Below are 55,690 nucleotides of genomic sequence, written 5' to 3' on the forward strand. Positions count from 1 at the left end.
CACGCCCCAGCCTCTTGACCGCCAGCCCTGAGCCACGACCCCTCGGAGACCGATTATGTTTCGACTCGCGCTCACCACCTTGCGCCACCGGACCGCAGCCTTCCTGGCGATCTTCGTCGCCCTCCTCCTCGGCAGCGCCCTCCTCGCCGCCGCCGGCGGTCTCCTCGAAACCGGCCTCCGACTGAATGCCCCGCCCCAACGCCTCGCGGCGGCGCCCGTGGTCATCACCGGCGACCCCGCCTACCACCCACCGAACGGCTCAGGCGCAGCCGCCTTCCCCGAACGCCACCGAGTAGACGCAGACCTGGTGAACAAGCTCGCCAGTACGCCGGGAGTCGCGAAGGTGATCGCCGACCGCTCCTTCCCCGCCGTGGTCACGCAGGCAGCAGGCGGATCCCGCGGCCCGGGCGGCTCCGGCGGATCCCGCGGCGCGAACGGCTCGGGTGGCGCAGGCGCGTCGAACGGCGCTAGTGGCTCGGATGGCGCGCGCAACTCCAGCGGCGCGGATGGATCGGGCGGCGCGGGTGCTTCACATGGCGCAGGCGGCCCGGACGCCGCCCGCGGTACCAATGGCGCGGACAGCTCGGGTGGCACGGACAGCTCGCGCCGCGGGGATGGCTCGGGCGGTGCGGCGGCGGGTGAGGTGTTGATTGGGCATGGGTGGGCGTCTGCGCAGCTCACGCCGTACAGGTTGACTGTGGGTGACGCGCCTCGGCCGGGACAGGTGGTGCTTGATGGGCGGCTGGCTGGGTCTGCCGAGCCGGGTGACCGGATCGGCGTGATTGTGCGCGGTACGCCGCGGGAGTACACGGTGGCTGGGGTTGCGGTGGCTGAGCGACAGGTCGAAGTACCGTCGGTGTTTTTTGCGGACTCGGAGGCTGAGCAACTGTCGCCCGCGCCTGATGCGGTTGGGGTGTGGCCGGCGGTGGAGGGGCTCACACTTCCTGCGGGGGTGAAGGCTTACAGCGGTGACGATCGGGGGGTGGCGGAGTATCGGGGGATTGCTACGAGTTTGCCGTTGATCATCATGTCCGGCGTTTTCGGGGGGATGGTGGCGGTGGTGATGGCGCTGGTGGTTTCGGCGACTATTGGGTTGTCGGTTCGGCAGCGGCGGCGGGAGTTGGCGTTGTTGCGGGCCAGCGGTGCGACGCCTCGGCAGGTGGGGAAGATGGTGGTCGCCGAGACGATGGTGGTTGGCGTGCTCGGGCTGGTGATTGGGTTGCTGTGCGGGCGGTTTGCCGGGCGGTGGATCTTCGGGTTGCTGGCGGATGGCGGGATCGTGCCTTCGCAACTGCGGTTCGACCAGGGGCCGCTGCCGTTCGTGGGTGCCGCGCTGCTGACCTTCGTCGTACTGCGGGTCACCGTCGGACTCGCCGCCGGCAAGGCCGCGCAGATCCGTCCGATCCAGGCGCTCGCGGAGGCCGCCGTACCGGCTGTCGCGCTCGGTCGGGTGCGGATCCTGCTCGGCCTCATCTTCGCCGGGGTGACCGTGTCGATCGCGGTGTCCACCCTCTTCATGAGCCCCACGAACGCGGCCGCGATCGGCGGGCCGGCCGGTCTGACCGGATCGATCGCGGTGGCGATCCTCGCGCCGTTGGTGATCCAGCGCTCGCTGGTACCGCGGTTAGCTACTGCACTAGAGAAGCGCGGTACCAGCGGGGTCCTCGCGGTGATCAACCTCCGGGTCCGGGCCGTGCAGTTCGCGGCGATCCTGATCCCGATCACCATCGCCACGACCATTGCCCTTGGCAACATCTATGCCCAGACCACCCAGCAGAAAGCGGCCGTCGAGGCCGCGACCGGCAACCTCACCGCGGACGTCGTCATCACCAGCTCGACCGGCGGCATCCCGGCTCCGCTGACCGAGTACGCCAAAACGTTGCCCGGCGTTACCGCGGTCTCCGAACTCGTCCGCAGCAAGGGCTGGATCGAAGCGCCGTACGACGACTCGCACACGAGCGACGCCTGGCCGCTGCTTGGGCTGAGCGGGCCTGTGTACGAGGGAAAGGTCATCAAGGGTTCGCTTGACGATCTGCGCGGTTCGACGATCGCGCTGCCACCCGGTACGGCGAAGAAGCTCAAGGTGGACGTGGGTTCGGAGCTCGGCGTGCGGCTGGGCGACAACGCACTGGTCAAGGTGAAGGTCGTCGCGCTGGCCGAGGGTCCGTCGGGCTACGAACCGCTGCTACTGCCCGCCGACCTGCTGGCCGCGCACACCACGACCGGGCTGCCGAGCATGCTGCTGATCAAGACCTCGGACAAGAAGGCCGTCGACGTGGCGAAGAAGTGGCCGGGGGCAACGGTCGGCGGCCGGGAGCTACTAGGTGACGGGTACGACGCCGGTCTCGGAGTCGACGCGTATATCGCCTACCTGCTGGCCGGGATCGCGGTCGCGTACACGGCGATCGCCTCGGTCAACACGATCGCCGTCGCCGTACTGGATCGACGCCGGGAGTTCGGCCTCCAGCGCCTGACCGGATCAACTCGCCGACAGGTATCGCGAATGCTCATGCTGGAAGGCCTCGTGATCGCCGGCCTCGGGCTGGTGATCGGGCTGATCGCGGCCGCCTTCACCGTGCTCCCGATCGCGGTCGCGAGCCGCGGCTGGCCGATCCCCGCCGGTCCGCCCTGGATCCTGCTCGCCTGGGTGGCCGTCGTACTGCTCCTGGTCCTCCCGACCACCGCCATCACCGGCCGCATCGCCATGCGCCCCAAGCCCATGGACGCCCTCGCCTCCCCCGTCGGCTGAACGCGATTTGACTGGCTGGCCACTCAAATCGGGGGTTCTGTACCCATAACCACGGTGCAGAACCCCCAATCCGGGTGGCTAGCCAGCGAAATGGGATCAGGGGGTGGCGGGTTCGATCCAGCCGTGGGTGCCGTCTTCGAGGCGGATTACCTGGAGGCCGGCGGCTAGGCGGCGTACGTCGTCCTCTTCGATCACGCCGGGGGCCGGGCCGGCGATGTCGAGGACTATCGCGGCGGCGCCTTCCTGGATGGCGGCGGTGGCTACCAACTGGGTTTGGGCGGGCATCGGGCGTGCCTCGGGGCTCCAGCGGGCGAGGCTCTCGGTGCCGGTGAACGCCAGCAGGGCGTTTCGGCCGTCCTGGCCCTGCAGCAGGGCGACCGCCATGTCCGAGGTCTTGTCGTGCGCCAGGCCCTTCTCGTCGTACTCGACCTCGCCGAGCATCGCCACCACGGGCACCAGCAGGCGCGCGCGGGTCAGCGCCGCCAGCATCGCCCCGTGGTCCCCGGCCGCGAGAGCCGCCGCCAGCCCGGCGTCCGCCGTACCGTCGTCGTTGTCGAAGCCTGTGAATGCCAAACGCCGTTCTGCTGGTTGCACGCGCCTATTGTCCCCGGAGCGCGGTTTCAGGGTGGCGTCAGGGCTCTTCCCCCCTTGGATCGCGGGCTGACTGTGCGAGCCTGGGTATGTGCCTGACTTCAACGATTTGACGCTGCTGCCGTTCTGCGTGGGCCTCACGTTGCTCGGCCTGATCGGCTCGTGGGTCGCCTGGCGGCGGCGCGGGCTCGCGGCCGGGACGCGCGGAGTGGCCTGGTCATTGCTGCCGATTGCGCTCTATCTGACCAAGCTGCTCGAGCTGGTCTGGGACGTGGTTCGGTCGGCGGTCACCTGGGTCACCCACCTGATCTTCTCGCCGCCGGTCTGGGCCGGTTTCGCGCTGTTCGGCGTCTCGGTGGTGCTGTACGTCGTCTCCGGCGTCGCCCGCGGCCGCAGCCCGAAGGAGCCCAAGCAGCCCAAACCCAAGGCGAAGCCCGCCGGTGAGCTGACCACCACCGGACCGGCCCCCGCGTCGGCTGCCCCTGCCAAAGCTGCTCCTCCCAAGACCAAGGGTGGGCAGCAGGATTCGTCGGACTTCGACGAGATCGAGGACATCCTGAAGCGCCATGGAATCAACTGAGACCCCCCTGACCCTGGACTCCCTGCTCGACCACGTCCAGGCCGCGCCCCCGCGGCTGGGCCGGACCCGGCTGATCTCCATCGACGGCCCGGCCGGCTCCGGCAAGTCCACCCTCGCCGCCCGCTTCGAGGCCCGCGCCAACGCCCGCGGCCTGAACACGTTCGTCATCCACATGGACGACCTGTACGACGGCTGGGCCGGCGCCGAACGCGGATTCGCCCTCCTCCGCGACCACGTCCTGCAGCGACTGTCCGACGGCCGCGAAGGCCGCTACCGCCGCTACGACTGGAACACCGGCGCGTACGCCGAACTCCACGTCGTACCGGTCACCGTCGACCTCCTCATCGTCGAAGGCGTCACCTCCTGCGACCGCGACGCCGACGGCTGGCAGTCCCTCCGCCTCTGGATCGAAACCACCAACGAGGTCCGCCTCGACCGCGGCATCGAACGCGACGGCGAAGCCCTCCGCGACCACTGGCTCGAATGGATGCGCTGGGAACGCGACCACTTCGCCACCCAGTCCACCCGAGACCGCGCCCACGTAGTCGTCGACGGCAACCCGGACGTTCCGCACGACCCGACCGTCGAACTCGTCGCCAAGTCGGTAGCCCTACCTCACGACTCAGCCGCCTCCTGAAGCCCGTCCCACGACCATCGCGGGATGCTCATTCCCTCCGGCACTTGATCTTTCGAGCCGTGGTACCGAGCCATCGACACCGACGTCGCCCAGGCGAAGTAGTCGTGCAGGACCGATTTCAACGGGTCGGCTAGTCCAACGTCGTTCAGAGCCTCGTCGAAGCATGCGATCGCACGTCGATCCATCTCCAGGTGCTCGCCGTTGCCGCTGTGCATGAACACCACTGTCGTCTCGTCGCTGTACACCCCCGTGTACGCCGTCGGCCCGCCCAGCGCCTCGGCCCAGTACGCCGCCAGTCGCTGAGTGTGGTCCGGGTGGAACCCGTGGCTGAAGGCGTGGCTCACCACCTCGTCGGCGAGGACTCGCTCATGCCACGCGTGTGCGAGGCGGACCATCCCGTCCATTCCACCTGCGGCGTCGTACAGGGTCTCCATGGTTGTTCAGGCTGGCACTCGGTGCACCGGCTGACAAGGTGGGCTAGTTGATGATCTGGTTGGCGCGGGCTTCGCGGCCGGTGGCTAGGAGGAGCAGGTCTCGGACGGGGGCGCGTAGTTCGGTGGGGCCTTGGCCGGCCGACCAGGTGGTGTCGGTTGCGGTCAGGCGGGTGTTGCGGAAGCGTTTGCGGGCTCCGTAGAAGGGGCTCTTCAGTACGTGGTCGAGGGCGGCTTGGGCGAGGTCGAGGGGCATTTGGCGGTCGCGGCCGAGGGGGATGGCGATGTCTTGGCCGTGGACGAGGGCGTCGGTGAGGGTGTCGAGGGGTTTGGAGCCGGGTGAGCGCTTGGTGGAGGCCGCGGTTTCGCGGAACTGGGTGATCAGCTCGGCCGGGGTGAACGCGGCCGCGCGCTCAAGAGCTGCGTCGGCTTCCATGCGCTCCCAGTTGCCGCGGGCACGGATCGCTCCGCGCAGTACGTCGGACAGCGAGGTGCGGGTGGAGAGCGTGAGGTGCGCGACGACGTCGTGGACAGTCCACGCGGGGCAGAGCGAGGTCACCGCCCAGTCCGCGTCGGTCAGGGTGTCGAGGAAGTCGGCAAGGTCGAGGCGCTCAGCCTCGATGCGGTGCTGGATGTCGTTCATGAGGTCTCCGTGAGGTCGGCCAGGCGGGCGCTGATGTGGTGGCGCTCGGGGTCGGAGCCGGCGAGTTTGAGTGCCTGTTGGTAGGCGGCGACTGCCTCGGTACGGCGGTTCAGGCGGTGGAGGAGGTCGGCTCGGGCTAGGGCGTAGGGGTGGTAGTCGCGGAGGCGGGGTTCGTTCGCGAGGGAGTCGAGGAGGGTTAGGGCGGCCTCGGGGCCGTCGCGGAAGGCGATTGCGGCGGCTCGGTTGAGGGCGATTACCGGTGATGGGTCCAGTGCGGACAGGACGTCGTACAGGGCGACGATTTGCGGCCAGTCGGTTTCATCGAAGGTCGCCGCCTCGTCGTGTACGGCGGCGATGGCGGCTTGTACGGCGTATGGTCCGGCCGGGCCGCCGGTCAGCGCGCTGACGACTAGTGCGCGACCTTCGGTGATTTGGTCGTGGTCCCAGCGGGTGCGGTCTTGGTGTTCGAGGAGGACGACCTCGCCTTCGGGGCCGGTGCGGGCGTCGCGGCGGGCGTGGACGAGGAGCATCAGCGCGAGCAGGCCGGCGACTTCGCACTCGGTCGGGAGCAGTTTGTGCAGGATGCGCGCGAGGCGAATTGCTTCCTCGGCGAGGTCGAGGCGCTGCAGGTACGGTCCCGAGCTGGCCGCGTACCCCTCGGTGAAGACGGAGTAGATCACCTGCAGTACGCCGGGCAACCGCTCCGGCAGCTCATCAGCCGACGGGACGCGGAACGGGATCCGGGCGTCGCGGATCCGCGACTTGGCTCGGACGATTCGCTTCGCCATCGTGGCTGCCGGGACGAGGAACGCTCGCGCGACTTCCGGCGTACTGAGTCCTGCCAGGCAGCGGAGGGTCAGCGCGCCGCGGTCCTCCGGGGCGAGCGCGGGGTGCGCGCAGGTGAAGAACAGTTCCAGCCGGTCGTCCGGGAACTCGCCGCCGGGTCGCGGCGGTTCGGCTCGGTCGGCATCCACCTGCAGGATCGCGAGTTTGGCGGCGTACACCTGGTCCCGGCGCAGCCGGTCGACTGCCTTGCGCCGGGCGGTCGTCATCAGCCAGCCGCCCGGGTTCGGCGGTACGCCGTCGACCGGCCAGCGGACGAGTGCCGTCTCGATCGCCTCGGCCGCGACCTCCTCGGCCAGGTCGAGGTCGCCGAACCGCCGGGCCAGCGCGGCCAGCAACCGGCCGCGCTCCTCCCGGAAGACTGCCTCGACCTGGTCCATCGTCATGCGCCCGGGAACTCCGCGACCGGCCGGACGACGACCGAACCGCCGGCGCGCGAGCCCGGGCACTTGGCGGCCCAGTCGAGCGCGACATCCAGGTCGGGTACGTCGATCACGTAGAACCCACCGAGCACCTCACGGGTCTCGGCGAACGGCCCGTCGGTCACGGTCCGCTTGCCGTCGTTGGCCACCTGCACCCGGGTCTGGGTGACCAGGTCCGCCAGCGACTCCGACGCCACGACCACCCCGGCATCGGTGATCTCCTTGTCGAACCGCATCCAGTCCTCCGGTTCGCATCCGACCGCTCCCCCGGTCAGGTCGAGTTCACCAGCGTTGATCAGCAGCAAGTACTTCACGGTCTTACCTCCTGTTGGCGTGTCTACAGCATCACCACGAACGGGTCAGGCCCAAATGGACAGGCCCTCCGAAGAACAGGACGTATAGGTATGAGATGGGCGCTCGCGCGGCGGCTCCCCGCTGGCGGCGGGGTCTACGTAGACGACTACATCCTGTCGTTGCGACGACATGAGCGAGGATGAACCCCATGAGCGTTCTGCCGAGCGGTGAGCAATGGACGATCGAGGGCGGCGGGTACGCCGGGACTGTGGTGAGTGTGGGTGGTGGGCTGCGCGGGCTCACGTTCGAGGGGCGTGAGCTGCTGCTCGGGTTCGGGGAGGACGAGGCGGCGCATGCGGGGATCGGGCAGCACCTGTTCCCGTGGCCGAACCGGGTCACCGACGGGAAGTATTCGTTCGGCGGGGTCGACCAGCAGCTGTACCTGACCGAGCCGGCCCGGCGGAACGCGATCCACGGCCTCACCCGGTGGGCCAACTGGATCCGCCTCGACGACGGCAGCGACCCGTCGTACCTGGAGACCGGTCATCGACTGCACGGCCAGCCTGGATACCCGCATCAGCTCGAACTCCGCCTGCAGTACCGCCTGGACGACGGCCTGACCGTCACCGCGACAGCCGTGAACGTCGGCACCACGGCGGCACCCTACGGGTACGGCGCGCACCCGTATCTGAGCGTGGGTCGGCCGATCGACGAGTGCGTGCTGGAGTTCACCGCCAAGCACTGGCTGAAGACCTCGCCAGAACAGCTGTCGCCGATCGGCCTGGCGCCAGTGACCGGATCGCCGTATGACTTCTCGACCGGCCGCCGGGTCCTCGGGCAACTCGACATCGACAACGCCTTCACCGGCCTGGGCAGCGCATGGTCCGTCACCCTGTCGGATCCCGACTCGACAGCCCGGGCGACCCTCAGCGCGGACACCCCATGGATGCAGCTCTACACCGGCAACGCCATCGGCCGTACGGCGCTCGCCGTGGAACCGATGACGTGTCCGCCGGACGCGTTCGTGACCGGGCAGGACCTGGTGGTCCTGGAACCCGGTCAGTCACACGAGACTAGTTTTCGGGTGTCGGCTTAGGCCCAGCGCCGTGTGCACGGGCAACGGCCGCCAACTCCTTGGCGGCCTTGCTCGCCCGACCACCTTCAGCAGCCTGAATCGCCAGCACACCAATCCGGTTGCCCTCGGCATCGAACAGCTGCAGCCAGGCGTCACCCGAACGGAACCGCAGCGCACTGACGTCCGACCAGGGCAACGTGTACGACTTGAACACGTTCCGAATCTGCAGCCGGTCCGCGTACGCCGTGACCCGAACCGTGGCCATCCGGTAGAGCAGCAACAGGATGGCGCCGAAGAACGCCAGCAGCGTCAACCGCTGGAACCAGCTGAACGTCTCCCGGGTGCCGTCGTCGAACTGGGTCCAGATCACCCCGAAGAGCGCGATCAGCGAAAACCCCATCACCGACGCCATGATCGCGATGCTCCGCGGATGGAACATGAACAAGCGGTCGGCGCTGGTCATCTCAGATGCGGCACGCGTGAATGTCTGTGGTGAGGATGGCACGGGCTCCCACCTCCCACAGTTGGTCCATGATGCGCTGCGCCTCGGCCCGCTGCACCATCACCCGTACGGCGACCCAGCCCGCCCGGTGGAGCGGTGAGACCGTCGGCGACTCCAGACCGGCCGCGACCGCGGTCGCCGCGTCGATCTGCTCGGCCGGGATGTCGTAGTCCATCATCACGTAGTTCCGCGCGATCAGGACGCCCTCGAGCCGCCGTACCAGCTGCTGCAGGCCGTTCGGTGGGTTGTCCACGCCGTGGCGCTTGATGAGGACCGCCTCGGACTGCAGGATCGGTTCGCCGAAGATCTCGAGCCCCGCCTGGCGGAGCGTCGTACCGGTCTCGACGACGTCGGCGATCACGTCTGCCACGCCGAGTGCGACGGCCGACTCGACCGCGCCGTCCAGGCGGACGACGGAGGCGTCGACCCCGTTCTCGGCCAAGTGGTCGGACAGGACTCCGGCGTACGACGTGGCGATCCGCTTGCCGGCCAGGTCCTTCACCGAGGACGCGGTCCCGGGCGGGGCGGCGAACCGGAAGGTGGAGCTGCCGAAACCGAGCCCGAGGATCACGTCGGCGTCGGCGTGCGAGTCGAGCACCAGGTCACGGCCGGAGATGCCGACGTCCAGGGTGCCTTCGCCGACGTACACGGCGATGTCGCGCGGGCGGAGGTAGTAGAACTCCACCTCGTTCGCGACGTCGGTCAGGGAGAGGTCTTTGGTGGTCCGGCGCTGTTTGTAGCCGGCCTCCGTGAGGATCTCGATCGCGGACTCGCTCAGCGAGCCCTTGTTCGGTACTGCGACGCGCAGCATGGCACTGCCCAATCTGTCGAAACTGAACCGGTGGGTCTGTGACTGCTCCTACAGATGTCGGTAAACGTCTTCGAGCTTCAGATCGAGCGCGATCATCATGACCTGCGCGTGGTACAGCAGCTGGGACAGCTCTTCGGCGGCCCGCTCCTGGCCTTCGTGCTCGGCGGCCATCCAGGATTCGGCGGCCTCCTCGACCAGCTTCTTGCCGATCGTGTGCACGCCGGCATCCAGCTCCGCCACCGTCCCGGATCCCTCCGGACGCGTGCGTGCCTTGTCGCCCAGCTCGGCAAACAGTTCCTCAAAGGTCTTCATCGCGTGCCCAGCCTAGATGCCCGGGCCAGGAACCTGCCGCTCAGGTCCGCCTGGCGGGACCCACCGCGGCTCCGGCCAGGGCCCCGAAGGCCGCCAGCGCGGCGATCGTCCGGACCAGATGGGCCGCCTGCCACCGGTCGCGGATCGCGGCCCAGTCCGCGGGCGGATTCTGCACCACCCAGTCGGCCTGGTCGGCGTTGATCGGCAGGTTGACCGCGATGGAGGTGGCGAGAACCACCACCAGCAGGGCCAGCGCGACGAGCGGGACCAGGCGTCGGCCGCGCGCTCGAATGAGCAGGATCGCGGTGGTGAGCAGCGCGGGGATCAGCGTGGCGATGGCGAGCGTGTCGAGGGCATCCAGCTCCACGTGCCGGACTTGGGTGTAGACGTCGCCGCCGTACTGGCGCAGCGAGTTCTCCAGCACCAGGACGCCGAGGAGGAAGCCGGCGAAGGCGCCGGTGAACACCAGACTGGCGGCGCGAACGAGCCTGTCCATCAGTACGCCACCCCGACAGCCTGGTCGATCATCGCCGGGTTGGCGGCGGCCGCGAGCATCAGGTGCGCGACGTCGGCCCGGCCAATCAGGTAGCCGGCCGGGACCGTGGGTCCGAGGCTTGTGCGGTAGCGGCCGGTGACAGCCTTGTTGGTCAGCTTGGGCGGCCGGACGATCGTCCAGTCGGTGTCACTGCTCGTGATGTCCGCTTCCATCACCCTCAGGTCGGCGTACACGTCGGCCGCGATCGCCCTGATCATCGGCAGCAGCAGACGGCGGTTCAGGAAACTCTCGTCTGGCGGTGGCGGTCCGATCGGCGCCGCGCTCACCGCGACGAACCGCCGTACGCCGGTCTTGGCCATCGCGGCCAGGATCGACCGCGTGCTCCCAGAGGCGACCGGCCCTGACTTGGTACCGCGGGGTCCGACCCCGGAGATGACCGCGTCCCGGCCGTCGACCGCGTCGAGCAGCGGTCCCGCCTCGGTCAGCCCCGCGACACGGACGACCTCGATCCCTTGCACGTCGTACGACGAGGAGGCCCGCACGACCGCGGTCACCTCGTGGCCTGCCGCGAGCGCCTGCTGGACGACATGACCGCCGACCCCGCCGGTCGCTCCGAACACTGTGATCCTCATCCGTACCCCTCCTGGGTTATGGTTTCCAGGTCATCTGTAACTCATATAGTACGGAACTCATAATTTATGGAACAGACATCATCAGGTGACGCGCGTCACCGGCGGCGGACCGGCAACGACATCAAGGCCGGCCTCCGCGACTTGCGGATCCAGCTCGCCCTGCTCAACCACCAGGTCGGTGGCCGGCTGGCGCTGAAGGACGTCGACCTCGACTGCCTGGACGTGCTGTCGCGCAGCGGCCCGCTCACCCCGAGCACGCTGGCCCGGCGGGCCGGTCTGCACCCGGCCACGCTGACCGGGATCCTGGACCGGCTCGAGCGGTCCGGGTGGATCGTTCGCGACCGCGCCGCGACCGACCGGCGAAGCGTGACGATCCGGCTGCTCCCCGATCGCGGGGTCGAGGTCTTCCGGCTGTACCAGCCGATGCTCGGAGCGATGGACGCCGTACTGGCCGGCTACACCGAAGACGAACTCGAGCTGATCGCCGGATTCGTCCAGCGGAGCGTCGAGGCCGGGCGAACCGCCGTCAGCTCGTTCGATCAGGACTCGTAGAGGTCCAGCAGGATCCGGGCGAGCGCAGCCAGCTCGGCGCGCAACTCCGGTGGCTCGAGCACCTCGAGCGACTGGCCGAAGCGTGCGAACGACGCGGCCGCGTTGCCGATGGACTCGATCGGGACGGTCACGACCACGCTGCCGTCCGGGTCCGGAGTCGCGGCCGCCACGGCAGCGACGAGTGGTGGGAACGACACGTCGTACATGCGGCCGGCCAGGCTGGCAGAGACCCGTACGACGGCCTCGGCGGTGAACCGTGCCTGGTCGAAGTACTGGAGGTGGTCCTGCCAGAACTGCGGCAGGTCGAAGTCGCCGGTCCGGGTGAACTGCTCGTCGGTCGGGGTGAGTTCGAGGATGTTGGAGACGCGGTACGTGCGCATCCCGGTTTCGGTGGCGGCGACGACGTACCAGCTGCCGCTTTTGAGGACGAGACCGTGCGGTTCGAGGACGCGGTCGACCTCGCGGGGCGCGGACCAGCGGCGGTAGCGGACCTTGATCCGGCGGTCATGCAGTACGGCGTCAGCCACGGCGGACAGGTGCGGTGAGGTCTCAGCGTCGGCGTACCAGGCCGGCATGTCCAGGTGGAAGCGGTTCTTGAGTCGTCCGGCCCGGTCACGCTGGTCCGGGGCCAGTGCGGCGAGCAGCTTGAGCTCGGCCGCGTTGGTCTGGGCGGTTAGCCCCAGTGCGGCGGCTGGCCCCGGCATACCGACCAGAAAGAGCGCAGCGGCCTCCTGCTCGGTCAGACCGGTCAGGCGGGTGCGGTAGCCCTCGACTAGGCGATAACCGCCGGCCCGGCCCTGGTCGGCGTACACGGGGACTCCAGCCGCGGCGAGCGCCTCCACGTCGCGGTAGATGGTTCGCAACGACACCTCGAGCTCGTCGGCCAGCTCGCGCGCGGTCAGCTGCCTGCGGGTCTGTAGCAAAAGCAGGATCGACAACAGCCGGCTCGAACGCATGTCTTCGACAGTATCTTGAAATACTGCCATGCGCTGTCAGGTTTTCGCGGCAGGCTGGTCCTTATGACGACATGGACCAAGGTGACCGGTGACTTCGACTTCCTGAACGGCGACTTCGACGTCCGGCACCGGACCCGCGACAAGGTGTTCGCGGACTGCGACGAGTGGACGACCTTCGAGGGGACGACCACCGCGAAGACGTATTTCGACGGCGCGATCTCCATCGACGAGATGCGCTTCCCGTCCAAAGGCACCTACGGGCTCTCGGTGCGGCTGTTCGATCCGGTCGCGCGTGAGTGGAACATCTGGTGGGTCAGCTCGACCACTATGAAGCTCTACCCACCCGTGACCGGCACCTGGTCGGCCGACGGCACCTCGTGCCGGTTGATCGGCGACGACGAGGTCGACGGGCAGCCGATCCTGTGCAGCTACGAGTGGTCGGACATCACCGAGACGACCGCCCACTGGGAGCAGGCGTACTCCAACGACGGCGGTACGACGTGGGAGACCAACTGGGAGATGGACTTCACCCGGCGTACGACGCCCGCCCCGGCGCTCGACGTACCGAAGCTGACCGACGACTTCGACTTCCTCGTCGGCCGTTGGCAGATGGCCAATCGCCGTCGCCGCCCTGCTCTCGGCGAGCCGCACGAGTGGTACGAAATCGAGTCCGAGATGCAGGTGACGACGTACTTCGACGGGGCGATCAGCTTCGACGAAGGGTGGTTCCCGACGGAGGGGTTCCGCGGCGCGACGCTGCGGATTTACAACCCTTTGGCGCAGACGTGGTCGATCCACTGGATCAACAGCCTCCGCGGGCAGTTGGAGACCCCGGTGATCGGCTCCTTCGGCGACGACGGCATCGGCATCTTCGAAGGGCCGGACGTCTGGGAGGGGCGCCCGATCGACGTCCGCTTCACCTGGACGCCCGGGACCGACAAGTCCGCCTGGCAACAGGACTTCTCCGAGGACGGCGGTACGACGTGGGTCACCAACTGGTTCATGGAGCACACCAGGATCAGCGAGTAATCAGCGCACCGCCGTTCACATGCAGGACCTGGCCGGTGATGTGGCGGCCGGCCGGGGACGCGAGGAAATGAATGGTGGACGCGATGTCGCCGACTTCTCCCTCGCGCTTGGTGAACGTTGCCTCTAGCAACGTTTGACGACGCTCGGCGGTCAGCCGGCCCTGGAAGAACTCGGTCTCCGCGGTGAATCCCGGCGCAACGACGTTCGAGGTGATGCCGCGGGGACCGAGCTCGGCCGCGACGTCGGCGTTCCACATCGCGAGTGCCGCCTTGGAAGCGCCGTACGATCCGGCTCCCCGGGCGCCGGCGATCGAGCCCAGGTGGACGACGGCAGTGGTGAGCCGCGGCGCGAGTGCAGCGGTCGTCAGTACGGCGCTGATCAGGTTGGCCTCGAGGTTGGCCAGCCAGTTCTCCTTCAGTTGCTGGAGATTGTCTTCCGACCGGCCGAAGTTGGTGTTGCCGCCGGCGTTATTCACCAGTACGTCGACCTCGCCGGGCAACGCGGCTAGCAGCTGCTCGACCTGCGCTGGGTCGGTCGCGTCGCACACCACCGGCCGGGCGCCGATCTCGGCGGCAGTCTTGGCCAGCGTCTCGGCCCGGCGACCGGTGATCACCACCTCGTCACCGTCCGCCCGGAACAGCTCCGCCGTCGCCCGGCCGATTCCGGTCGCTCCCCCGGTCACCACGATCGTTCGCATCGCCCTATCCTCACATTTAGACCTAAATGTTTAGCTCTAAACGTAGCATGGCCGGGTGACCGACACCTACCCGCTCGACGGCCCCAGCCCCTACCCCGCCGCGGAAATCGCCCGCGCCTGGGAACGCGAGCGCCCCGGCACCCCCACCGACTCCATCGAGATCGTCACGCCCCTGTGGCGCCTGGCCAAACTCTTCGCCGACGACCGCCGCCGCGTCCTCGCCGACCTCGGCATCGACCCGGCCACCCTCGACCTCCTCAGCGTCCTCCGCCGAGCAGGCGCCCCCTACGAACTCACGACCCGCGAGCTAGCCCGCCGTACCCTCGTCACCGCCGGAGCCATCTCCCAACGCGTCACCCGAGCCGAAGACACCGGCCTGGTCACCCGCCACCCCGCCCCCGACGGCACCCGAGCCGTAGTCGTCACCCTCACTCCAGCCGGCCACGCCCTCATCGAACGCAGCGTCGACCAAGTCCTAACCCGCGAATCCGAACTAGTCGCCTCCCTAACCCCCGACGCCCGAACCCACCTAGCCACCGCCCTCCAACAACTCCTGGACGACGTCACCCGCCGCACCTCGAGCACCCCTCAACCACCCTCATCCCGCGCACACGGCTGAGCCGTGCCCAAAGTCGCGCGGGCACGCCACCTTGAGCACCCGTCGACCAGGTGTTGCGGGCGGGAATGGTTGGTTCGTGCTCAAAGTGTGCGGACGGCTACCAGGGTGGAGAGGGCTGCTTGGGTGGCTTCGTAGCCTTTGTCCTCGCGGCTGTCGGGGAGGCCGGCTCGGTCCAACGCTTGGGGGTCGTTGTCGCAGGTCAGGACGCCGAAGCCGATCGGTACGCCGGTGGTGACACCGACCTGCATGAGGCCGTCGGTGGTTGCCTGGCAGACGTATTCGAAGTGCGGGGTGTCACCGCGGATGACCACGCCCAAAGCGATCACCGCGTCGTACCCCGCCTTGGCTGCGTGCAGCGATGCGACGGGGAGCTCGAAGGAGCCGGGGACGCGGATCACCTTGTGGTCGGTCACTCCTGAGTCATCCAAAGCGCGGAGTGCGCCGGCCACCAACGAGTCAGTGACCTTGGGATGCCACAAAGCGGCGACGATCGCGACGCGGGCTCCTTCGGCGCGAGGGGCTTCGATCGTTGGTGCTCCACTGCCCGACATCAGACAGCTCCTTTTTCGTCGGTGGGAAGGTGATGGCCCATGCGGTCGCGCTTGGTGCGCAAGTAGCGCAGGTTGTGTTCGGTGGGGTCGATGGAGATGCTGCGCCGCTCGACCACGTCGATCCCGTAGCCCTGGACGCCGGACACCTTGTCCGGGTTGTTCGTCAGCAGCCGCACCTCGCTCACGCCGAGGTCCGCCAGGATCTGCGCACCGGCAGCGTAATCGCGAGCGTCAGCAGGCAGTCCGAGATCCAGGTTCGCCTCGACCGTGTCCCGGCCGGCGTCCTGCAGTTCGTAGGCCTGCAGCTTGTGCAGCAGTCCGATCCCCCGACCTTCGTGACCGCGGAGGTAGACCACCACACCACCTTCGGCCGCGACCTGCCGCATAGCCTCGTCGAGCTGCGGACCGCAGTCACACCGCAACGACCCGAAGACGTCACCCGTCAAGCACTCCGAGTGCAGCCGAACCAGCACCGGCCCGTCCTTCAGATCGCCCCGAACCAGCGCCAGCTGCTCCGACCCGTCCACCGTGTTTCGGTAGCCGTGGGCAACAAAATCGCCGTACCGGCTCGGGAGGGTGGTGGTCGCGACGCGCTCGATCTGGATCTCGGTACGGCGCCGGTACCGGATCAGGTCGTCGATCGAGACCAGCACCAACCCGTGCTCGTCGGCGAACGTCCGCAGGTCCTGACCGCGCTTCATCGTGCCGTCGTCGTTCACCAGCTCGGAAATCACCGCCGCCGGAGTCAACCCGGCCATCCGGGCGAGATCGACCGAAGCTTCGGTGTGACCAGGCCGAACCAGTACGCCGCCCTCTCGCGCCCGCAGCGGGAAGACGTGGCCCGGCTGCACGACGTCGTACGACTCCGAGGCCGAATCCGCCAGCACCTTGATGGTCCGGGCCCGATCGGCCGCCGAGATCCCGGTGCTGATGCCGTCCCGCGCATCGACCGAGATCGTGTACGCCGTCCGCATCCGCTCGCGGTTGTGCGGGGTCATCAGTGGGATGCCGAGCCGGTCCAGCTCCGCACCTTCCATCGGCACGCAGACCACGCCCGAGCTGTACCGGATCAGGAACGCCAGCAACTCCGGTGTCGCCTTCGAGGCGGCGAAGATCAGGTCGCCCTCGTTCTCCCGGTCCTCGTCATCGACGACCACGACCGGCCGTCCGGCCCGGATCTCCTCGATCGCATGCTCGATCGTGTCCAGCTTCAGCACGTCACCCATTTAGCCCACCACCACTGCTTCCGGCGGGTTGACCCGCTCACGATTCTGAATCTTCCACCACGACGCGAAGCCCACGACGCAGAACAATCCGTAGATCACGTACATCCAGGCCGACGGATAGAACTCCGCCTTGATCAGCAGCGGTACGCCGACCGCGTCGACCGCGATCCAGATCAGCCAGAACTCGACGAACCCGCGAGCCATCCCGTACGTCGCCAGGATCGAGCCGGTGAGGATCCACGCGTCCCACTGCGGACCCCAGGAACCCAGTGCCCGCAGGACGAAGAAGCTGATCGCGTAGAGCGCCGCACCGATGCCGAGCAGCTCGAGCCGCTCCCGACCAGTCGCCCAGCGCGGTCGCACCGCCACCGCAGCACCGTGGTGACGGGTCTGGTACCACTGATACCACCCGTACACGCTGAGGATGAAGAAGAACACCTGCCGCCCGGCCTGACCCCAGAGGTCCTTGTCCTCGGGCGAACCGAAGATGCCGCCGACGAACACGGTGAACAGCAGCACGTTGCCGACGATGCCCACCGGCCAGGCCGCGACCAGCCGGCGCATGCCGAGCAGGGCGCTGGCCAGACCGAAGACGTTGCCGACGATCTCGCGGACCCGCAATTGCGAATCACCGATCGTCACGTGCGCGTGCAGCAACCAGTCGATCACGTTCACCGGGTACCTCCGGCGGTCAGCAGACGCTCGACGTACTTGGCGATCACATCGACCTCGAGGTTGACGGTGTCGCCGACCTTGTTGGTACCGAGGACAGTCAGCTCGAGCGTGGTCGGGATCAGGCTGATCCCGAACGTGCCGGTCGCGTCGTCGACATCGGTGACGGTCAGCGAGACCCCGTCGACCGTGATCGAGCCCTTCTCGGCGATGTACTTGAGGATCTCCGGACCGGTTGCGATCCGAACGTCCTCCCAGTGCTCGGACGGGGTCCGGCTCGCGATCGTGCCGACGCCGTCCACGTGCCCCTGCACGATGTGACCGCCGAGCCGGGCGTGGGCGGTGACCGCGCGCTCCAGGTTGACCCGCGAGCCCTTCTCGACCGCGCCCAGGCTGGTCCGCTTCAGCGTCTCGCGCATCACGTCGGCGGTGAACAACCCGTCGCCGTGCTCGACCACTGTCAGGCAGCAGCCGTTGACCGCGATCGAGTCGCCGTGCCCGGCGTCCGCGGTCACCTTCGGACCGCGGATGGTGAGCCGGGCCGCGTCGCCGTCGAGCAGATCGAGCGCCTCGACGGTGCCGAGTTCCTCGATGATTCCGGTGAACATCTAGTTCCCTCCCAGAGGTGCCAGCGTGAGCCGGACGTCGTCGCCGAGACGCGTCACGTCCGTCAGGTTGAACCGCCGCAGGTGGTCGATCGATTCCGCGCCGAGGTCGCCGATCGCGGCGAACCCGGAGCCGAGGACGGCCGGAGCGACGTACGCGACGATCTGATCGACCAGACCGGCGCGGAGGAACGCGGCGGCCAGCGTCGGGCCGCCTTCGAGCCAGAGGTGCCGGATCTGGCGGTCATCCAGCTGCCGCAGCACCTCGGCGGGGTCATGGGTGGGCAGCAGCAGCGTCTGCGCCCGGTCGTTGCGAACCTTCGCCGTGGCCGGGATCTCCCGATCGCCGACCACCACGCGCAGCGGCTGCCGCGGCGCGGGAACGTCCGCGGAGTCCCGAACCGTGAGCTCGGGATCGTCGGACAGCACGGTCTGCGTCCCGACCGCGATCGCGTCACACTCGGCACGATGACGATGTACGTCGGCCCGCGCGGCCGGCCCGGTGATCCACTTGCTGGTCCGATCCGGAGCGGCCGAACGGCCGTCCAGCGTGGTCGCGAACTTCCAGGTCACGAACGGCCGCCCGGTCCGCACACTGTGCAGCCAGATGTGGTTTCCGGCCTCGGCCTCGTCCTGCAGCAGACCCTGCTCGACCTGGATGTTCTTACTGCGCAGCTTGTCGCCGCCGCCGGACGCCTGCCGATTCGGATCCGGGACGGCGTACACCACGCGGGCGACCCCGGCCTCGATCAGCGCATCGGCACACGGCCCGGTCCGGCCAGTGTGATTACACGGTTCCAACGTCACGTACGCCGTACCGCCGCGGGCTCGCGGTCCCGCCATCCGCAGCGCCTCGACCTCGGCATGCGGGCCACCGGCAACGGCGTGGAAGCCTTCACCGGCCGGAGTGCCGTCGGCGGCCGTGATCACGCAGCCGACCACCGGGTTCGGGTGGGTGCTGCCGATACCGCGGGCGGCCAGCTCGATCGCGCGCCGCATCCAGGCGACGTCGATCGGCGATGCGTTCGACCCTGCGTTCGTCACTTACGTCCCTCGTCGTCACGGACGCACACCGGGGCCGTTGACGACCGACGTACAGCTCTCCGGGCGGCCGCTCGTCGTCACCGCAGGCCTCAGCCCAAGGGACGTCTCGCGAACGTCGGAGCTCTCCCGCCGATCGCGTGCTGCCTCCCATCCGGACTTTCACCGTCGGTCCCGGAATTCCACCAGGTCAACCGGCTGCCAACCTCAGCAGCCGGGTCGCGGACTGTCACCGCCGGCTCGGAATTTCACCGACCCCGGAGCACGCGAGTGGGTTCACTCGTGCCTCCAGTATGCCCCCGATGGCAAGCCGCGCCAGGAGCCAGGTCACATCGCAAGACGCTAATACCACGAACTTGGTGGACATTGCGGCGGCGTCTCAGTGGGTGTCGCGATGGAATGGCGGCCCGATCGGTGGTGTTGGCTTCGGTCGAGCGGGGTGGTTCGCCCTGCGGACCAGTTGACTGTTCTAAGGAGACACCCGTGCGCGCCTTCAGCGCTCCATTCCGCCGGATCGCCGCTGCCGGAGCCGTTGTCACGCTGGCCTTGTCGATGGTTGCCTGCGGCAGCGATGACGACAAGGCCGCCGGTGGACCGGATCTCGGCCTGCTCAAGGCCGGCACGCTGCGGATCGGGACGCTCACCGACGCACCGCCGAACGTGTACGTCAAGGACGGCAAGTTCACCGGGTTCGACAACGACCTGATCACCGCGGTCGCGGCCAAGCTGAACCTGAAGCCGGAGTTCGTCGGGACCGACTTCTCCGCGCTGCTCTCGCAGGTGAACGGCGGTCAGTTCGACCTCGGCAGCTCGTCGATCACGATCACCGAGGCGCGCAAGAAGACGGTTGCCTTCAGCAATGGCTACGACTTCGGCTACCTCGGTCTGAACACCACCAAGACCTCGGGGATCACGAAGTTCGATCAGCTCGCCGGGAAGCGCGTCGTCGTTGTCCAGGGCACCGTTCAGGACGACTACGCGACGTCGAAGAACCTCGACCCGGTCCGCGTGCCGAACTACAACGCCGCGGTCGGACAGCTCAAGGCCGGTACGGCGGACGCGTGGATCTCGCCGGCCGAGATCGGCGAGAAGATGGCCAAGGAGCAGGGTGGCGGCGTGGTCATCCTGGCGGCGAAGGAGCTGAGCTCCGCACCGACGGCTTACGCGGTGGCCAAGAGCAACGACAAGCTGCGTGAGGCTGTGAACAAGGCGCTCGACGAGGTCATTGCCGACGGCACCTGGACCAAGCTCGTCGAGCAGTACTACCCCGGCCGCGCCGTACCGGAGACTTTCAAGCCGGGTAGCGGCACGGTCAAGTTCACGGCTCCCAAAGCCTGATGGACATCTGGTCCACTCTGAACGAAACCTTCCTCGACTGGGAGTCGATGAAGGCAGCCCTGCCCGAGATGCTCAAGGTAGGACTGGTCAACACCCTGATTCTGGCGGCCGCCTCGGTCGTGCTGGGCACTGTGCTCGGCATGATCGTGGCGGTCTTCGCCCTGTCCAGCAAGCGCTGGCTGCGGTGGCCGGCCAAGATCTACACCGACATCTTCCGCGGCCTGCCGGCGATCCTGACCATCCTGCTGATCGGTCAGGGCCTGTCCCCGATCACCCGGCACTGGTGGGGCCCGAACCCTTATCCGCTAGGGATTCTCGCGTTGTCGCTGATCGCGTCGGCGTACATCGGGGAGATCTTCCGCTCCGGCATCCAGAGTGTCGAGAAGGGTCAGCTGGAAGCCGCGCGGGCGCTCGGCTTCAGCTACACCAACGGCATGCGGCTGGTCGTGATCCCGCAAGGTATCCGCCGGGTGCTGCCCGCGCTGGTCAACCAGTTCATCGCACTGGTCAAGGAGTCCAGCCTGGTGTACTTCCTCGGCCTGCTCGCCAGTCAGCGCGAGCTGTTCCGGATCGGGCAGGACTCTGCGGCGACCGACGGCAACCTGTCGCCGCTGTTGCTGGCCGGCATCTTCTACCTGGTGATCACGGTCCCGCTGACTCACCTGGTGAACTACATCGACAAACGGTTGCGTGAAGGCCGGCCCGCCGACACCACGACCTTGGAGGAGCCCGCCTATGCCGACCACCGTTGAGCTCGCCGCGAGCCTGCAGGTCCGCGGGGTCGAGCTCGCGTTTGGTACGAACAAGGTGCTGCGCGGCGTCGATCTCGACGTACCAGCAGGCCGTACGGCGTGTGTGATCGGGCCGTCGGGTTCCGGCAAGTCGACGCTGTTGCGGACGATCAACCGGTTGATCGAGCCGGACGCGGGTGATGTCCTGCTCGGTGGGGAGTCCGTGCTGCCCGGCAACCCGGATGTGCTGCGGCGGCGGATCGGGATGGTGTTCCAGCACTTCAACCTGTTCCCGCACAAGAGCGTGATCGACAACATCACGCTGCCGCTGCGCAAGATCAAGAAGCTGGATCTGGAGCAGGCCCGGGTTGCGGCTTCGGAGCAGCTCGAGCTCGTTGGGCTGTCGGAGAAGGCGGAGGCTCGCCCCGGCAACCTGTCCGGCGGCCAGCAGCAGCGGGTCGCGATCGCGCGCGCACTGGCGATGAAGCCCGAGGTGATGCTCTTCGACGAGGCCACCTCGGCGCTCGACCCGGAGCTCGTCAAGGGCGTGCTCGGGCTGATGGCCGATCTGGCGCAGTCCGGGATGACCATGGTCGTCGTCACGCACGAGATGGGGTTCGCCCGCTCGGTCGCCGACCAGGTCGCGTTCATGGATCGCGGAGTCGTCGTGGAGGCCGGCGTACCGGATCAGATCTTCACCGCCGCGGAGTCGCCACGCCTGCAACAGTTTCTGTCCCAGGTGTTGTGACGATGGACCACGTCCCGCCTGAGGTCGCCCGGTCTCGCGGGTGGTCGACCTCGGTGCGGGCACGGGGTTGTCCACGCGCCTGTGGTCGTCGCACGCGGACGAGGTGGTCGGAGTCGAGCCCAGCTCGGCGATGCGGGCCGAGGCCGCCCGGCGGACGACCGCTGCGAACGTCTCGTACGTCGCAGGGGCCGGTAGCTCGACCGGGTTGCCGGATGGCTGGGCTGACCTGGTGACCGCGGCTCAGGCGCTGCAGTGGATGGATCCGGACTCGACGTACGCCGAGATCGCCCGGATCCTGCGACCGGGTGGCGTGCTGGCGGCGTACCAGTACAACACCGTGGTCACGGGCAGCTGGGAGGCGGACGCCGCCTTCCGACGGGTCCGCGAGCTGGTACGACGTCGCCGTACCGAACTGATGTTGGACGCCGAGCGGCAGCTGTGGCCGGTCACTCCGGAGGCCTTTCTGGGGTACGAGCTGGTGTACGGCGTGCGCTAGCCGTCCGATATGCGGGGTAGTTGACGGGGCAGCGGCGCGTGGCGGGTGCGTTTCGGGGCTGCGCGGGTGAGGGTGGCCGGGTGGAGTGAGGCCCACCAGCCCTGGGGGACGCATGGAGACTCGACTGACGCGGACCGGTCAGCGGTTGACCGGGCTGGCGATGCTGGTCGCCGTGAGTGCGGTGATCGGGACGATCGTGGTGGTCGCGGCCCGTCCGCACACGCAGGCGGCACCGCCTCCTGCGCCCGTGGCACCGGTGAAGACGACACCGTTGCCGACCAAGTACGTCGTACTGACGTTCGATGACGGGCCTGATCCGGCGTACACGCCGCGCGTGCTGGAGGTGCTGGCGAAGTACGACGTGAAGGCGACGTTCTTCGAGGTGGGGAAGAACGTGGCGCGGCATCCGGAGCTGACGAAGCGGATCCACGCGGCCGGGCACACGATCCAGAACCACACCTGGAACCACGCTGACCTGCGGCATCAGACTGCGGCCGGGTTCCGGAAGCAGGTGGGTGACACGGACCAGGCGATCCGGTCGGCTGCCGGGATCACGCCGACGTGCCTGCGGCCGCCGTACGGCGGGGTGAGTACGACGGTGCGGCAGCGGGCTAAGGCACTTGGCAAGGAGCTGGTGCTGTGGACGATCGACTCGCGGGACTGGTCGAAGCCGGGTCCTGCGGTGATCGAGAAGCGGGTGCTGGGTGGTGTGAAGAGCGGATCGGTGATTCTGATGCACGACGGCGGCGGGAACCGTAGTCAGACGATCGCGGCGCTGCCGGGGATCCTGGAGAAGCTCAAGGCGCAGGGGTACGGGTTCCGCACGCTCTCCTGCTAGCTCAGTGCGTCGACCAATGGGACGACGTCGGCGATCGACTCGACGATCCGGGTGGGGCGGTACGGGAAGCGGTCGACCTCGTGCTCACCGGTCGATCCGGACAGCACGAGAACACTGCGCAGCCCGGCCTCGAGACCGCTGATGATGTCTGTGTCCATCCTGTCGCCGATCATGACCGCAGTCTCGGAGTGCGCCTCGATCCGGTTCAGGGCGCTGCGCATCATCAGCGGGTTCGGCTTGCCGACGAAGTACGGCGCGACGCCGGTCGCGCGGGTGATCAGCGCTGCCACCGACCCGGTCGCCGGCAGCGGACCCTCCTGGGACGGGCCAGTCGGGTCCGGGTTGGTGGCCAGGAACCGTGCACCATCCGAAATCAGTCGGATCGCCCGGGTGATCGCCTCGAACGAATACGTCCGGGTCTCCCCCAGTACGACGTAGTCCGGCGCGCGCTCGGTCAGCACGTACCCGATCTCGTGCAGGGCGGTGGTTAACCCCGCCTCCCCGATCACGTACGCCGTGCCGCCCGGGCGCTGGTCGTCGAGGAACTGCGCCGTGGCCAAGGCGCTGGTCCAGATCGCGTCCTCGGGGATGTCGATGCCCGCGGCAAGCAATCTCGCCCGCAGGTCACGCGGGGTGAAGATCGAGTTGTTCGTCAGCACCAGGAACTTCTTGCCCGAGCGCTGCAACGTCGCGATGAACTCGGCCGCGCCGGGAATCGCGCGCTCCTCGTGCACCAGAACGCCGTCCATGTCGGTGAGCCAACTCTCGACGGGCTTGTGCTCGGTCATTGGGCCATCGTAATTGTCGGTGGCGGCAGACAGAATGCGGGCATGGAGCTTTCCGGGTATCGCGAGCTGTGGCGGACGCCTGGCGTGATGGGGTTGTTGGCCTCGTCGTTGCTGGCGCGGTTGCCCGTGCTCGCGACCATGGTGCCGGTCGCATTTCTGGCCAAGGACCTGAGCGGATCGTTCCGCTGGTCCGGGGTGGTCGCGGCCGCGTACTCGATCGGGATGGCGATCGCCGGGCCTTTGTGGGCGCGTACGGCGGACCGGCGTGGCGCGCGCGGAGTGCTGCTGGTGACCGGTGCGTCGTGGAGCGTGGTGCTGTTCGTACTGGCCGCGCTTCCCGATGGGCTTTACCGCGTGATGCCTGCCTTGACGTTCCTGGCCGGCGGGCTCGTTCCGCCGGTGATGCAGACCTTGCGGGCTGCCTGGCCGCGAGTGGTTCAGGGGCCGGCGCTACGGACGGCGTACTCGATGGATGCGACGGCTCAGGAGTTGCTGTTCATCGTCGGCCCGATGCTCGGGGCAACGGCTGTGAGCGTGGCCAGCCCGCGGCTCGGCGTGCTGCTGGCCGCGTTGATGTCGGCGCTCTTCATCTGGTGGTATGCGCTCCGACAACCCAAGCCGCTCCCCCGCGACGCGGACGGTCCACCGCCACTGACGGCACGTCAGCTGATCCTGCATCGCCATCGCCTGCCATTGCTCGTGTCCTTCGGGCTCTGGATCATGGCGTTCAGCGGGATCTCGCTCGGGATCGTCGCGTTCGCGGACGAGCACGGTCAACGGCTGATCGCCGGGATCATGGAGGCCGTCTGGGCTTTCGGCAGTCTGGTCGGCGGTGCGGTGGCAGGTGCGCTGCCGGGCCGACGTACGTCGTACTTGTGGCGCAGAGCTGTCCTGGTCACGGCTGGGATGCTGCTGTGCGTGTTCGCGACCTCGTCACCGGTGGCGTTGGGCGTTGCACTGGCTGTGTCCGGCGTGACGCTGGCACCTGCGATCGGAGCGCTGTACGAGCGCCTTGGTGCACTGACACCGGACACCGTGCGGACCGAGGTGTTCGGCTGGATGGGCAGCGCAGCGATGGGCGGTGCCGCGATCGGGTCGGCCGTCGCTGGCGCGGTCGTGGAGAGCTTCGGCGTGCGCTACGTCTGGCTGGTCGCCACCGGGCTCGCCGCGCTGTCGTCGATGCTGCTGCTCAGGATCCCGCCGGAGCAGCCGGCTGCGGACGTGTCAGCCGGCGGCCTGCTCGGCGAGGGCACGTAGGTTCTCGACCATCGCGTTCGGGTCATCCGCGGCGTACACGGCCGAACCGGCCACGAACACGTCGGCACCTGCCTCCGCACACCGCTCGATCGTCTCGGCCGAAACCCCGCCGTCGATCTCGATCCACAGGTCGAGGCCGTGCTTGACCAGCAACTCTTTGGTGCGGCGGATCTTCGGTACGCACACGTCCAGGAACTTCTGCCCACCGAACCCGGGCTCCACCGTCATGATCAGGATCATGTCCAGCTCGGCGAGCAGGTCCTCGTACGGCTCGATCGGCGTGGCCGGCTTCAGCGCCATCGCCGCCCGTGCGCCCTTGGCCCGGATCTCCCGCGCCGTCCGGATCGGCGCCCGGCACGCCTCGACATGGAAGGTGACACTGGACGCGCCCGCCTCGACGTACCCCGGCGCCCATCGGTCCGGATCCTCGATCATCAGGTGCAGATCCAGCGGCGTGTCCGTCGCCTTGGCCAGCGACTCCACCACCGGCATCCCCAGGGTCAGGTTCGGCACGAAGTGGTTGTCCATCACATCGACATGCAACCAGTCCGCATTCGAGACCGCCTTGGCCTCCTCCGCAAGCCTGGAGAAGTCGGCCGCGAGGATACTCGGTGCGATCTGAATGCCCATGCGCTCAATCTATCCAGCCATCTGCTGATAGCCGAACCAGGAACGCCGTTCGCCCAGCGGCCGTTGAGCGAACATGGTCAACCTCACAAGCGCCTACGAAGAGCTCGCCGATGTCTATCACGCAGGCGTCGGCGCCGATCTGGACGATCCCACCTTCGACGCGCTGGTCGGTGATCTGCAGGGTCAGCGCGTGGCCGCGGTCGCCTGCGGCCAGGGCCGTGACGCCCGCCGGATGTCCGACCTCGGCGCTTCCGTGGTCGGCATCGATGCCTCGGTGTCACTCCTGGCGCACGCCCGCAGACTCGAGGAGGAGTCGCCCCGCGGGATCGAGTACCTCCACGACGACGCACAGGAACTCGACCGAGTCCCGGACGCCTCGTTCGACGCGGCGGTCTGCCACATGGCCCTGATGGACATCCCGGAGCTCGAGCCAACCGTGCGGTCGATCGCGCGGATTCTCAAGCCTGGCGGGTGGTTCGCCGCGTCGATCATCCATCCCTGCTACAAGACACCTGCCGACGGTGAGCTGATCGACCATGTCGACGGCTCGACGCGACGCATCGTCGGCCGCTACTTCGACGAGGGCCCCTTCAACAGCGTCACGCGGCTGGAGATCCTGCCGCGGGTTACCTACCACCGGATGCTGTCGACCTACGTCAACACGTTGACGGCCGCCGGACTACCCGTCGTCGAGATGGTGGAACCAGTCGGCGAACGCCCGGTCTGGCAGGCGGTGCCCGGTCTGCTCTACTTCCGCTGTCAGAAGGCTTGAACCCAGCTGACCGCGGCCTCCACTGTCTCGACCACAGGCACGCCGAGTGGTGCAGCGGGGCGGCGGATCAGCACCACGGGGAGCTGCAGTTCACGGGCCGCGGTGAGCTTCGCCTCGGTCTGCGGACCGCCGCTGTCCTTGGTGACCAGTACGTCGATCCGGTGCTCGCGGAGCAGGTCGAGTTCGGCGGCGACGTCGTACGGGCCGCGGTCGAGCAGGAGGGTGCACCAGGTCGGCCGCGGCTCGGGCGGGTCCACGCAGCGCGCGAGCGTCCACAGGCCGGTGTCGGCGAAGGCATCCAGCCCTTGCCGTCCGATCGTGAGAAATACTCGCTCATCCGCGCCGGATGGTTGGTGGAGCACGGAACCCGCGCGCAGCAGCGTCGCCGCGTCCGCCGCGGTGTCAGCCCAGTGCCAGTCGTCTCCCGGCCCCGCCGTCCAGCCAGGCCTCCTGAGGATCAGCAGTGGTACGCCGACCTCCCGCGTCGCCTGTAGTGCATGCTCGGTCATCGTCGCGGCGAACGGATGCGTCGCGTCGATCACCGCATCGACCCGGTTCTCCCGAAGCCAACGGGTCAGACCGTCCACCCCGCCGAAGCCGCCAACGCGGACTGCGCCGTCCGGCAACCGTAGGTCCTTAGTGCGGCCGGCGAGCGACGAGGTGACGGCGACACCTTCGGCTGTTAGCAGTGTTGCCAGCTCACGGGCTTCGCCGGTACCGCCGAGCAGCAGGACCTTCATCGCTCACGCGTCGTCGAGTACAGGTGGCTGTCCCGGAACTCCGTTGCCGCCAGCACCTTCCCCACCACGATGACCGCCGTACGGCGAATGCCCGCAGCCTGCACCTGCTGCGCAATGTCGGCCAGCGTCCCCCGCAGCACCTCTTCGTCCTCCCGCGACGCCTTGGCGACCACTGCGACCGGACAGTCCGCGCCATAGTGCGGCAGAAGCTCGTCAACCACACGATCGATCTGCTGCACGGCCAGGTGCAGCACCATGGTCGCGCCACTCGCGCCGAGCGTGGCGAGGTCCTCACCTGCCGGCATAGCCGAGGCACGACCGCCAATGCGGGTCAGGATCACTGTCTGGCCGACCTCCGGCACGGTCAGCTCCCGGTTGAGCGTCGCAGCGGCCGCGGCATACGCCGGTACGCCGGGTGTGACGTCGTACGGGATGCCAAGCGCGTCAAGCCGACGCATCTGCTCAGCCATCGCGCTGAACACCGACGGGTCCCCGGAATGCAGCCGGGCCACGTCGAGACCAGCGGTATGCGCGGCTGACAGTTCCGCGACGATCTGGTCCAGATCGAGGTTCGCAGTGTCCACCTTGCGCGCTCCGACCGGGCAGTGGTCGAGGAGCTCAACCGGTACCAGCGCGCCGGCGTACAGGCAGACCGGCGATGCAGCGATCAGGTCCCGCCCGCGAACCGTGATCAGATCCGCAGCGCCCGGCCCGGCACCGATGAAGTGCACCGTCACTTGACCACGCTCCAAATCGTCACCGGCATCGCAGGACGCCACCCGGTCATCCCACCGACCTTGGAAGCCCGCTGCACCTCGAGCCGCACCAGGTCACCGCCAAGCTCCTTGTACCACTGGGCAATCAGCACCTCGGTCTCCAGCGTCACGCCGTTCACCACCAACCGCCCACCCGGCCGCAACGCCGCCCAACAAGCCTCAATCATCCCCGGCGCGGTAGCTCCCCCACCCACAAACACCGCATCCGGCCCATCCGCCCCACCGGCCGCTCCGCCGCCCCCGAGCCCACCCGCCTCGCTCAGCATGCCGGGGGCCGCGCCGTGCACCACGGTCACGTTCGCCCCGAGCGCGGCAACGTTCCGCTCAATACGCCGTACCCGCTCCTCGTCGCGCTCGAACGCGATCGCACGGCAGGTCGGGTGATGGCGCGACCACTCGATCGCGATGCTGCCCGCTCCCCCACCCACATCCCACAGCAACTGCCCCGGCACCGGCTCGAGCCGCGACAGCGTCACCGCCCGCACCTCACGCTTCGTCAGCTGCCCATCACTCTCGTACGCCGCATCCGGCAACCCAGGAGCCGTCGACAACACCGGTCCGTCCGCACAGCGCACCGCGACCACGTTGAGCGGGTCCACCTCACCAGTCCACGCAGCAGCCGTCGTACTGGTGACCCGCTCACCCGGTCCGCCCAACTGCTCGAGCACAGTGAACTCACTCGCCCCATAGCCCCGAGCCACCAGCAGCGCAGCCACCTCACCCGGAGTCTGCGACCCCCAGCTCAGCACCACCAACCGCCGCCCCGGCTGCACCTGCGGATGCACCCGCTCGGTCGGATGGCCCACCAGGCTGACCACCTGCACCTGCTCCTGCGCCCACCCCAACCGCGCACACGCCAGCGAAACACTCGACGGATGCGGAATCACCCGCACAGCACTTGCCCCCAGCAACCGAACGAGCGTCGTACCGATCCCGTGAAACGTCGGATCCCCACTGGCCAGCACACAAACCCGCCGCCCCCGGTACTCCGCCAGCAACCCCGGCAACGCCTCCGACAACGGCGACGGCCAAGCCCGCCGCTCCGCCGTACCCTCCGGAACCAGCCCAAGCTGCCGCGGACTCCCCATCAGCACCTCGGCCTTGGTGATCACCTCCTGAGCAGCCGTCGACAACCCGTCCCACCCATCGGCCCCGACCCCGACCACCTCAACCACCATTACCAAGCACCTTCGTCACAGTGATCTCGATAACCACCCGCTGCGGATTCACCCGCGGCTCCTTGTACCGCCGCGCATACCGCCGCTCCGCATCCCGCACCCGCTCCGGCTCGTCCACCACCACAGCACGCCCCTCCAACGTGCTCCACCGCCGCCCATCCACCTGCGTCACCGCCACCGCAGCACTCCCCAACCGCCGAATCACCCGAGCCTTGTACGACGACCCGGAGCAGATCACCCGAGCCACCCCCGCCTCAGCGTCCACCGTCACCCCCACCGGCGTCGCATGCACAGACCCGTCCCCCCGCACCGTGCTCAGCACCCCCAGATGCCGCTCACTCCAAAACTCCACCAACCGCTCAGTCCACAACACCCAGCGATCGTAAACAGCCCGCCCCGCCCGGCAGATGGCCGGGCGGGGCGGGCGGGGCGCTGGACCCCTCAGCCAGCGCGGTCTGGTTAGCCGATGTCTCGGCGGCGGAAGGTGGATTGGGCGGTTAGGAGGAGGGCTGCGGCTATGGCTGTTAGGGCTAGGACGGGGGTGGTGGTGAAGGTGCCGCCGGGGAGGCGGGGGGTGTGGCCGTAGGGGCTTAGGTTGATGAGGGATTGGGGGAGGTTGAAGACGGCGCCGAACTGGCCTAGGAGGAGGAAGAGGCCGTAGAGGGCCCAGGCGGCGGTGATGAGTTTGGGGGCGATGCCGAAGAGGGCTACTACCAGGGCTGTGACCAGCCAGATGGCTGGGAGTTGGACGGCGGCTGCGGCGAGCATGCGGGGGACCTGGTGGCCTACGTTGCCTAGGGAGGCGCCGCTGGAGAGGCCGGAGCCTAGGCCGGCTATGAGGATGAGGGCTGCGGTGCCTGCTAGGGCCATCAGGACGTGGCTGGCCAGCCAGCGGGTGCGGGTTACGCCGGTGGCTAGGAGGGGTTCGGCTCTTAGGGCTGTTTCTTCGGAGCGGAGGCGGAGGGCGGCTTGGATGCCGTAGGCGGAGGCCAGGAGGCCGACCATGCCCATTTCGGTGGAGAGGAAGGCGTCGGTGATGGCTTGGACGCCGCCTAGTTTCTGGACCATTTCGCGGGCGCTGGGGCTGCTGACGAAGCCGTCGACGTTGCTGGCGATGTTGCCGACCAGGAGGCCTAGGAGGAGGAAGGCGAAACCCCAGCCGTACAAGGAGCCTCGGTGCAGTCGCCAGGCCAGTGCTAGCGGTGAGCGCAGCGATGGGGCCGCTACGGCTGGGCCTGGGCGTGGGCGGACCAGGCCGGCACCGACGTCGCGTCGGCGGATCAGGGCTAGCGCACCGGCGACCAGGAGGGCCAGGAAGACCAGTGGGAGGAGTACGACGACGTAGCGGTCCCCGGCGTACGCGCGGATCTGCTGGGACCAGCCGATCGGGGACAGCCAGGAGACCCACTCGGATTTGCCGTCGGCCGACGAGTCGCCGATTGCGCGGAGGACGTAGGAGACGCCTAGGGCGATGGCGGTGAAGCCGTTGGCGGTTCGGGCGCCTTCGCTCAGTTGGGCGACCAGGGCGCCGACACCGGCGAAGGACAAGCCTGCTGATGCCCACACGAGTCCGAAGGCGAATGAGCCGGCTGCTGGCAGGCCGACGCCGATTAGGGCCAGTGCGGTCAGGAAGCCCAGCAGCACGACGGTTCCGGCGGATACGAGCAGTGCCGCGGTCAGAGCGGCGTACCGGCCGAGGACTCCGGCGCTGAGCAGTTCCAGGCGACCGGACTCCTCTTCTGAGCGCGTGTGTCGGACTACGAGGATGGATGCGAGCAGCGCGACCAGGACGGCGCCGAATGCGGTCAGCTTGAACAGCGAGATCTCCCCGAGCGAGGTCTCGTCGAAGATGCGACCGTAGAGCGACACGAGAGCAGGGGACGCGTTCGACGTCCTGGCTGCCTCGATGCGGGACTGGGGGTCGGTGTAGAGGTCCATGGTGGCTTGGGCCGAGCCGGCGGCCATTGCGACGAACACCACGATCCAGGTTGGGATCAGGACGCGATCTCGCCGCAGGGCGAGCCGGACCAGAGTCCCTGTGCCTACGAAGTCCTTCATGAGACGGCCACCGGCTCTTCCTCGTAGTGGCGCAGGAACAGCTCTTCCAGGGTCGGCGGCTGCGCGACCAGGCTCTTGATACCGCTGGCGGCGAGTTGCCGCATCACTCCGTCGAGCAGAGCGGTGTCGACCTCGCAGTGCACTCGGTTGCCTTCGACATCAAGCGAGTGCACGCCAGGCAGCGACGCCAGGCCGTTGGGGGACGACGCCAGTTCCGCCTGGATCGACGTACGGGTCAGGTGACGCAGGTCGGCCAGGGTGCCGGTTTCGACCACCTTGCCACGGCGGATGATGCTGATCCGGTCACACAGCGCCTCGACCTCAGACAGGATGTGGCTGGACAGCAGGACGGTCCGGTCGCGCTGCCGCTCCTCCTCGATGCACTGCCGGAACACCTCCTCCATCAGCGGGTCCAGTCCGGACGTCGGCTCATCCAGGATGAGCAGTTCGACGTCGGATGCGAGTGCCGCGACCAGTGCGACCTTCTGACGGTTGCCCTTGGAGTAGGTGCGGCCCTTCTTGGTCGGGTCCAGGTCGAAGCGGCGCAGCAGGTCGTCGCGCTTCTTCGGGTCCAGTCCGCCGCGCAGCCGGCTCAGCAGGTCGATCACCTCGCCGCCGGTCAGGTTCGGCCAGAGGTTGACGTCACCAGGGACGTAGGCCAGCCGGCGGTGCAGCTGGGCCGCGTCGTGCCACGGATCACCGCCGAGCAGCGACACGTCGCCCTCGTCCCCGCGCAGCAGTCCGAGCAGGACCCGGATGGTGGTGGACTTCCCGGCGCCGTTCGGGCCCAGGAATCCGTGCACCTCGCCGGTGGCGACCTCAAGGTCGAGACCGTCGAGAGCGTGTGTCGCGCCGTACGACTTGTGTAGTCCGGAGACCACGATGGCTGATGTCATGTTTCACAAGGTACACTTCTTTCAGAAGTTTGTGAATCTTCCGAATCGGATGACGAGAAGGGATGATGGGCCGGTGAGCGCACAACGAGACGAAGAGGCCGTCCGCCGGTACGCCGAACAGTTCGGCAACCTGCTCGCCGACACCGGCTGGCCGCGGATGGCCGGCCGGGTGTTCGCCGCCATCCTGACGAGCGTGGACGGCCGCCTGACCTCGGCCGAGCTCTCCGAGCAACTGCAGGCCAGCCCGGCCGCCGTCTCCGGCGCGGTCAACTACCTGCTTCAACTGCAGCTGGCCAGCCGCGAGCGCGAGCCCGGCAGCCGCCGCGACGTGTATGTCATCCAGGGCGACTCCTGGTACCAGACGATGATGACCGAGAACCAGGCCCTCACCCGCTGGTCGACATCGCTGCGCCAAGTCCTCGACGCGTCCGGCGAGGGCACGCCAGCCCACCACCGCGTCCGCATCACCCTCGCGTTCTTCGAGTTCCTCACCGACGAGGTCAAAGGCCTCTCCGACCGCTGGGTCCTCCGCCGCGCAGAACTCGACGCGGAGCTCGCCGCCGAGCGCGATTCCTGACCCGCGCCACCACTGGTGGCGGGGGACAGGAAGTGGTGGCCGGAGACCTGTTGCAAAGGGTCTCCGGCCGTCAGCGCCTGTCTCTGGAGTTATCCACATATCGCCAGGAAGCATCAGCGGCGGGGCTGAGGACGGGCATGTTGATAAGCATGAACAAGATGCTCAGGAGGATATGTACGGCGCGGGGCGGGTGGTTCTCCCGGCAAGATGCGATGGCGGCGGGGTATAGCCCGAGTGAGCTGCAGTTGCGGGTTCGGCAAGGGCGATGGCTGCGACTGTCACGCGACGTGTACGTCGAGGCTGCGGATTGGCCGTCCGACGAGATTCCGTGGGATCGGGCCCGACGGAGGCACCTGGTGGAGATCCGCGCGGTGGTGGCGCGGTTGGGCCCGGACGTCGTCGTTAGCCACCAGTCGGCTGCGGTGCTGCACGGGTTGCCGCTGTGGGGGCTCGATCTGTCCAGGGTCCACGTCACCCGGCCCTCGCGGCGAACACGGTCCGAACGCACCGTCGTGGTTCATCGCTCGGCGCTCGACGACGGAGAGACCACGCTGACCGACGGCATCCGGGTTACGACGGTCTCCCGGTCGGTGGCCGAGACGGCGGCCGCCTCGTCGTACGAAATCGGTGTGGTCCTTGCCGATGCGGCGTTGCACCAGGGCCTGGTCTCCACCGACGAACTCGTGACGACCGCGGATCGGTTTCCGCAGTGGGCAGGTTCGCCGGCCGCCCGCGCCGCCGCCCGGTTCGCAGACGCGCTCAGCGAATCGGTCGGCGAGTCGCGGACGCGCGTGCTGATCGCGAACGCAGGGATGCCGAAGCCGAGGCTCCAGGTGGTAATCCGGGAGCGAAACGGCGTCTTCGTCGCCCGAGTGGACATCCTTGTCGGCGAGGAGTTGGTCGTCGAGTTCGACGGTGAGCACAAGTACGGCGGAAGTGCCGACGCCGTACTCGCGGAGAAGTGGCGCGAGGACCGTATTCGCGCTCGCGGCTACCGGGTCGCACGGGTCGGCTGGTCCGATCTGGATCAGCCGACCCGCACTGCGAACCGCCTCTGGTCTGCCCTCAATGACGGCCGGAGACAGGTAACGGGCGCCTGAGCCCCGTTACCACAGGTCTCAGGCCGCCAATTCTAGTCTCCGGCCACATCTTGCGGCCGGGGACAACTACCGGAGAGCGCCGGCGGCGATGGTGTCCAGGGCTTGCTGGAGGAGGGGGTTTACCTTCTGCGAGCCGGACTTGGAGCGCGGGAGGTGGATGGCGTTGCCGTTGACTGGGCCGTTGACCGGGTAGACCGACAGCTCGGCCGGGAGCGGCGTCGTACCGCAGACCTTGTCGCGGGCGGGCAGTTCGCCGGTGAAGACGAACGTGTCGCCGATGGCTTCGGCGCAGGCGGACGCGGAACCGACGTACTGGCCGTGCTGGCCCTCATCGTCGATGGCGACGAAGCGGGTGGCCTTCGACGTGTCCTGATGGGTGCGGGCGGCACCCTCGTACGACGTCGCCGGGTCGAGCTCGCCCTGGACCATCAGGAGCCGCGGTGAGCCCTTGAGGTCCAGCTTGCGGTCCTGCGGCTTGTACTTCCAGAACGCGCACATCGGTACGCCGTTCATGTAGCCGAAGAAGCTGTACTTCCGCGCCATCCGGTCGGCCTCGTTCAGATAGAACTTCGGATCGGTGTTCCAGGCAGTGTCGTTGCAGCGGACCGTCGTACCGATGGCACCGAGGTTGACCACGGCGTCACTGGACGGCGACTTCACTGCAGCCTCCCGGGCATCCGCCAGAATCGAGCGAGCCGAGTCGGCGCTGACAGCAGCGGCCGCCGCGGCCGATGCGGGCGCAGTCACGCCGTACCGGGCGCGGATGGCAGCGATGGTATCGAAGGCCTGCAGTTCGGGCGCGAGCCGGGCCCACGCCTTGTCCACGTGCCGCAGCTCGACCTTGCCGGAAGCCGACGGGTCCTTGGTGTACTCGTCGTGGACCAGGATGTCGGCAGTGCCACGGATGAAGCGGACGTTGCCGTAGATGACGCTGTAGATCTTGCCGTCCAGGTCGTCACCCCGCACCTCGGACGTCCCGGCCTTGACCAGCTTGACCAGGTCCGCGCGGATCCGGTCGTACGACGCGGTGACCTGCCGGGGCGTGGATCCGAGGCCCTGGATCTGGTCGGCGTGCCGGGCGATCCACGGGAACAGCTGGGTGTCGCGGCGGCGCTGGCCGGAGAACGGGTCGAAATTCACGTTGTCCCACTGGGTGTGGGTCCAGTCCATGTTCGAGTCGATCACGAACCGGCCGACGCGGTGCGGGTAGGTGTCGGCGTACCAGCCACCGAGCCAGGTGCCGTAGCTGTAGCCGATGAAGTTCAGCTGGCGAGCCTTGAACAGCGCGCGCAGGAAGTCCATGTCATACACGGTCTGCTGGCTGCTGACGAACTGACCGAACTCGGTTGCTGCACAGGCCTCGGCCTGCAACGCCGCCTCGGCCACCTCTACCTGGTGGGTGAGCTTGGTGCGCTCCTTGTAGTCCGGAGTCGTCGGCAACGCCGCCAGCTTCTCGGGCGTGGTCAGGCACTGCAACGGCGTACTGGCGCCGAACCCACGCGGGTCGAAGCCGAGCTGGTCGAAGTCGGTGAACAGCTGGGTCTTCTCAGCAGCCAGTGCGGCCGACAGGCTGAGGCCCGCGCCACCCGGTCCGCCGGGATTCGTGGTCATCAGACCCTTCGACGTACCAGTGGCCTTGCTGTAGGCAATGGCGACCTGTACGTCGGGATGCGCGTCCGGGTGTGCCCAGTCCATCGGCACATTCACCTTGGCGCAGTTCGTGGTCGGCGCCTGCGGGTACAAACGCTTGACGGCGGCATCGAATGAGCAGACCGACCAGGTGATCGGCTGGTCCAGGTACCGCTGCGGGATGGACGGCACCGGCGGGTCCACCGGACCCCTGGCCGGGCGTGCCGCCGTGGCCGAGCTGACGGCCAGCTGTGGCACGAAAAGCGCCACTGCCAAGGCCATTGCGATCTTGCGAGGTTTCAGCACTGCGCTACTCCTGTAGTCCGGGCGGGGGTTGCAGGAAAGCAGCAACGTATGCCGGACCCAGGTGTGATGGCCAGGTACTAAAGCCAGTACAAGGGCATTCCCTAGAGCTCGTAGACCGTGAAGATGGTGCAGTACATCGGCGGTGACTCCAGACCGGGGTAGTACAACCGCCCGGCATCGTCAGTGATTTTGAAGTACGCCGTGGACGCACCGACCTGAGACGGTGCCTGCAACTGCATCGTCACGATCACCACCTCCCCCGGCTCCGCATCCGGTACGCGCTCACGCGCCGGCGACCGCAGCCAGCCCGGTGCGCCCGGAGCGCCCTGCCGGGTCAGCCACCGGTCGCGCCATGGCCGCTCACCGCTGTTCCGGATCTGCCAGGTCTTCTCGAACGTCTCGTCCCGGAGCACCTGGGTCCCGTCCGGCACGGTCTCCCCCGCCAGCTCCGCCCGGTCCTCCGCATGGTGGTCAGCCGGCACGGACCCGCCCAGTGACACCGGCTGAATCTGCCTGCGCATGTCTCGCAGGGACATGTCCCGCCCAGCCCGTACGGCGGCGTCCAGCTCCATCAGCTGGTTGACGAGCGCCTGGCCCGCGCCGAACGAGGCGTCGTACCACTCGATCAACTCGCGACTGGGTTTGGTGTGCCCACGCTCCACCCGGGACAGGTGGCCCTTGTCCCAGCCGGACATCACCGCGGCACGCGTCAACGGCACACCGGCAGCCTCTCGGAGCTCCCGCATCCGGCAACCGATCACAAAGCGAGCCTGCGCTGGCCTCACATTGCACTCCCCAGTAGCGCCCCAGTCGGCAGACGTTGCCCACTGCGACAACACCGTAACCCTCTGATTGTCTGAAAGTCAGCGACTTCTCGCAGTACATCGAGCGAAAAGGACAAACCCATGCGTACCCGCCTCTTACGCATCACTGCCCGCTTGTCCGCCCTCAGCCTGCTCAGCGCCGGTGCGCTCCTCGGCACGGGGGTCCTGCCCGCCCACGCCGCCACCGGGACCGTCGTCACCGACAGTGGCGCCGGAGTGACGATCCGGTCCGGTAACGCCACCAGCTTCGGCTCGGTCGGCACCCAGCCGAACGGCACCGTCCAGATCGACTGCCAGCTCTACGGCGAGCCGGTGACCGGTAAGTTCGGCCGCAGCCTGATCTGGGACCACATCCCCGGCAAGGGCTTCATCTCCGACTCCTACGTGAACACCGGCAGCACCGGCCTGGTCGCACCGCTCTGCACGACCAATCCGCGCGCCGACAACGCCATCGCCTGGTACGCCGCTCGCAACGGTTCGACCGCGTTCCAGGGGTACTGCGAGATGGCGGCGGAGAACTCGTACGGGAAGACCGGCATCTGGGCCTCGGCCATGGCGGACTGGAACGACGCTGTCGCCCGTGGCGTCGCCCACCGCGGTGACCTCAACCCGCCGAAGGGTGCGTTGATCTTCTGGGACCTGGCCGCGCCGTACGGGCACGTCGGTGTCGCCCGGGGCGACGGCTACTTCTGGGCGACCAGCGTGAACGGCAAGATCGGTCTGGCGAAGCTCCCGTACTTCAACAACTACCTCGGCTGGGCCTGGCCGAACTTCTGAGCAGGCCGCCGGAGGTCCCTGGACGCGTACCGCCCCCGCGTCCAGGGACCTTCTAACGTTCGAAACTCTCCGGAATCGTGAAGTCACTCACGGATAGCGCTTACTTCGATGGCAACGTTCCCAATGCTTCGGTACGGTGCGTGCAAACGCTCTCATAAGCGCGTTCTCCCGCCCCGATCCGAAGGACTTCCTGATGAGCACACCACGCTCTCGCTTGTTCTATCGTTGTAAACCAGCCGTTCTCCTGATCGCCATCGTGACCGCGGTGGCCGTCCTGCTCTCGAGTACCGGCCTGCAGCCCGCCGTCGCGAAGCCGCTCGCCGAAGACAAGGTCGTCACCCACAACTTCGAGAACCCGGCGCTGGCCGCGGAGTACGTCCGGCAGTTCGACGAGATCAAGGCCAAGGGCCAGAAGCTCAGCCAGGCCCTCGAGGAGCGGACCAAGGGTCACCTCCAGGACGTCCTGCCGAACCTGAAGTACATCGACTTCGACGCCGAGACCAAGGTCGAGGGCACGGTCGCGACGATCGTCATCAAGGCCCCCGAGGTCGAGGTGGACGCGACCTGGTGGCAGGGCGCACTGATCGTCGCGGGCTCCATCCTGATCGGCTTCGGCGCCGGCGCGGCCTGCCTGTACGCCGGTGGTCCGGCGACCGTGTGCGCCGGCGTCGGCGGGTTCATCGGCGAGTTCGTCAACGGCGCGCTGACCCAATGGGCCGACGACAAGCTCGGTGACGCCAACGAGTGGGCGAACACGATGGCGAAGTCGATCGCGGCCGGTCTGATGACGTTCGCGATCGCCTGGGCGGGAACGCCCGAGATGCTCGCCTGGTACAAGGCGACCAGCGCCTCACTCGTGCGGTTCGTCCGGACTGTCGAAGCCTTCTTCGGCGGCACGACCGCCGGTGACACGCTGGCCGGCATGCTCGACGCGCTCGAGCGCTACCTGCCCAGCTACCTCCGGTCGGCGAGCTCCGCGAACGGCACCTGCCGCGAGACCGGCGGTGCCGCCGAGCCCGGCGGCGGCTGGTCGCCGCTCGGCCAGGTCGTGGGCAGCGCGAACGGTACGCAGACCCGGTTCATGGACCTCGACGGTGACCGCGACGTCGACCGCGTCCTGGCCGGCAACGGCAAGATGTTCACCTGGCTGAACGCCGGCTGCGGTGACGACGGCAAGCGGATCTGGCTGCCGTACGGCGACAAGTCGCCCGCGGGCGCCCGGCAGCCGGCGTTCTTCGGTGACCTCGACAAGGACGGCAAGGACGACCTGATCAACATCCTGTCGGCCGAGGACTCGGGCACCGGCGTCGCGGCCATGAAGGTGTGGCGCAACGAGACCAGCGGCAAGGACGTGCGCTGGGCCGCCCCGGTCATCGTCGCGAACAACCTCGGGTACGTCGGTATCCCGGTCTTCGCGGATCTCGACGGCGACGGTGATGACGAGATCATCATCCCGGACCGGATGAACTTCCTGACGGCCTGGGAGAACAAGGGCAACGGCGGTCTCCCGAAGCCGGGCGACTGGAGCAAGATCGAGGGGTTCACACACCCGGCCGAAGGTCCTGTCGGCTCGGTCTCGTACCCGGACATCAACGGGGACGGCAAGGCCGACGTGGTGGTCGTCAAGTACATGACCGGCGAGGTGGTCGCCTGGCAGAACCTCGGCAGCGGCTGGGGTCAGACCAAGACCAAGGCAGCTGCCGACGCCGGCTGGAAGTCGCTCGGCACGATCCGCTCCGGCGACGCGTTCGGCGGAACCCTCGGCGACTTCGGTGACCTCGACGCCGACCACGTCTCGGACTTCCTGCTCTACAACTCGACGTCGAAGGGCGTCGACGGCTGGGCCCTGCCCGGTGGCGCGACGACCGCGAACGGCGGTGTCGGCGACCCGATGGAGCAGCACCCCGGTGGTGACGACGGCGGGACACGTCCGGGCGCGTCCGGCGACTGCCGCCCCGACGGCCTGGCAACCACGCCCGGCGTGGCGACGCCGTACTGCAAGATCTATCAGAGCGACGGCCGCGAGTGGCTCGGTCAGGGCCGCGACCGCCGAGTCGTTGCCTACTTCAACGGGGGCCGGACCGGTAAGGACGGCACGCCGCACTATCTGGTGAAGAACATCCCATGGTCGAAGGTCACGCACCTCAACTATGCGTTCGCCTCCGTGCAGAACAACCACATTGCTGTTGACGACGCGGCGATCGGGATGGAGTGGCCGGGCAAGGTCGGCGCCGAGATGGACCCGTCGCTGCCATACAAGGGTCACTTCAACCTGCTCACGAAATACAAGCGCCTGCACCCGCGGGTGAAGACCCTGATCTCGGTCGGCGGCTGGGCCGGTTCGGGTGGGTTCTACGCGATGACCACGAACGCCGATGGCTCGGTCAACCAGGCCGGGATCGACACGTTCGCAGCCTCGGCCGTGGACTTCTTGCGCACTTACGGGTTCGACGGTGTCGACATCGACTTCGAATACCCGACCGTCCTCGACGACACCGGCAACCCGAACGACTGGGGTACAGCGAATCCGCGTCGCAAGGGCCTGCCCACGGCGTACACGGCGTTGATGAAGACCCTGCGCGACTCGCTCAACCGGGCATCGGTCGCGGACAACAAGTACTACCAACTCACGTCGGCATCCTCGGCCTCCGGCTACCTGGTGCGCGGTATGGCGAACCAGACCGCGCTGGACTACCAGGACTTCACGAACCTGATGTCGTACGACTACCACGGCACCTGGAACGACGTCGTCGGCCCGAACGCCGCGCTGTTCGACGACCACAAGGACCCGGAACTCGCCGAGCAGTACGCGACTCCGGAGTACGGCGGGATCGGCTACTTCAACACCGATTGGGCGATGAAGTACATGCGTGGCGCGTTGCAGGCCGGTCGCGTCAACATCGGAATCCCTTACTACACACGCGGTTGGAAGAACGTCACCGGCGGCACGAACGGTATGTGGGGTCAGTCGGCCAAGCCCGGCGGCTGCGAGCCAGGGACCGGCATCAAGCGCCCGTGTGGTGATGGCGCGGTCGGCATCGACAACATCTGGCACGACACCACCGCCAACGGGGGCGAGTTGGGTTCGGGGACGAACCCCTTGTGGCACACGAAGAACCTGGAGAAGAACATCCTCCCCAGGTACGCACCGAGCGTCGGTCTCGATCCGGCCGACCCCGCGGACAAGCTGTCGGGCACCTACACCCGGCACTGGGACAACACGACCAAGACGTCGTGGCTGTGGAACAACGACAAGAAGGTGTATTTGTCGACAGAGGACGAACAGGGCATCGACGCGGTCACCGACCTGGTGAAGTCCACCGGCGCCGGCGGCGTGATGATGTGGGAGCTCGGCGGCGACTACGCCTGCCCGGAGGTCGTCGACGCGCAACGCCCGTGCGGCATGGGCTACACCCTGACGACCCGGATCAACGAGAAGCTGGGTAATTCAGGGGCCTATGACAACAACCTGCGCAGCGGAAGCAGCGGTGCGGCACCGACCGTGACCGCGAACATCAGCGTGGACATGGTCAACTACCCGACCACGACCGCGAACCTGTGGCCGCTGCAGCCGACCGTCCGGATCACCAACAACACCGGGCGCACGCTCGGCGGCGGCAAGGACACCAAGCTGTCGTTCGACATCCCGGCCTCGACGTCCCCGCTGGTCAAGGACGTCAACTGGCAGACCGGTGACCAGGGCGGGCAGTGGAAACTCACCGCCGGGTCCACGTTCCACCGGATCAGTACGACGCTCGACTACTGCCAGATCATTCCGGCCGGGAAGAGTCTCGATCTGCCGATCATCTACTTCCTCCCGATCACCGGCCCGGTGAACACCAGCCTGTCGATCGGAGGAACGGCGTACGCGCCGGTGACCGACAACCTCAAGGGACTCGGTACGGCGACTCCTCCGGCCGGCGGCTGTAGCGCCGGGAACTGGGACTCGGCCAAGATCTACGACCCCGCCACGCAGACCGTGGAGCAGGTCACCGTGAAGTACAACGGCAAGATCTGGAAGGCCAAGTGGCAGACCCAGAACAGTGCTCCGGGGACCGGGGCCGACCCGGATCACGAGCCCTGGAAGCTGATCGGGGTCGCTAGCTAACCTCCATCCGATCCAACCAGTCGGCGACCAGCGCGTGATAGAGCGCTGGTCGCCGTACTGGTAGGTCGTGGTCTTCCTGATCCAGTACGGCGAATGTCGCGCGCGGGTAGTCGTCGAGCAGACCCCACGCGTCGGCGTACCCGGTCATCGTGTCCTGGCGCCCGGTCACGATCAACGTGGGCCGCTCGAACCGCAGGGAGGGATCGTCCCGCAGCCCGTAGGACGCCGGGTCGGCCTGGATCCGACCGAGGAACTCCAGGTCGGCCGAGAGCTCGGCCGGGTCGTAGTACTGGTCCTGCTTGACCTGCCAGTACGGCGTTTTCCGCAGATACTCGTCTGTTGGCAGGGTGCGGAGCCCGCGGTCCACGACGACTCCGGGGACCCGCAGCAGGAGCCCGAGCACCCGGGACGGGTAGCGCCGGATCAACCCGCGCGCATGCAGCCCGCCCGCCGAGGTGCCCGCAACGGCGTACGGCTCGTCACCGACAGCTTCGGCGATGGTCGCCGCGATCGCATCGAGCATTCCGTCCTGGTCGGTGATGTTCGGATCACCTGGGCGGTGGTTGGTGCCGGGAGGGTCTACGTAGATGCGCCGCCAACCCTCGCGATCGGCGAAGACCGGCTCATGGATGTCTCGGGCTTCACCGTTGTCGCCGCCCCAGCAGGGCAGGAAGATGATCGGGCGACCGCTACCGAAGGACTCGTAGTACATGCAACGACGGTAGCCGCGTCCGCTCGGCTCAGCGTGCTTTTCTCTTCGCAGCAGACGGCGGCCGCTCCCCCGAACCGCGCTGGATCAACGCGCACGGCAGGACGATGCGCTGAGGTGGCCGACGATCCGTCCCCGCGGCTCGGTCCAGCAACAGCCGCGCCGCGCTGCGGCCGAGCTCGGCGATGTCGGAGGCGACCACGGTGACCGGAGTCGGCAACATATCCGCGAGCCGGAAGTCATCGAAGCCGACCACGGCAGGCTCGCGACCGAGCTCACCAAGTGCCCGCAGGACACCTTCGGTGAGGAAGTTGGTCGATGCGAAGATCGCGGTCGGCGGATCGGGCCGCAACATCAGCTCGCGCGTCGCCTTCTCCGCGGACTCGGCGTTTCCCTCGGGCAACTGAACGACCAGCGACTCGTCGACGTCCAGCCCGGCAGTCCGGTGGGCGCGCCGGAATCCGCGCAGCCGCCGGCCGGTCGTGTAGTACGACGGCGCCAGCAGGATCGCGATCCGCTCGTGCCCCTGCGACAACAGGTGCTCGGTGGCCAACCGCCCGCCACCCTCGTTGTCGACCATCACGATGTCGGCCTCGATCCCGGTCGCCGGCCGGTCCACGAACACGACCGGGACACCAGCACCCGCCAGGAACGCGTGATCACCCTGGTCCGGCACGATCATCAGCCCGGCGACCTGGCGGCTGACCAGCTCCCGGATCGCCCGCTTCTCCCCCTCCGGATCCTCGTCGACACTACCCAGTACGACGGCGAATCCGGACTGCCCGGCCACCTCGAGCGAGGCCTTGGCGATCGTCGCGTAGAACGGGTTCGTCAGGTCACCGAGTACGAGCGCGAGACTCGACGACTTCTTCCCCGGCCGCAAAGCCCGGGCGACCTCGTTGCGCTGGAAGCCCAGCTGGTCGATCGCGGCGCGGACCCGCTGGGCGGTCTCGTCGCGGACGCCATGGCCGCCGTTCACCACCCGCGACACCGTGCCCAGCCCGACCCCCGCCCGCCGGGCCACGTCGATCATCGTCGGCCGAGCGGCCTCGGGAGTGTTTGGAAACGTTTCGGGCACGGGGTTGACTTCCTTTTGGCGGCACGGCATCGTCCACCCCACAGTAAAACTTGGAAACGTTACCGTCCAGCATGTCAGAGTGCCGTCGAGCCAGGAGATCGGATGAATCGAGACCACGGATGACGTTCCAACGTGGCAACAGCCGCGGTCGCGGCGGGCTGAGCCGAAGCGCCGGTTCCGACACAGTTGCGGCGTACCTGTTCATCGCACCGGCGATCATCGGGTTCACCGTCTTCGTCGGCTACCCGCTGATCCGCTCCTTCTATCTCGCACTGACGAAGTACAACGGCCTGACCGACCCGGTCTTCGTCGGCCTCGGCAACTTCCGCCGCCTCTTCACGACCGACCCGGCCTTCTGGCCGGCCCTGCGCGCGACCGGGTACCTGGTGGTCCTGTACGTGCCGCTCTCACTGATCCTCGGGCTCGCGCTGGCGATGTTCTGCAACCAGCGCTTCCGTGGCGTCAGCCTGCTCCGCACGCTGGCCTATCTGCCGGTCGTCCTACCCGCAGTCGCCACGATCACGCTGTGGAAGTTCATCCTGAACCCCCAGGTCGGCCTGCTGAACACGGTCCTAGACCGCCTCGGCCTGCCGACCAGCCTGTGGCTGCAGAGCCCGACGATGGCGATGCCCTCGGTAGTGCTGATGATGCTGTGGGGCGTCGGCGGCACGATGATCATCTTCCTGGCCGCTCTCCAGGCCGTCCCGACCGAGCTCTACGAAGCCGCCAAGGTCGACGGCGCCGGGCCGTGGTCGGCGTTCCTCCGGATCACCATTCCGACGATCAGCCCGATCATCCTGCTGCAGGTGATCCTGCAGACCACCGCGGCGCTGCAGACCTTCAACCAGCCCAAGATCCTGACGAACGGCGGCCCCGGCTTCAGCACCAGCGTGCTGATGCTGTCGATCTACAACAACGGCTTCCCCAACCTCGGCCGGGTCCCCCAGCTCGGCTACGCCTCGGCGCAGGTCTGGGTGCTCTTCATCATCATCATCGCCGTCATCGCCCTGGCCGCGAAGTTCACCTCCCTTTGGACCTACAGTGACAACACTCCCGACTGACCGCCGGCCGCGTCGTCTGATCGGTACGACGGCCTGGTACGTGACCGCGCTGTTCGTCGCCGCCGTGATGATCGTGCCGCTGCTCTGGATGATCACCATCGGCCTGAAGAGCGGGTCGGCGGTCTTCGAAATCCCACCTCGGTTGCTGCCGCGCGAATGGACCTGGCGGAACTTCATCGACGGCCCGCAGGCGATCCACTTCCCCCGGCTGTTGCTCAACTCAACGATCATCACCGCGCTCAGCGTGCTCGGCGGCGTGATGACCGCGATGATGGCCGGCTACGCACTGGCCCGGTTGCGCTTCCCCGGCCGCAAGGTCTGGTTCTACCTCTTCGTCGGCAGCATGCTGCTGCCCGGTGTGGTCGGACTGATCCCGCTCTTCCAGCTGTACAAGAGCATCGGCTGGTACGACACCTGGCTGCCACTGATCGTGCCGGCCTTCTTGGGCGGGAACCCGCTGTTCATCTTCCTCGCCCGCCAGTACTTCCTGGCCATCCCGTACTCGATCGACGAGGCCGCCAAGATCGACGGCGCCGGGCACCTGCGGATCTTCACCCAGGTGATGCTGCCGCTGACCCGGCCGGCCTGGATCACGATGGCGATCCTCGCCTTCCAGGCCTCCTGGAACGACTACCTGAACCCGCTGGTCTACCTCTACTCCTCCGGCAAGTGGCCACTGTCGGTCGGCATGGCCGCGTTCATCTCGCCGTTCGCCGGCAAGACGCCGGACTGGAGCTACTACATGGCCACCAACCTGCTCTACATGCTGCCGCCGCTGGTGCTCTTCTTCGTTGCGCAGCGCTACTTCATCCAGGGCCTCGGCTCGCTCGGCAGCACCACCCAGAAATGAGGGACAACCTGTGAACACCAAGCTCATCGGTGCGGCCGCACTGGCCTGCGCCGGCTTGCTGACGCTGTCGGCCTGCAGCGGTTCGGACTCCGGATCGAGCGACGGACCGGTCACCGTCACCGTGATGACGTGGGAGTCGACCCAGACCAACGCAGTCATCAAGAAGGCGCTGGCTTCCTTCGCCGACCCGAACATCAAGGTCGAACTGCTCGACACCCCAAGCGGTCAGTACGGCGACAAACTGTCGTCGCTGACCCAGGCGAAGAAACTGCCAGACCTGTTCTGGTGCGGTAACGACACCGAGCAGCAGTACACCCAGCAAGGCCTGCTGGTCGACTGGACCAGCAAACTCGGCGGCGACTTCGGGGCGGACAAGTTCGTCGGCTCCGCAATCGAGAACTGGAAAACCGCCGACGGCCAAATGGGCGGCCTGCCGTCGCTGATGAACACCTACGGCGTCTGGTACAACGCCGACGCCTTCACCGCGGCCGGCCTGACCATCCCCAAGGACGGCTGGACCTGGGACGAGATGTACACCGCCGCGACAAAGCTCACCGGCAAGAACGGAGCGAAGTACGGGCTCGTCGCCGACCAGCTCACCGGACCGGACGGTCCCTTCACGATGAGCATGTACGCCGTGTCCGCGGGTGGCGCGCCGTTCACCGACAACGTCAACCACCCGACGAAGGCCGAGGCCGACGCCAAGTACACCGAAGGCGTCCAGAAGCTGACCGACGCGGTCAAGAACGGCTCAGTCGCACCGCCCGGGTACGACGCCTCGAACGCCCAATCCCTGTTCGCCGCCGGCAAGATCCCGATGATGTTCGGCGGTCAGTGGCTGGCCGCCGGCTTCCAGGTCGACAAGCCGAAGGTGAAATACGGCTTCGCCCCATTCCCCCAGGTGACGACACCGGCCACCCTGTACGACTCGGTCGGCATCTGCACCCCGCAGTACACGAAGGACCAGGACGCAACCTTCAAGGTCCTCCAATACATCAACACCAAAGTCTGGGACGCCGTCCTCCCCGAATCCCCGGTAGCGCCCCCGGCCTACACCCCCGCCCAAGCCGGCTACTTCGACGCCCTAACCAAGGCTCAACAAACCACCGTCGTAGACACCGTCAAAGCCGACCTGGCCGCCGAGAAGACCGTGGGCGTCCGCTTCACCACCCAATGGGCCCAACAGGTAGGCGACCTCACCACCGCCGAATACCAACCCATCCTCAGCGGCAAAAAACCCATCACCAACCTCCCCACCTACATCGAAAAAATCAACACCCTCATCAAGTCCGGCGGCTAACCCATTTGCCTGCCTAGCCACTCCCGTCGGGGGTTCCGCACCCTGCTCACGAGTGCAGAACCCCCAACTAGCCTGCCCAGCCACCCAAATCCGCCCCAGCAGCCGACCCACCCGTGATGGGTGAACCAACCGCCCGCCGTCCCCCCTCCCACCACCTCGTCGATCCCACGAGCCGGTACGACGCTGTGCACGGCTCAGCCACCTGCGCGATCGCAAGGTGGTTAACGGGCGCTCAAGGTGCGGTTGTCGGGCGACCTTGAGCACGGTTCAACCGTTCCAGTGGCGGGCAAATGGTTGACGGGCGCTCAAGGTGAGCTGGTGCACCGACCTTGAGCACGATTCAACCGTTTCGACGGGTGTCAGCTGGTCGGTGGGTGCCCAAGGTGACCGCCGACCCGCGATCTCGGCCCCCTCGGGGTGTCTGGCGCGTTGGTCGGAAGAAAATCGGCGCCTGGACCCCCGAAAAATCTTCCGACCAACGCAAGACCTCGTGCATCACGCACCTCAGCCACAGCCCGCCAGCCCCCGACGACGTGGAACCGCGGTCGCCGGCCTCGCCAACCAGCCCAGCCACCCGCATGGCCCGCCCTCTGGTTTCTGTCGGCCGCCTTTGGTGGTCGAGTCGAGGTACAGGCGCGAAAGAACTCGGCCGGGGACGTCCGCTGTGGCTGATCGCCACTCCCGGCCGACCCAAAAAGACAGCGTGGCTGATCACTGCGGTGGCTGAGGTGGATGGCGATGCCCGGCGACCGCGGCTCCCCGTCGCCTGGGGCTCACGGGCTGTGGTTGCCGTGCGGGAGGAGGCCTGCTCGCAACTGGCCACCCCGCCGCACTACACCGCGCCGCATCACCCCGCCCCGCACCGCACTGCCCCCGCCTCACCGCACCACCCCTCACGCACCGCCCCGCGCCGCACACCCCGCACTGCCCCGCGCCGCACTACCCCGCCTCACCACGGCGCGCCTCACCACGCCGCCCCGCAGTGCCCGCGCCGCACTACCCCGCCCCACCGCGCCGCGCCTCACCCCGCCCCGCCCCACGCCTCACCACGCCGCGCCGCGCCGCACTGCCGCTCCTGGGTGTGCGGGGTGGTTGTGCGTTGGGCGGTACTTTTTTCGCTATGGCGCCCCAAAGTTGCCGACCGACGTAGCCTCAGCCGGCTGAGTCCGATCATGCGGAGCGCCAGCGCACCGCCCGGAGCCATTCGGGGAGGACCCACCCCCCAAATACGACCGATATCCACCCCCCACACCAGATCGACACCGGCCAACATCCTCCCCAAACCGATTCGGGGAAGACCCACCACCACCTTTCCACACGACCGGGGAGCCCCACCCGCCGATTCGGTGGGGTAGCGCTCCCCAGCCGCGCCATACAGCACCACTCTTGACACCACCCCGAACCGCTTGACTAACCGGCCTTGGAGTTCACCCACCAAATGGGGAACGGGGCAGGCGGGGTGGGGGTTAGGCGGCTTGCCAGAGGGATAGGGCGAAGCGGGCTTGGGGGTCGGTCCACCAGGCGGCGGGGGTGAAGTTGGCGGCGGTCAGTTCGGTGGTTACTCGTTCGGGGCGGAACTTGGCGGAGATCTCGGTGTGGAGTTCTTCGCCTTGGGCGAAGTCGATCTCCAGGTGGACTTCGGGGATCAGGACTCGTTGTGGACTGGTGGCGCGGAGGCGCATTTCGATCCACTCGTTGTCGGGGTCCCAGCGGGCTACGTGTTCGAAGGCGTCTACGTCGAAGTCGGCGCCTAGTTGGCGGTTGATGACGCGGAGGACGTTGCGGTTGAATTCCGCGGTCACGCCCTGGGCGTCGTCGTACGCGGCGACGAGGGTGGCTGGGTCCTTGACCAGGTCGGTGCCGAGGAGGAGCCACTCGCCTGGTTCGAGGACGTCGCGAATCGAGCGGTAGAAGGTGGCTCGCTCGGCGGGGAGCAGGTTGCCGATCGTGCCGCCGAGGAAGGCGACCAGGCGGGGCGGGTCGCCGGGGAGTTTGTCGAGGTGGGCGGTGAAGTCACCGACCACGCCGTGTACGTCGATCGTCGGGTAGTCGGCGTTGATCGCGTCCGACGCCTCGCGCAGCGCCGACTCGGAGACGTCGAGTGGGACGAAGGTGGTCAGCGTGCCGTGGTCGCGGAGACCGTCGAGCAGGAGGCGGGTCTTCTCCGAGGAGCCGGATCCGAGCTCGACGAGGGTGTGGGCCTTGGTGAGTCGCGCGATCTCGCCGCTGCGGGCGTGCAGGATCTCGCGCTCGGCGCGGGTCGGGTAGTACTCGGGGAGGCGGGTGATCTCTTCGAACAGTTCGCTGCCGCGCGCGTCGTAGAACCATTTCGGCGGCAGCCATTTCGCGTCGGCGGTCAGTCCGGCGCGGACATCCTCGCGAAGGGTACGAGCGGCATAGTCCGGCGTGAGATGGACGTCGATCTGGGTCACTGCGGTCCTTCCATCGGGGTGATGCTCAGCGTGGTAGCGGTGGCCACGAGCAAGGATCGGTCGGGGACCTCGTCCCAGTGCCCGATCCCGAACGGTTCCGAACTGACGGTGGTCGAGTCGGGAGTCCGGCGTACCCAGAGCGAATGTGTCCACGTGGTGGCGACAACCTGCGCGCCGTCGGTCAGCAATACGTTCAGCCGCGATCCCGGTGCCGCCGCCTCCACGTCCTGTACGACGGATGCCACGGCCTCGGCGGGGTCTTCCCCACTGGTGAGTCGGTGCGTGATCAGCGCGAACAGGAGCGCGGAGTCCACCGGAGCACCAAGTGTCAGCAGCTCCGCGACCGGCAACTGCTCAGCCACCTTCACCGTCGACTCGGGCCAGTCTGGGATGCGGCCGTTGTGACTGAACAACCAGTTGCCGCTTCGGAACGGCGCCACCGCCGACTCGTCGTGCGGCATCCGATCCGTCCCGTTCCGTACGGCGGCGATGACCGCGCCCGAGATGATCCCCTCAGCAAGATCGCGAAGGTTGTCATCCGTCCAGATCGGCACGTTCCTGCGATACCGGAGTGGAGAGGGGGCGGGGGACGCGGGGGCGGGGTCTGCTTGCGCTGCGTCCGCGTCCGGCTTCGGGTACCAGCCGAGGCCGAAGCCGTCGGCGTTGACGGTGCCGCCGCCGCGCATGTCGGTGGGGGCCCAGGACTGTTCGTAGAGGGAGTGGTCTGGGTCCAGGACCAGGGCGGCGAGGGGCACCGGTGGGCCTAGGTAGGCGAGGTGGCGGCACATCAGAGTTCTTCCGGGCGGGGGTCGCGGGCGCAGCGGAAGCCGGCGAAGATCTGGCGGCGGATGGGGTAGTCCCAGTTGCGGAAGGTGCTTCGGGCAACTACCTCGTCGGTGGCGAAGGAGCCGCCGCGGAGGATCTTGTAGTCGGGGCCGAAGAAGACCAGCGAGTACTCGTCGTACGGGAAGGCGCGGAAGCCCGGGTACGGCGTGAAGTCGCTCGAGGTCCACTCCCAGAGATCGCCGATGAGTTGCTCGACGCCTAGTGGTGACGCACCGGCTGGGTAGGCGCCGACTGGGGCTGGGCCGAGGTGGCGCTGGCCTAGGTTCGCGTGGTGCGGGCCTGGAGTTTCGTCACCCCAGGGGAAGCGTCGCGTGCGGCCGCTTGCCGGGTCGAAACGGGCTGCGAACTCCCACTCCTCCTCGGTTGGTAGCCGCTTGCCGGCCCACTTCGCGTAGGCCTCGGCCTCGTAGAAGCAGACGTGCATTACGGGCTCATCGAGCGGCAGCGGCGACCGCTTACCGAAGCGCAGTTGCCACCAATCGCCGTCTACGAGCTCCCAGAACCGCGGTCCGGTCAGCGAGGCCTTCTGGACGTGGGCCCAGCCGGTCTCGGACCACCACTGCGGATCCTGATACCCACCACCGGTCACGAACCGCAGGTAGTCCCCATTGCTCACCGGCACCGTGTCGATCACGTACGGCGCCACCCGGACCGCATGGGCCGGACGCTCGTTGTCCAGCGCCCACGGCTCGACGGACGTCCCCATCTCGAAGACCCCGCCGGGCACCAGCACCTCGGGAGCGGGCAAGCGGCGGCCAGCTGGCGGCGGTGGTGCATCAAGGACCGGTACGCCGCGCCGCAACTGGTGTGTCGCCAGCATCGTCTCGTCGTGCTGCTGCTCGTGCTGCACGATCATCCCGAACGCGAACCCGTTGTCGACCAGCTCACGACCGCCGTCGAACTTCACGTGGTCGAGCACATCGAGCACCTTGTCCCGCACCTCTTCGACATAGGCCCGTGTCTCCACCGGTCCCAGCAACGGCAGGGTCGGCCGATCCGCGCGCGGATGCATGAACGCGTCGTACAGCTCGTCGATGTCCTGGCGCAGCGGTTCGCGACCGCCGACATCCCGGACCAGCCAGAGCTCTTCCTGGTTGCCGATGTGTGCGTAGTCCCAGATCAGTGGCGACATCAACTTCGAATGCTGTTTGACCAGGTCCTCGACGTCGACCGCATCGGCCAGCTGAGCAGTCCGCCGCCGCGACCGCTCCAGCTGCTCCCCCACGAACGCCCGCAGGCCCTCTTCAGTCAGATCGGAGAGTTGGTGCTGGCTCATGAGGCGCGCCTTCCGTGGGTGTCGTCGACGAGGTGCTGCAGCCGGGTTGCGACCGCAGTACGAAGCTCTGGGGTGACGCCGGTGCGGTCCAGCAGACCGATGCCCAGGTCAACGACCTCGGCGGCGGCCTGCGCAACCGGCTTGTCGTTGAGGCCCTCTCGGGCTGCTGGGAACCAGCGCCCGGCACCTGGCTCGGCCGCGGCCAGCACCTGGTCGATGCGGGCCGGGTCGGACATCAGCGCGCTGATCAGCAGGGTCGGGGCGATCCACCCGTCTCCCGGCTGGGTGTCGAGGTAGCGAACCTCCAGGTAGCCACGCGGCCGCACCGGCGGGAACAGCGTGGACAGGTGGTACTCAAGGTCGTCGTACGACGGTCTGTCGCCGGCCAGCCGGCCATCGGCCCAGTCGCCGAAGGTGAGACCGTCCGGTGCATCCCAACTGTCACCACGGCGCAGGCACAACACCGGCGCCTCCATCGCGGTCCGGGCCCAGGCCGCGGCCGGATCTCCGTCCAGCGGCGGTGGCTCGGTGAACGGCGCACAAGTCCCGAATGTCGCCTCGGTGCGTGCAGAAGCCCAGCCTGTGTCGGACCCGGCCCGGTGCCGCGAGTTGGCAAAGAGCGCGACCAGGGTCGGCCCGAGATCGTGCAGCGCGCGCCAGCGCAGTGCGGTCTGGTCCGCCTCGCCAGCATCGAGGCAGACCTGCAGTCCCGCGGTACTGCACATCATCCGCGGCCCGTGTGGGCCGAGCCGCTCGAAGGCGTGCTCCATCGCCGCGTAGCGCGGGACGGTGAGAATGCGGCGCGGACTGCGGAACGCGTCCAGGCCGTGCTCGCCGAGGACCAGGCCGTCGGACTGCAACAACGCGGCCAGCTCGGCCGCGTCGGCGGCGGTGTGGTCGACCAACTGCTGGATCGACGCAGAGGCGGGACCGGAGATCTCCACCTGGCCACCCGGCTCCACAGTGACCAGAGCACCCCGGCCCAGTGGCAGCTGTGGGCTGCCGGGGACCAGGGTGGCGGGCGCATGCACGCCCAGTGCCTTGCTCAGCCGACCGGCGTCGAGCGGCCGTCGCGGGTCATCCGCGTGATGAACGGTCCACTCCAGCTCGACGCCGTGCAGCTGCGGAGGGCCGTGCTTGAAACAGACCATCGCGACGTATCCCTCCGCCTCGGCCCGGGAGCCGATCGGGGTCGTCGCCGGAGCACCACCGGACGAGGCCACGTCAGCGACCGTAGCTCTCGTGGCGGGCCCGGACAACCAAGTCCGGATTACTCGTCGATGACGCCTGCAGTCCGTAAGTCATGCCCCGCATCCTGCACGGCGCCACCGACAATTTCCCTTACAGGGCTAGAAATTCCTGGTGGAAGCGCTTCAATAGGTCGCTGTACTCCTCGATGTCACGAGCCACCGCGGGCAGTGTCAGCACCGCCTCGTCGACCCCCACCGACGCCAGCTCCGCGAGATCGCCCATGATCTGCTCAACACTGCCTTGGTACGGCGCTCGCTCCGCCGACACGACCCGGGCCAATTCCCCACCGAGCGCGACGACCGCGATCGCGCGAACCGACTCCGGATCCCGGCCGTACTCGTCGGCCTGCTTCCGCAACTCGGCCAGCGTCGTACCGATCTGAGCCGGCGGAACCATCACCGGCAACCACCCGTCAGCGCGCCGAGCCACCCGGCTGAGCGCCCGAGGCCCCCACCCGCCGAGGTAAACGGGGATCTTCGCAGCCGGCTTCGGACCGATTTCCGCAGGCCACAGCGTGTAGCGCTCGTTCTCGAACGAAACCGGGTCCGGGCCCCACACCGCGTCGGCCACATCCAGGAACTCGTCCAGCGCAGCACCGCGCTCCGCGAGAGGCCGCGGCGCCGCGACAGCGAACTCATCGACCGACCAGCCCGTCCCGAACCCCGCGACCACCCGCCCACCGCTGGCGGCGCCAATCCCGGCCAGTGAACGAGCGAGCCGGTAGGGCACGTGCAGCGGCGGCACGATGACGGCCGACCCAAGCCGGACCCGCGTGGTCACAGCGGCCGCCAGGCTCATCGCGACCAGCGGATCGAGGACCTTGCGGTACCCGTCCGGCCAGGCGCCGTACGCGCCGAACCCGTGGACACCGGTCTGGTCCTGCGGATAGAGGATCCGCTCGAACACCCAGACGCTGTCGTACCCGGTCTCCTCGGCCTCTCGGGCAGCCCGGGTCAGGGCGATCTGCGGATCGAACTTCCAGTCCTGCGGCAGCGTGACGCCAAGCTTCACAGCCATCTCCTCATTGATCACAAGTCATTGATTAACGATCAACGAAAAGCTTACGCGAGTACGCCAGTCAGCCAAGCGACCGGGATCAGAGCAGTGCGAGCGCGGGACGTACGTCGAGCGACGGGTCAAGGGCCTGGGCGCTGCGGAGAGCGCCGGCCAGGAGTGCGAGGAAGGCCTCCGTCATGGCGTCCACGGTGAACGTCCGGCCGCTCCGGAGCCACTCGGCGGCCAGCCCTTCAGCCGCGTCCGCGAAAGCGGCGAGCGCGACGGTGACAGCTGCGTTGTCGGCCGGCAGGTCCAGCCAGCCGGCCACGACGGAGATCGAGTACTCCCGGCGAGCAGCAAACGCGTCGTCGCGACCGGAGGCGAGGACCAGGTTGAGGGCAGTGTCCGGGTTCGCAGCCACGAACGTGAGGAACCGGTGGAAGCGCTGCCGGAGCCGGTCGCCGACAGCCTCCACCGCCAGGTCAGCGTCGTCGGCTGTCCGCATCTGCCCATAGACCGCGTCGACCGCGGCCACGTACGCACCCTGCTTGCCCTGGAAGTGGTGCGACACCAGTCCGTGCGCCACTCCGGCCGCGCGGGCGATGCCGCCGACCGTGACCTCGTCGTACGGCCGCTGTGAGAACTCCGCCACGGCGGCCGCGAGCAGCTTCTGTCTCGTCTGCTCGGCGGCCGCCTGGCGGGCTGTCAGCCGGTTGTCAGTGGACACGGCTCGCAGGTTACTACGGGTACTTCACACTCCCGCCCCAGTCGTTGTAGTGCCATCCGTTGTTCGGGTCACCCGGAATCCACCACCAGTGCGCCAGCGTGTTCGACTTGCTCTGCGCGAAGTACTGGTGCTGGTTGCCGTACTCGAAGGCGACCGGGTCGGAGTACACCTCGCCACCGCGGTCCTCCCACTGCACAGTGCCGAGGCCCTGGTCCCACCACCAGTGGTAGAGGGTGTTGTTCGGGCCACGCGCCACCACATGCTGCTGAGTAGCCGTCTTGAACGACGATGGCGCACCAACGAACTTGCCCGGCGCACCGCCCCACTTCACGCGGTTCAGACCGCTACCTGCGTCCCAGAACCAGTGGTAGAGCTGACCGTCGGCCGCCTGGGTGTACACGTGCTGCTGTCCGTTCCAGACGAACGTCGTCGGGTCGGAGTACGCCTCACCACCCCAGTCGTCGAAGTGCGGCTCGAACTCACCGGTCACCCACCACCAGTGGTACAGGTGGTTGTTGGCACCCCGTGCGACCACATGCAGCTGGTTACCCCACACGTACGTCGACGGTGTGCCGACGATCGGCCCTGGCGCACCGGCCCACCTGTCGAGGCGCAGCTGTCCATCGGCTGGGTCCCACCACCAGTGCTGCAGATCGGCCGACGACGATCGCGCGAAGATATGCTGCTGCCCGGACCAGACGACCGCTGTGGGGTCGCTGGCCGCATCGCCACCCCAGTCCGCGTAGTGCGGCGCCGACTCGCCGTCGATCCACCACCAGTGCTGCAGCTTCCCGTTCAGACCGCGAGCCACCGCGTGCTGCTGGTTGTTCCAGGCGTACCCACTGGTCTTCCCCGAGATCGGACCGCCGCCGAGGTCGTCGCGCTTAAGACCTGCCGTGGGACTCCAGTCGAAGCGCCCCATCGTCGCGGTGGCAGTCGGCGCGAAGATCACCTGGTGGTCGTTGTACTTGTACGCCGTCGACCCCGGAATCACGTCACCCGGCTGACCGGCGCCGTACGCCTCGATCTCGTCGACGAAAACACCGCTCTGGTACTTGTTGTTCATCTTCTTGTCCAAGGACACCCGGATGAAGCGTGCGTTCGCCGGTGCGAACCCGAGGTCGTACCAGATGCTCGAGGCCCCATTGACGAAGCTCAGCCGCCCCCGCTCGGTGTAGGTCGTTCCGTCACCACTGGTCTCGACAGTGATCATGTCCGGCCGGTAGTCCGGGTACTCCTGGTAGGCATGGAACCGCACGGTGCCGACAGCCTGCGAGTAGCCCAGGTCGATGGTGACCGTCGGCCGGATCGCACTGCCGATCGTCGACAGCTCGTAGCCGAAGCTCTTGCCGTCACCCCAGTTGTCACTCAGCACACCGTCGGTCGCCTCGTTCCCCGAGTCCGGGAACCGCCCCGAGGGCGCAGTGTGGGTCGTCGCCTTGCCAGCTGCGATGTCCTGCTGCAGCAGCAGGTTGCCGGCCACCTCAAGCGAGAGCAACTGGTACGGCGTCGCACCGCCGCTGGAGGCGGTTGCCTCGACCCGGAGGTACCGCGCCTTCGCATTGAGACCGACGAAGTCATCCCCACCGGGTTTCGCCTTGTCGTCCTTCGGGTTGTCGGCGCGCGTGCCG

57 protein-coding genes and 1 riboswitch (1 of these 58 running past the window's edge) are annotated in these 55,690 nt (G+C 67.8%); of the genes, 21 read left to right on the forward strand and 36 right to left on the reverse strand.

What is annotated here, in order from left to right; all coding sequences use genetic code 11:
* Positions 1–55 precede the first annotated feature (55 nt).
* Entirely contained in the window at positions 56–2,749 is a 2,694-nt protein-coding gene (locus tag ABD231_RS41665; protein ID WP_344165925.1) for an ABC transporter permease, read from the forward strand.
* A 96-nt stretch (positions 2,750–2,845) separates the two neighbouring features.
* Here ABD231_RS41665 and ABD231_RS41670 read toward each other — a convergent pair whose 3' ends face one another.
* Positions 2,846–3,343, reverse strand: a complete 498-nt coding sequence (locus ABD231_RS41670; protein ID WP_344165926.1) for an SseB family protein — start codon at positions 3,341–3,343, stop codon at positions 2,846–2,848.
* A gap of 88 nt (positions 3,344–3,431) precedes the next feature.
* On the opposite strand from ABD231_RS41670, the gene ABD231_RS41675 reads away from it, so the two are divergent.
* Together ABD231_RS41675 and ABD231_RS41680 are read left to right on the forward strand one after the other, a co-directional pair.
* On the forward strand, positions 3,432–3,920 hold the full coding sequence (locus ABD231_RS41675) for a hypothetical protein (RefSeq protein WP_344165927.1): 489 nt from the start codon (positions 3,432–3,434) through the stop codon (positions 3,918–3,920).
* Complete coding sequence (locus ABD231_RS41680) at positions 3,907–4,557, forward strand: uridine kinase family protein (RefSeq protein ID WP_344165928.1); 651 nt, start codon at positions 3,907–3,909, stop codon at positions 4,555–4,557. The genes ABD231_RS41675 and ABD231_RS41680 overlap by 14 nt, the downstream gene beginning before the upstream one ends.
* Here ABD231_RS41680 and ABD231_RS41685 read toward each other — a convergent pair.
* Genes ABD231_RS41685 through ABD231_RS41700 form a run of 4 tightly spaced genes read right to left on the reverse strand, consistent with a single transcriptional unit; the run spans position 4,536 to position 7,210 of the window.
* Positions 4,536–4,991 carry a group II truncated hemoglobin gene (locus ABD231_RS41685; protein WP_344165929.1) on the reverse strand — a complete coding sequence of 152 codons (456 nt, stop codon included), beginning with the start codon at positions 4,989–4,991 and terminating at the stop codon, positions 4,536–4,538. The two genes, ABD231_RS41680 and ABD231_RS41685, sit on opposite strands and share 22 nt — an antisense overlap.
* A gap of 43 nt (positions 4,992–5,034) precedes the next feature.
* A complete protein-coding gene (locus tag ABD231_RS41690) occupies positions 5,035–5,631 on the reverse strand; it encodes a maleylpyruvate isomerase family mycothiol-dependent enzyme (RefSeq protein ID WP_344165930.1) in 597 nt (198 codons plus the stop codon).
* Positions 5,628–6,860, reverse strand: coding sequence for an RNA polymerase sigma factor (locus ABD231_RS41695; protein WP_344165931.1), 1,233 nt, complete (start codon positions 6,858–6,860; stop codon positions 5,628–5,630). The genes ABD231_RS41690 and ABD231_RS41695 overlap by 4 nt, the downstream gene beginning before the upstream one ends.
* Positions 6,857–7,210: a YciI family protein gene (locus ABD231_RS41700; RefSeq protein ID WP_344165933.1), complete on the reverse strand. Its 354-nt coding sequence runs from the start codon at positions 7,208–7,210 to the stop codon at positions 6,857–6,859. The genes ABD231_RS41695 and ABD231_RS41700 overlap by 4 nt, the downstream gene beginning before the upstream one ends.
* 188 nt (positions 7,211–7,398) lie before the next feature.
* Between ABD231_RS41700 and ABD231_RS41705 the strand changes: the two genes are divergently transcribed.
* Positions 7,399–8,286 carry an aldose 1-epimerase family protein gene (locus ABD231_RS41705; protein WP_344165935.1) on the forward strand — a complete coding sequence of 296 codons (888 nt, stop codon included), beginning with the start codon at positions 7,399–7,401 and terminating at the stop codon, positions 8,284–8,286.
* On the opposite strand, the gene ABD231_RS41710 is transcribed toward ABD231_RS41705, so the two are convergent.
* Genes ABD231_RS41710 through ABD231_RS41730 form a run of 5 tightly spaced genes read right to left on the reverse strand, consistent with a single transcriptional unit; the run spans position 8,264 to position 11,018 of the window.
* Positions 8,264–8,728: a PH domain-containing protein gene (locus tag ABD231_RS41710; protein WP_344165937.1), complete on the reverse strand. Its 465-nt coding sequence runs from the start codon at positions 8,726–8,728 to the stop codon at positions 8,264–8,266. The two genes, ABD231_RS41705 and ABD231_RS41710, sit on opposite strands and share 23 nt — an antisense overlap.
* Before the next feature lies 1 nt (position 8,729).
* Positions 8,730–9,578, reverse strand: coding sequence for an ATP phosphoribosyltransferase (gene hisG / locus ABD231_RS41715; RefSeq protein WP_344165939.1), 849 nt, complete (start codon positions 9,576–9,578; stop codon positions 8,730–8,732).
* Between the two features lie 48 nt (positions 9,579–9,626).
* The gene (locus tag ABD231_RS41720; RefSeq protein WP_344165941.1) at positions 9,627–9,890 is read right to left on the reverse strand and encodes a phosphoribosyl-ATP diphosphatase; all 264 of its coding nucleotides are present in this window, start codon (positions 9,888–9,890) and stop codon (positions 9,627–9,629) included.
* 40 nt (positions 9,891–9,930) lie between these two features.
* Entirely contained in the window at positions 9,931–10,386 is a 456-nt protein-coding gene (locus ABD231_RS41725; protein ID WP_344165943.1) for an anthrone oxygenase family protein, read from the reverse strand.
* Entirely contained in the window at positions 10,386–11,018 is a 633-nt protein-coding gene (locus ABD231_RS41730) for an NAD(P)-dependent oxidoreductase (protein WP_344165945.1), read from the reverse strand. Before ABD231_RS41730 ends, ABD231_RS41725 begins: the two co-directional genes overlap by 1 nt.
* Positions 11,019–11,084: 66 nt before the next feature.
* Here ABD231_RS41730 and ABD231_RS41735 point away from each other — a divergent pair, with 66 nt between their 5' ends.
* The gene (locus tag ABD231_RS41735; protein ID WP_344165947.1) at positions 11,085–11,570 is read left to right on the forward strand and encodes a MarR family transcriptional regulator; all 486 of its coding nucleotides are present in this window, start codon (positions 11,085–11,087) and stop codon (positions 11,568–11,570) included.
* On the opposite strand, the gene ABD231_RS41740 is transcribed toward ABD231_RS41735, so the two are convergent.
* Positions 11,558–12,526 (reverse strand): helix-turn-helix transcriptional regulator, encoded by a 969-nt coding sequence (locus tag ABD231_RS41740; RefSeq protein WP_344165948.1) that lies wholly within the window; start codon positions 12,524–12,526, stop codon positions 11,558–11,560. The two genes, ABD231_RS41735 and ABD231_RS41740, sit on opposite strands and share 13 nt — an antisense overlap.
* A 63-nt stretch (positions 12,527–12,589) precedes the next feature.
* On the opposite strand from ABD231_RS41740, the gene ABD231_RS41745 reads away from it, so the two are divergent.
* The gene (locus tag ABD231_RS41745; protein WP_344165949.1) at positions 12,590–13,555 is read left to right on the forward strand and encodes a hypothetical protein; all 966 of its coding nucleotides are present in this window, start codon (positions 12,590–12,592) and stop codon (positions 13,553–13,555) included.
* On the opposite strand, the gene ABD231_RS41750 is transcribed toward ABD231_RS41745, so the two are convergent.
* Positions 13,545–14,252 carry an SDR family NAD(P)-dependent oxidoreductase gene (locus ABD231_RS41750; RefSeq protein ID WP_344165951.1) on the reverse strand — a complete coding sequence of 236 codons (708 nt, stop codon included), beginning with the start codon at positions 14,250–14,252 and terminating at the stop codon, positions 13,545–13,547. The two genes, ABD231_RS41745 and ABD231_RS41750, sit on opposite strands and share 11 nt — an antisense overlap.
* Before the next feature lie 55 nt (positions 14,253–14,307).
* Between ABD231_RS41750 and ABD231_RS41755 the strand changes: the two genes are divergently transcribed.
* The gene (locus ABD231_RS41755) at positions 14,308–14,871 is read left to right on the forward strand and encodes a MarR family winged helix-turn-helix transcriptional regulator (protein ID WP_344165953.1); all 564 of its coding nucleotides are present in this window, start codon (positions 14,308–14,310) and stop codon (positions 14,869–14,871) included.
* Between the two features lie 80 nt (positions 14,872–14,951).
* On the opposite strand, the gene ribH is transcribed toward ABD231_RS41755, so the two are convergent.
* The 5 genes from ribH to ribD are packed head-to-tail and all read right to left on the reverse strand — an operon-like array spanning position 14,952 to position 18,924.
* Positions 14,952–15,422 (reverse strand): 6,7-dimethyl-8-ribityllumazine synthase, encoded by a 471-nt coding sequence (gene ribH, locus ABD231_RS41760; protein ID WP_344165955.1) that lies wholly within the window; start codon positions 15,420–15,422, stop codon positions 14,952–14,954.
* A complete protein-coding gene (locus ABD231_RS41765; protein WP_344165957.1) occupies positions 15,422–16,648 on the reverse strand; it encodes a bifunctional 3,4-dihydroxy-2-butanone-4-phosphate synthase/GTP cyclohydrolase II in 1,227 nt (408 codons plus the stop codon). Before ABD231_RS41765 ends, ribH begins: the two co-directional genes overlap by 1 nt.
* Positions 16,649–17,323, reverse strand: a complete 675-nt coding sequence (pnuC, locus tag ABD231_RS41770) for a nicotinamide riboside transporter PnuC (protein WP_344165959.1) — start codon at positions 17,321–17,323, stop codon at positions 16,649–16,651.
* Entirely contained in the window at positions 17,320–17,928 is a 609-nt protein-coding gene (locus ABD231_RS41775) for a riboflavin synthase (protein WP_344165961.1), read from the reverse strand. Before ABD231_RS41775 ends, pnuC begins: the two co-directional genes overlap by 4 nt.
* Complete coding sequence (ribD, locus tag ABD231_RS41780) at positions 17,929–18,924, reverse strand: bifunctional diaminohydroxyphosphoribosylaminopyrimidine deaminase/5-amino-6-(5-phosphoribosylamino)uracil reductase RibD (RefSeq protein ID WP_380160286.1); 996 nt, start codon at positions 18,922–18,924, stop codon at positions 17,929–17,931. It abuts the gene before it with no gap.
* Between the two features lie 178 nt (positions 18,925–19,102).
* Positions 19,103–19,236, reverse strand: a riboswitch (FMN riboswitch).
* A 213-nt stretch (positions 19,237–19,449) separates the two neighbouring features.
* On the opposite strand from ribD, the gene ABD231_RS41785 reads away from it, so the two are divergent.
* The 5 genes from ABD231_RS41785 (at position 19,450) to ABD231_RS41805 (ending at position 23,117) form a co-directional block, all read left to right on the forward strand.
* Positions 19,450–20,304 (forward strand): ABC transporter substrate-binding protein, encoded by an 855-nt coding sequence (locus ABD231_RS41785; protein ID WP_344165965.1) that lies wholly within the window; start codon positions 19,450–19,452, stop codon positions 20,302–20,304.
* Complete coding sequence (locus tag ABD231_RS41790; RefSeq protein ID WP_344165967.1) at positions 20,304–21,056, forward strand: amino acid ABC transporter permease; 753 nt, start codon at positions 20,304–20,306, stop codon at positions 21,054–21,056. Before ABD231_RS41785 ends, ABD231_RS41790 begins: the two co-directional genes overlap by 1 nt.
* Positions 21,040–21,783, forward strand: coding sequence for an amino acid ABC transporter ATP-binding protein (locus ABD231_RS41795; protein ID WP_344165969.1), 744 nt, complete (start codon positions 21,040–21,042; stop codon positions 21,781–21,783). The genes ABD231_RS41790 and ABD231_RS41795 overlap by 17 nt, the downstream gene beginning before the upstream one ends.
* Positions 21,784–21,823: 40 nt before the next feature.
* Positions 21,824–22,279, forward strand: coding sequence for a class I SAM-dependent methyltransferase (locus ABD231_RS41800; protein ID WP_344165971.1), 456 nt, complete (start codon positions 21,824–21,826; stop codon positions 22,277–22,279).
* A gap of 112 nt (positions 22,280–22,391) precedes the next feature.
* Positions 22,392–23,117: a polysaccharide deacetylase family protein gene (locus ABD231_RS41805; protein ID WP_344165973.1), complete on the forward strand. Its 726-nt coding sequence runs from the start codon at positions 22,392–22,394 to the stop codon at positions 23,115–23,117.
* Here ABD231_RS41805 and ABD231_RS41810 read toward each other — a convergent pair.
* A complete protein-coding gene (locus ABD231_RS41810) occupies positions 23,114–23,905 on the reverse strand; it encodes an HAD-IIA family hydrolase (RefSeq protein WP_344165975.1) in 792 nt (263 codons plus the stop codon). The genes ABD231_RS41805 and ABD231_RS41810 overlap by 4 nt on opposite strands.
* A 42-nt stretch (positions 23,906–23,947) precedes the next feature.
* Here ABD231_RS41810 and ABD231_RS41815 point away from each other — a divergent pair, with 42 nt between their 5' ends.
* Positions 23,948–25,162, forward strand: a complete 1,215-nt coding sequence (locus tag ABD231_RS41815; RefSeq protein ID WP_344165977.1) for an MFS transporter — start codon at positions 23,948–23,950, stop codon at positions 25,160–25,162.
* Here ABD231_RS41815 and rpe read toward each other — a convergent pair.
* The gene (gene rpe, locus ABD231_RS41820; protein ID WP_344165979.1) at positions 25,130–25,792 is read right to left on the reverse strand and encodes a ribulose-phosphate 3-epimerase; all 663 of its coding nucleotides are present in this window, start codon (positions 25,790–25,792) and stop codon (positions 25,130–25,132) included. The genes ABD231_RS41815 and rpe overlap by 33 nt on opposite strands.
* Positions 25,793–25,865: 73 nt before the next feature.
* Here rpe and ABD231_RS41825 point away from each other — a divergent pair, with 73 nt between their 5' ends.
* Positions 25,866–26,564 (forward strand): class I SAM-dependent methyltransferase, encoded by a 699-nt coding sequence (locus ABD231_RS41825; protein ID WP_344165981.1) that lies wholly within the window; start codon positions 25,866–25,868, stop codon positions 26,562–26,564.
* Here ABD231_RS41825 and ABD231_RS41830 read toward each other — a convergent pair.
* The 6 genes from ABD231_RS41830 to ABD231_RS41855 form a co-directional block, all read right to left on the reverse strand.
* Complete coding sequence (locus tag ABD231_RS41830; protein WP_344165983.1) at positions 26,552–27,304, reverse strand: cobalt-precorrin-6A reductase; 753 nt, start codon at positions 27,302–27,304, stop codon at positions 26,552–26,554. The two genes, ABD231_RS41825 and ABD231_RS41830, sit on opposite strands and share 13 nt — an antisense overlap.
* Positions 27,301–28,041, reverse strand: coding sequence for a precorrin-4 C(11)-methyltransferase (gene cobM, locus ABD231_RS41835; protein ID WP_344165985.1), 741 nt, complete (start codon positions 28,039–28,041; stop codon positions 27,301–27,303). The genes ABD231_RS41830 and cobM overlap by 4 nt, the downstream gene beginning before the upstream one ends.
* On the reverse strand, positions 28,038–29,258 hold the full coding sequence (cbiE, locus tag ABD231_RS41840; RefSeq protein WP_344165987.1) for a precorrin-6y C5,15-methyltransferase (decarboxylating) subunit CbiE: 1,221 nt from the start codon (positions 29,256–29,258) through the stop codon (positions 28,038–28,040). The genes cobM and cbiE overlap by 4 nt, the downstream gene beginning before the upstream one ends.
* On the reverse strand, positions 29,248–29,631 hold the full coding sequence (locus ABD231_RS41845) for a TIGR03618 family F420-dependent PPOX class oxidoreductase (RefSeq protein ID WP_344165989.1): 384 nt from the start codon (positions 29,629–29,631) through the stop codon (positions 29,248–29,250). Before ABD231_RS41845 ends, cbiE begins: the two co-directional genes overlap by 11 nt.
* Before the next feature lie 86 nt (positions 29,632–29,717).
* A complete protein-coding gene (locus ABD231_RS41850; RefSeq protein WP_344165991.1) occupies positions 29,718–31,316 on the reverse strand; it encodes an ABC transporter permease in 1,599 nt (532 codons plus the stop codon).
* Positions 31,313–32,212 (reverse strand): ABC transporter ATP-binding protein, encoded by a 900-nt coding sequence (locus ABD231_RS41855; protein ID WP_344165993.1) that lies wholly within the window; start codon positions 32,210–32,212, stop codon positions 31,313–31,315. The genes ABD231_RS41850 and ABD231_RS41855 overlap by 4 nt, the downstream gene beginning before the upstream one ends.
* Positions 32,213–32,285: 73 nt before the next feature.
* On the opposite strand from ABD231_RS41855, the gene ABD231_RS41860 reads away from it, so the two are divergent.
* The gene (locus ABD231_RS41860) at positions 32,286–32,789 is read left to right on the forward strand and encodes a GbsR/MarR family transcriptional regulator (RefSeq protein ID WP_344165995.1); all 504 of its coding nucleotides are present in this window, start codon (positions 32,286–32,288) and stop codon (positions 32,787–32,789) included.
* A gap of 158 nt (positions 32,790–32,947) precedes the next feature.
* A complete protein-coding gene (locus ABD231_RS41865) occupies positions 32,948–33,889 on the forward strand; it encodes a type IV toxin-antitoxin system AbiEi family antitoxin domain-containing protein (protein WP_344165997.1) in 942 nt (313 codons plus the stop codon).
* 66 nt (positions 33,890–33,955) lie between these two features.
* On the opposite strand, the gene ABD231_RS41870 is transcribed toward ABD231_RS41865, so the two are convergent.
* Together ABD231_RS41870 and ABD231_RS41875 are read right to left on the reverse strand one after the other, a co-directional pair.
* The gene (locus tag ABD231_RS41870) at positions 33,956–35,824 is read right to left on the reverse strand and encodes an alpha/beta hydrolase (protein ID WP_344165999.1); all 1,869 of its coding nucleotides are present in this window, start codon (positions 35,822–35,824) and stop codon (positions 33,956–33,958) included.
* Between the two features lie 101 nt (positions 35,825–35,925).
* Complete coding sequence (locus ABD231_RS41875; protein WP_344166001.1) at positions 35,926–36,570, reverse strand: NBR1-Ig-like domain-containing protein; 645 nt, start codon at positions 36,568–36,570, stop codon at positions 35,926–35,928.
* Positions 36,571–36,729: 159 nt separating this feature from the next.
* On the opposite strand from ABD231_RS41875, the gene ABD231_RS41880 reads away from it, so the two are divergent.
* Together ABD231_RS41880 and ABD231_RS41885 are read left to right on the forward strand one after the other, a co-directional pair.
* Positions 36,730–37,425 carry an SH3 domain-containing protein gene (locus ABD231_RS41880; RefSeq protein ID WP_344166003.1) on the forward strand — a complete coding sequence of 232 codons (696 nt, stop codon included), beginning with the start codon at positions 36,730–36,732 and terminating at the stop codon, positions 37,423–37,425.
* A 193-nt stretch (positions 37,426–37,618) separates the two neighbouring features.
* Positions 37,619–41,533: a glycosyl hydrolase family 18 protein gene (locus ABD231_RS41885; RefSeq protein WP_344166005.1), complete on the forward strand. Its 3,915-nt coding sequence runs from the start codon at positions 37,619–37,621 to the stop codon at positions 41,531–41,533.
* Here the strand turns inward: ABD231_RS41885 and ABD231_RS41890 are convergent.
* On the reverse strand, positions 41,526–42,245 hold the full coding sequence (locus ABD231_RS41890) for an alpha/beta fold hydrolase (protein ID WP_344166007.1): 720 nt from the start codon (positions 42,243–42,245) through the stop codon (positions 41,526–41,528). The genes ABD231_RS41885 and ABD231_RS41890 overlap by 8 nt on opposite strands.
* A 28-nt stretch (positions 42,246–42,273) precedes the next feature.
* Positions 42,274–43,320 carry a LacI family DNA-binding transcriptional regulator gene (locus tag ABD231_RS41895; protein WP_344166009.1) on the reverse strand — a complete coding sequence of 349 codons (1,047 nt, stop codon included), beginning with the start codon at positions 43,318–43,320 and terminating at the stop codon, positions 42,274–42,276.
* Positions 43,321–43,439: 119 nt separating this feature from the next.
* On the opposite strand from ABD231_RS41895, the gene ABD231_RS41900 reads away from it, so the two are divergent.
* Genes ABD231_RS41900 through ABD231_RS41910 form a run of 3 tightly spaced genes read left to right on the forward strand, consistent with a single transcriptional unit; the run spans position 43,440 to position 46,531 of the window.
* Complete coding sequence (locus ABD231_RS41900; protein WP_344166011.1) at positions 43,440–44,381, forward strand: carbohydrate ABC transporter permease; 942 nt, start codon at positions 43,440–43,442, stop codon at positions 44,379–44,381.
* Positions 44,362–45,231, forward strand: coding sequence for a carbohydrate ABC transporter permease (locus ABD231_RS41905; RefSeq protein WP_344166013.1), 870 nt, complete (start codon positions 44,362–44,364; stop codon positions 45,229–45,231). Before ABD231_RS41900 ends, ABD231_RS41905 begins: the two co-directional genes overlap by 20 nt.
* Positions 45,232–45,241: 10 nt before the next feature.
* On the forward strand, positions 45,242–46,531 hold the full coding sequence (locus ABD231_RS41910) for an ABC transporter substrate-binding protein (protein ID WP_344166015.1): 1,290 nt from the start codon (positions 45,242–45,244) through the stop codon (positions 46,529–46,531).
* Positions 46,532–47,997: 1,466 nt separating this feature from the next.
* Here the strand turns inward: ABD231_RS41910 and egtD are convergent.
* From egtD to ABD231_RS41945, 7 genes are all read right to left on the reverse strand, one after another.
* Complete coding sequence (gene egtD, locus ABD231_RS41915) at positions 47,998–48,963, reverse strand: L-histidine N(alpha)-methyltransferase (protein WP_344166017.1); 966 nt, start codon at positions 48,961–48,963, stop codon at positions 47,998–48,000.
* The gene (gene egtC / locus ABD231_RS41920; protein WP_344166019.1) at positions 48,960–49,751 is read right to left on the reverse strand and encodes an ergothioneine biosynthesis protein EgtC; all 792 of its coding nucleotides are present in this window, start codon (positions 49,749–49,751) and stop codon (positions 48,960–48,962) included. The genes egtD and egtC overlap by 4 nt, the downstream gene beginning before the upstream one ends.
* Positions 49,751–51,085: an ergothioneine biosynthesis protein EgtB gene (gene egtB, locus ABD231_RS41925; RefSeq protein ID WP_344166021.1), complete on the reverse strand. Its 1,335-nt coding sequence runs from the start codon at positions 51,083–51,085 to the stop codon at positions 49,751–49,753. The genes egtC and egtB overlap by 1 nt, the downstream gene beginning before the upstream one ends.
* Positions 51,082–52,308, reverse strand: a complete 1,227-nt coding sequence (locus tag ABD231_RS41930; protein WP_344166023.1) for a glutamate-cysteine ligase family protein — start codon at positions 52,306–52,308, stop codon at positions 51,082–51,084. Before ABD231_RS41930 ends, egtB begins: the two co-directional genes overlap by 4 nt.
* 118 nt (positions 52,309–52,426) lie before the next feature.
* Positions 52,427–53,353, reverse strand: coding sequence for a TIGR03619 family F420-dependent LLM class oxidoreductase (locus tag ABD231_RS41935; protein ID WP_344166025.1), 927 nt, complete (start codon positions 53,351–53,353; stop codon positions 52,427–52,429).
* Between the two features lie 79 nt (positions 53,354–53,432).
* Positions 53,433–54,059, reverse strand: coding sequence for a TetR/AcrR family transcriptional regulator (locus tag ABD231_RS41940; protein ID WP_344166027.1), 627 nt, complete (start codon positions 54,057–54,059; stop codon positions 53,433–53,435).
* A 13-nt stretch (positions 54,060–54,072) separates the two neighbouring features.
* A protein-coding gene (locus ABD231_RS41945; protein WP_344166028.1) for a glycoside hydrolase domain-containing protein crosses the window boundary here: on the reverse strand, positions 54,073–55,690 show its 3' portion. Its footprint extends 2,009 nt past the window's final position; the window shows 1,618 of its 3,627 coding nt (coding positions 2,010–3,627); the start codon falls outside the window, past its right edge; the stop codon is at positions 54,073–54,075.

Origin of the sequence: Kribbella yunnanensis, assembly GCF_039529655.1 — a bacterium.
Classification (GTDB): domain Bacteria; phylum Actinomycetota; class Actinomycetes; order Propionibacteriales; family Kribbellaceae; genus Kribbella; species Kribbella yunnanensis.

Excerpts from the sequence above, each read along its gene's own strand:
- ABD231_RS41805 (WP_344165973.1), top strand. The coding sequence starts at position 22,392 with ATGGAGACTCGACTGACGCGGACCGGTCAGCGGTTGACCGGGCTGGCG.
- ABD231_RS41850 (WP_344165991.1), bottom strand. The coding sequence starts at position 31,316 with ATGAAGGACTTCGTAGGCACAGGGACTCTGGTCCGGCTCGCCCTGCGG.
- ABD231_RS41730 (WP_344165945.1), bottom strand. The coding sequence starts at position 11,018 with ATGAGGATCACAGTGTTCGGAGCGACCGGCGGGGTCGGCGGTCATGTC.
- ABD231_RS41900 (WP_344166011.1), top strand. The coding sequence starts at position 43,440 with ATGACGTTCCAACGTGGCAACAGCCGCGGTCGCGGCGGGCTGAGCCGA.
- ABD231_RS41740 (WP_344165948.1), bottom strand. The coding sequence starts at position 12,526 with ATGCGTTCGAGCCGGCTGTTGTCGATCCTGCTTTTGCTACAGACCCGC.
- egtB (WP_344166021.1), bottom strand. The coding sequence starts at position 51,085 with ATGAGCCAGCACCAACTCTCCGATCTGACTGAAGAGGGCCTGCGGGCG.
- ABD231_RS41830 (WP_344165983.1), bottom strand. The coding sequence starts at position 27,304 with ATGAAGGTCCTGCTGCTCGGCGGTACCGGCGAAGCCCGTGAGCTGGCA.
- ABD231_RS41765 (WP_344165957.1), bottom strand. The coding sequence starts at position 16,648 with ATGGGTGACGTGCTGAAGCTGGACACGATCGAGCATGCGATCGAGGAG.
- ribD (WP_380160286.1), bottom strand. The coding sequence starts at position 18,924 with ATGCGGCGCGCGATCGAGCTGGCCGCCCGCGGTATCGGCAGCACCCAC.
- egtC (WP_344166019.1), bottom strand. The coding sequence starts at position 49,751 with ATGTGCCGCCACCTCGCCTACCTAGGCCCACCGGTGCCCCTCGCCGCC.
- ABD231_RS41725 (WP_344165943.1), bottom strand. The coding sequence starts at position 10,386 with ATGGACAGGCTCGTTCGCGCCGCCAGTCTGGTGTTCACCGGCGCCTTC.
- ABD231_RS41710 (WP_344165937.1), bottom strand. The coding sequence starts at position 8,728 with ATGACCAGCGCCGACCGCTTGTTCATGTTCCATCCGCGGAGCATCGCG.
- ABD231_RS41680 (WP_344165928.1), top strand. The coding sequence starts at position 3,907 with ATGGAATCAACTGAGACCCCCCTGACCCTGGACTCCCTGCTCGACCAC.
- rpe (WP_344165979.1), bottom strand. The coding sequence starts at position 25,792 with ATGGGCATTCAGATCGCACCGAGTATCCTCGCGGCCGACTTCTCCAGG.
- ABD231_RS41825 (WP_344165981.1), top strand. The coding sequence starts at position 25,866 with ATGGTCAACCTCACAAGCGCCTACGAAGAGCTCGCCGATGTCTATCAC.
- ABD231_RS41815 (WP_344165977.1), top strand. The coding sequence starts at position 23,948 with ATGGAGCTTTCCGGGTATCGCGAGCTGTGGCGGACGCCTGGCGTGATG.
- ABD231_RS41695 (WP_344165931.1), bottom strand. The coding sequence starts at position 6,860 with ATGACGATGGACCAGGTCGAGGCAGTCTTCCGGGAGGAGCGCGGCCGG.
- hisG (WP_344165939.1), bottom strand. The coding sequence starts at position 9,578 with ATGCTGCGCGTCGCAGTACCGAACAAGGGCTCGCTGAGCGAGTCCGCG.
- ABD231_RS41865 (WP_344165997.1), top strand. The coding sequence starts at position 32,948 with ATGCTCAGGAGGATATGTACGGCGCGGGGCGGGTGGTTCTCCCGGCAA.
- ABD231_RS41885 (WP_344166005.1), top strand. The coding sequence starts at position 37,619 with ATGAGCACACCACGCTCTCGCTTGTTCTATCGTTGTAAACCAGCCGTT.
- ribH (WP_344165955.1), bottom strand. The coding sequence starts at position 15,422 with ATGTCGGGCAGTGGAGCACCAACGATCGAAGCCCCTCGCGCCGAAGGA.
- ABD231_RS41665 (WP_344165925.1), top strand. The coding sequence starts at position 56 with ATGTTTCGACTCGCGCTCACCACCTTGCGCCACCGGACCGCAGCCTTC.
- ABD231_RS41750 (WP_344165951.1), bottom strand. The coding sequence starts at position 14,252 with ATGCGAACGATCGTGGTGACCGGGGGAGCGACCGGAATCGGCCGGGCG.
- ABD231_RS41705 (WP_344165935.1), top strand. The coding sequence starts at position 7,399 with ATGAGCGTTCTGCCGAGCGGTGAGCAATGGACGATCGAGGGCGGCGGG.
- ABD231_RS41720 (WP_344165941.1), bottom strand. The coding sequence starts at position 9,890 with ATGAAGACCTTTGAGGAACTGTTTGCCGAGCTGGGCGACAAGGCACGC.
- ABD231_RS41855 (WP_344165993.1), bottom strand. The coding sequence starts at position 32,212 with ATGACATCAGCCATCGTGGTCTCCGGACTACACAAGTCGTACGGCGCG.
- ABD231_RS41810 (WP_344165975.1), bottom strand. The coding sequence starts at position 23,905 with ATGACCGAGCACAAGCCCGTCGAGAGTTGGCTCACCGACATGGACGGC.
- ABD231_RS41735 (WP_344165947.1), top strand. The coding sequence starts at position 11,085 with ATGGAACAGACATCATCAGGTGACGCGCGTCACCGGCGGCGGACCGGC.
- ABD231_RS41745 (WP_344165949.1), top strand. The coding sequence starts at position 12,590 with ATGACGACATGGACCAAGGTGACCGGTGACTTCGACTTCCTGAACGGC.
- cbiE (WP_344165987.1), bottom strand. The coding sequence starts at position 29,258 with ATGGTGGTTGAGGTGGTCGGGGTCGGGGCCGATGGGTGGGACGGGTTG.
- ABD231_RS41875 (WP_344166001.1), bottom strand. The coding sequence starts at position 36,570 with ATGCGGGAGCTCCGAGAGGCTGCCGGTGTGCCGTTGACGCGTGCCGCG.
- ABD231_RS41690 (WP_344165930.1), bottom strand. The coding sequence starts at position 5,631 with ATGAACGACATCCAGCACCGCATCGAGGCTGAGCGCCTCGACCTTGCC.
- ABD231_RS41795 (WP_344165969.1), top strand. The coding sequence starts at position 21,040 with ATGCCGACCACCGTTGAGCTCGCCGCGAGCCTGCAGGTCCGCGGGGTC.
- ABD231_RS41890 (WP_344166007.1), bottom strand. The coding sequence starts at position 42,245 with ATGTACTACGAGTCCTTCGGTAGCGGTCGCCCGATCATCTTCCTGCCC.
- ABD231_RS41790 (WP_344165967.1), top strand. The coding sequence starts at position 20,304 with ATGGACATCTGGTCCACTCTGAACGAAACCTTCCTCGACTGGGAGTCG.
- ABD231_RS41935 (WP_344166025.1), bottom strand. The coding sequence starts at position 53,353 with ATGGCTGTGAAGCTTGGCGTCACGCTGCCGCAGGACTGGAAGTTCGAT.
- ABD231_RS41685 (WP_344165929.1), bottom strand. The coding sequence starts at position 4,991 with ATGGAGACCCTGTACGACGCCGCAGGTGGAATGGACGGGATGGTCCGC.
- ABD231_RS41880 (WP_344166003.1), top strand. The coding sequence starts at position 36,730 with ATGCGTACCCGCCTCTTACGCATCACTGCCCGCTTGTCCGCCCTCAGC.
- ABD231_RS41775 (WP_344165961.1), bottom strand. The coding sequence starts at position 17,928 with ATGTTCACCGGAATCATCGAGGAACTCGGCACCGTCGAGGCGCTCGAT.